Here is a 57,671-nt window from a genome sequence, read left to right as displayed (position 1 = left end):
CTACACCTAATCATGGTGAATACGCCTAACTTCTTTATCACAACAGATGAAGCTAAAGCCAAAATAGAAAACTTCACAAAAGATTTCAATTTAAAAGACTATACAACGGTAATTTACAACGATGCCAGTGTAGAAAGCGGCATTTTAAATTATGCCAAATCTATTTCAGCCGATTTAATTAGCATAAGCACACATGGCAGAAAAGGTTTATCTCATTTTTTTAATGGCAGTATAAGTGAAGATTTGGTAAACCATGCCAATCAACCCATTATGACCTTCAAAATCAAAGAATAATACTCATTTAAAACCTTAAATTTAGCGCATAAAAAAATCCTAATCTTATTAGATTAGGATTTTAGCAATTTTGTTGGCCTACTAGGGCTCGAACCTAGACTCTTCTGGACCAAAACCAGACGTGTTGCCAGTTACACCATAGGCCAATGCTTGATTGCGGGTGCAAATTTATAACAAAGTTTGGTTTCTGCAAGCTTTTTTTAAAAAAATTTTTATTCTCCCCTTAAGGTTTCCTTAAAAAGGTATTGTAAACCATATTTATTATTAAATTCGCCTTCATAAAAATAAAGAAAAATTCATGACCAATTTCAACTTTAAGAAATGGAATACCATTTTAGGATGGTTTGCTTTTTTAATTGCTCTTATAACTTACACCTTAACTACCGAACCTACTGTAAGCTTCTGGGATGCCGGAGAATATATCTTAACCTCAGCAAAGTTACAGGTTGGTCACCCACCTGGAGCTCCGTTATTTCAAATGCTTGGTGCATTCTTTTCGATGTTTGCCTTAGAACCTTCTCAGGTTGGTTTCATGATGAATATGATGAGCGCCATATCTAGTGCCTTCACTATTTTATTTATGTTCTGGACCATTACACTATTATTAAAAAAATTAATAACTAATGATGAAGAATTAAACCAAAATAAAGCAATCGCTATTCTAGGAAGTGGTTTAGTAGGTAGTTTGGCTTTCACTTTTACCGATTCGTTTTGGTTTAACGCTGTGGAAACCGAAGTATATGCCATGGCAACACTTATCATGTCTGTAATGTTTTGGCTAGGGTTACGCTGGGAACAGGACATGGATAAACCTCGAGGTAACCGCTGGTTAATTTTAATCTCCTTTATTATTGGTCTGTCTTTTGGGGTACACTTTATGGGGTTATTAACCATTCCGGCAATTGGTTTAATCTATTACTTTAAAAATTACAAAACCATCACCCTTAAAAACTTCATTATTGCCAATGTTGCTTCGGTTGCGGTTTTATTATTTGTATTTAAATTATTAGCACCTAATATTCTTAAAATATTTAGTGCTTCTGAAATATTCTTTATTAACACAATAGGTCTTCCTTTTAATTCAGGAACTATTATTGCTGGCATTGTATTGGTTGCTCTTATATATTACGCTTTAAAATACACCAAAACCAAAGGTTACACACACTTAAACACAACCGTGCTTTGTTTAACGTTTGTTATCATTGGATTTTCAACCTGGTTAATGCTACCTATTCGAGCTAACGCTAATGTCGTAATTAACGAAAACAATCCATCCAGTGCCAGAGAGCTTTTAGCATATTACAACTTAGAACAGTATCCGGAAACCCATTTATTTTACGGGCCACAATTTACCGATCAATATGCCTTTTTAGATGAAAACAATCCGTATGTAGACGACAAGCCTAAATACGAAAAAGACGAAGAAAAAAGAGAATACGTTATTGTTAACGATTATAAAAACGCGAAACAAAACTACAACTCTAAACACGCCTCTTACTTACCACGTATGTGGAGTGCTGAGCATGCTGAAAACTACATGATGTTTACCGGATTCTTAAATTTCAAATTAAAGCCAGAACATCAAATGGATAACCAACTTCGCAGTGCCATTAATCAATTTAAAAATGATGTAGCCCAGGGTAATGTAGACCGCGAAGGCTACAACACCTTTTTAAAGCGCTTTAAAAGCTATATCGATATTGAAAAGCCAAGCTTAGCCGACAACATTAAATACATGTTTCAATATCAATTAGGATATATGTACTGGCGTTACTTTATGTGGAACTTCTCAGGAAGACAAGATGATATTCAAGGTAAATACGACAACCACGGAAACTGGATTACCGGCATTAAACCTTTAGATGAAAAATTACTTGGTTTATCTCAAGACAACCTACCAAGCGATGTTAAAAATAATAAAGCAAGAAACACCTATTACCTGCTACCTTTTATTTTAGGACTAATCGGATTCTTCTTTTTATTCAATAAAGACAAAAAAGTATTCTGGACCTTGTTGGTTTTCTTCCTGTTTACAGGCGTTGCCATTCAGGTGTACACCAATGTGCGTCCGTTTGAGCCAAGAGAGCGTGACTATTCTGTAGTAGGATCGTTTTACGTTTTTGCCCTTTGGATTGGTTTTGGAGTATATGCTATTTACGATGCTATTAAAAAATTCGCGCCATCTAAATTTACAGCTCCGGTAATTACCATAGTTTGTTTGGTTTTAGTTCCTGGTATTTTGGCTGCCAACAACTGGGATGACCATGACCGCTCAGGAAAATACACTGCCAACTCTATGGCTAAAATGTATCTGGATTCCTGTGAAAAAAATGGTATTTTATTCACTATTGGCGATAACGACACCTTTGCGCTTTGGTATGCTCAGGAAATTGAAGGTTATCGTACCGATGTTCGAGTAGTAAATACCAGTTTATTCCAAACCGATTGGTATATCGATCAAATGAAACGCAAAGCATACGATAGCGACCCGATTCCGTCACAATTACATCATAAAAATTACCAATATGGAACAAATGACGTAATTATGATTGAGGAGGTTATCCCTGATACCTTAGAAATTAAACAATTTTTAGATTTTATATCTAGTGATAACCCTAAAACAAAATACAAATATGTATTACAGCAAAACAATATCGACATTTCTCAGGTACGTCGTCAAGATTTAAATGCAAGCTATTTACCTACACGTCATTTACGTCTTCCGGTAAACAAAGAAAACGCGTTAAAATCAGGCATTGTAAAACCAAAAGATGTAGATAAAATTGTGCCATATATAGATCTTACAATTTCAGGAAATGCATTATTTAAAAACCGTTTATTAATGCTGGACATTGTTGCCAACAACGACTGGAAACGTCCTATTTATTTTACTGGCGGAAGTTTTGGTGATGATGATTACATCTGGATGAAAGACTATTTACAATTAGATGGTTTATGCTACAAATTAGTTCCTATTAAAACTCCTATCAACAAGTCAAATCCGTTTGATATGGGACGTGTAGATAGCGATTTAATGTATGAAAAAGTAAAAAACTGGTATTGGGGTAACAGCGGAAGCCCGGATATTTACCACGACACCGAAACTCGTAAAAACTCTATTACATACAGAAGTAACTTAGCGCGTTTAATAGAACAGTTATTAAACGAAAACAAACTGGATAAAGCTGAAGAAATAGCCGATATAGCTATGACGAATATGCCGGTTGACTACTTTGGTTACTACACACTATTAGAACCATACATAAGTGCGTATTATGAGGTTAATAACAAGGATAAAGCTGAAAATTTATTCAAACAGGTTGCTAAAAAATATCAGGAGAGTTTAACCTATTACAGTAGTTTATCTATCGATAGCCAGAACAGAATGTTCGAAGAAATCTATACCGATATTCAGCGTTATAAAGCTCTTGTAGATGTATTGGCAAAATACGATCCTAAATTCGCTGAAACAGAAGGTGATATTTTCAACAATCATTTAATGTTATTTAAGCATTTTTATGGAGATCAAGCCGATGAAGACTATTACGCTCCAGAGGAAGAAGACACAACCTTCAGTCCACAAGACAGTAGTGCAGATATCCTTGATTAAGATATGCCTACGTCTTTTGTAAAAATACCGGTAGTTATAAAAAAGATGTTCCCAAACTATGTTTGGGACATCTCTACTACCGAAAAAATCATTTACCTTACTTTTGATGACGGACCTACTCCCGAAATCACAAACTGGACATTAGATACTCTTAAAGCTTACAATGCCAAAGCCACATTTTTCTGCATTGGTAATAACGTGGAAAAACATCCTGAAATCTTTCTGAATATTCTAAAAGAAGGGCACGCTATCGGCAACCACACACACAACCACCTTAAGGGCTGGAAAACCAAAAACAACGATTATTTAGCCAACATAAAGCAAGCTCAGGAAATCTTCGAAAAACAGCAATTTGAAGGCCAACCTGTAACCACAAATCTATTCAGGCCGCCTTACGGTAAACTCAAACCAAATCAAGGAAAACAATTGTTAGCTTTGAATTATAAGATTGTTATGTGGGACATTATTTCTTTTGACTGGGATAAAGATATAACCGAAGAACAATGTGTAGAGAATGTCATTTCTAAAGCTGTAAACGGGAGTGTTGTTGTGTTTCATGACAGCTTAAAAGCAGCAAGAAACATGCAGTATGCATTGCCCAAAGTATTAAAACACTTTACATACAAGGGATATCGGTTTGAAGCGATTCCGAATTAAATATACTGTTGAACAATACCAATAATGGTGTTAGCGTCCTGTTCTCCACTTTGACGCCATTTCATTTCACCGCCTTTATAGATTATTAGTGTTGGTATCGCTTTTACCCGTAAAGCTTCAGCAAGTTCTCCGTTTTTTTCAACATCAATCTTAATTACTTTTGCCTTATCGCCTAACGCTGCTGCAACATCTCTTAAAACAGCGTGCATTGTAGAAGACTGTTCATTCCAATCAGTAAAAAAATCTAACAGCACTGGAATTTCTACATCAATAAGTTCCCCAAATTTTGACATACTTTATTGTTTATGAGTCAAATATACTTTTACAAACCTACACATTTTTTTCATATTACGAATATTCGCATAGTTTTACTTTATATTTAACAATGCCTACTTATAAAAATACGCAATTTCTTTAGGAAATACAACATTTCTTAAGCAATCGATATTCGTTACTAATTCGAGATGCCTTAAAAGCAAATTAAGCTTAAGCCGTAGCAGTACCTTTTTTAAGTTCGATAACGGTAATTTCAGGCCAAATACCCACACGTCCGGGAAATGCCAAATAGCCAAAACCTCTGTTTACATTAAGGTATTGCCCCATTTCATTATACATCCCAGCCCAGTATTTGTAACGCCATTTTGCAGGACTCCATTTAAACCACCCCGGAATTTCAATACCAAACTGCATCCCGTGTGTATGCCCACTTAAAGTAAGATGGTAATGATACTCATCGTCTTTCACTTTCTTTTCCCAGTGTGTAGGGTCGTGACTCATTAATATTTTGAAGTCATTGGCATGAACATCTTTAGTCGCTTTCTTAAGGTCTCCGGCCTTCTTAAATCCGCCGGTTCCCCAGTTTTCAACACCTACTAAAGCCAATCGTTGTCCGTCGCGTTCTATAAATCGACTTTCATTCAACAACAAATCGAAGCCTATTTCCTTTTGGTGTGCTTTTAAATCTTCCAAATTCTGATGTTTCGCAGCCTCAGAATCCCAAGACACATAATCGCCATAATCATGATTCCCCAAAACAGAATACAAACCATCCTTAGCATTTAATTTTCCGAAGATTCCTAAATAAGGTTTCAGTTCTTCCGCTTTATTATTCACCATATCTCCTGTGAATAAAATCATATCGCTTTCCTGTTCATTTATCAGGTTAATCGCATAATCTACCTTATTAACATCATCAAAACTCCCCGAGTGAATATCACTCACCTGTGTGACTTTATAACCATCGAATGCATCTGGTAAATCATCAAAAGTCAAAGTATATTTTAAAACTTTAAAATTGTATTTTCCTTTATAAATTCCGTAGATAATCGATGCAAAGGGAATCGCAGCAACACCCAAAGCAATCTTGCTTATAAACTGACGACGCGAAGCAAAATAGTTCCCTTCAGCCGAACTTCCTTCGGTAAAATATCGGTAAATCGCCTGAGGTATCCTGAATATATCTTCGCCCAACATAGCAACCAATACAATCATTTTAGGCACCAATAAAGCTATAAAAAAACCAAACGCAAAGGCATGTCTGTGGCTAAAACCATCACTTCGGTTAAAACCGTAATAGTTATAAACAAAATTACCAATAACCAATAGGGAAATAAGCCAATACAAGCCTAAAATCCAATTGTTTTTTGTGACCGTTCTAAAGGCTTGAAAGGCATATAAATCGGCGATGATGTAAATTATAATAAAGATGAGCCAACGCATCATAATCGTTTTTTTATCAAATATAACTGAATTTAAACTCTAAAATAAATGCTGAAATGCTTTTAACGCTACCTTAAGACTTCCTTGTAAGTAAGTTAACCAACTATGCGTCAGAACCTGTAACAGCCAAAATCTGCTTTATGGTTTTGATATCGGAATACGACTTTATGGTTTCATCAAAAAACTTAGCACTATTCATAGATACCTTTGGGGTTTCAATAACCGTTTCTATGGTTGATGCCGATACATGTATTTCTGAAAAACCAGCCGACCTAAACTTGCCTGCATTTTCGGGTTTAATTCCACCCCCGGGAAGAATATTTAACTCACCTTCAGTTTTATCTTTTAATTTCTGAAGTAGAGCAAGTCCTTTTTCTGCTGAAGATTCCTGCCCTGAAGTTAAAATGCGATTTACCCCTAAGGCTTTCAATTGTTCCAAAGCCTCTTTCGCATTAGGGACCCAATCGAACGCCCGGTGAAATGTAAATTCTAATGATTTTGAAAGTTCAATAAGCTCTTTTGTTTTTTCGGTATCAATCGTGTTATCTCTATTTAAAATACCAGAAACAATCCCAGCACAACCCAATTCTTTACACATAGCAATATCATGTTTCATAATATCCATTTCGTCATCACTAAACGTAAAATTCCCACTTCTTGGACGAATTAAAACAAATACGGGAATAGATAAACTTTCCATCACTTTTTTAATAAGTCCGAACGACGGGGTTATTCCACCAACTGCCAGTTCCGAACACAATTCAATACGATGCGCTCCGGCCTTTTCTGCGTTAAGCGCTGATTCAAATGAGTTTGCGCAAACTTCTACTATCATAACTTTCAATTATAAAACAAATATACAGATTCAAAAACACTAAACAGCCACACAAAAAATTGATTTTAAAACAGGCCTCAACCTATTTAAACAGCAATTATCTCGTAAGTTTTTGTAGTTTTGAACTTCTTATAAAACAATACATATGTCTGATCAAAAACGTCTATTTTTAGTTGATGCCTACGCCTTAATCTTCCGTGGGTACTACGCCTTTATAAAGAACCCAAGAATTAACAGCAAAGGTATCGACACCTCAGCCATTATGGGTTTTATGAACTCACTTTTAGATGTTATTAAACGTGAAAGACCAGACCATTTAGCCGTTTGTTTCGACAAAGGCGGAAGTACCGATCGCGTGGAGATGTTTGAGGCTTATAAAGCCAATCGTGATGAAACTCCAGAAGCTATAAAAGTAGCTGTACCTTATATTCAGGAAATCCTGAAGGCTATGCATATTCCCATTATGGTAAAAGAAGGTTATGAAGCCGATGATGTTATTGGAACGCTTTCTAAACAAGCCGAAAAACAAGGCTACCAAACCTTTATGGTAACCCCTGATAAAGACTTTGCGCAATTGGTTACCGAAAACATTTTTATGTATCGCCCAAAATCGTTTGGCGGTGGTTATGAAACCTGGGGTATCGAAGAGGTGAAAAAGAAATTCGAAGTTACCGACCCATTACAGGTTATTGACTTTTTAGGCATGATGGGTGATTCAAGTGATAATATTCCTGGTCTACCTGGTGTGGGTGAAAAAACAGCCAAAAAGTTTATTGCCGAATACGGTAGCATGGAAGGCTTGCTGGAAAACACCCATGAGCTAAAAGGAAAGATGAAAGAGAAAATTGAAGCCAATAAAGAGCTTGGATTACTTTCTAAAAAACTGGCGACTATCATGTTGGATGTGCCAGTGGAATTCGACGAGCAAGACTTTGAAATGTCTACGCCAGATATTGAAAAAGTAACCACTATTTTCAACGATTTAGAGTTCAGACAGCTTTTAACCAATTTCTTAAAAACGTTTTCAACAAGTACTGAAGTTGCCCCTGCTCAAGTAACCGAAACTACCGAAACTGTAAAAGCAACCGAAACCAAAAAAGAACCTGCTTCAGCTGGAGCCGGACAATTCTCTTTATTTGGAAGTGGAGATGATGAAGAAACTACTGAAACAAGTTCAGCATACACCAGAAAAACAGCAGAAACCACATCACACTTTTACCAAAGTGTGGCTTCGGGCATGGCAACCAAACTATTCATTAAAAACTTAATGAATCAAACGTCGGTGTGTTTTGATACTGAAACCACAGACCTTAATCCATTAGCTGCTGAATTGGTAGGCATCGCTTTTTCATGGGAAAAGGGCAAAGGCTTTTATTTACCGTTTCCGGAAGATAAAACCGAAGCACAGGAACTTATCGAACAATTACGTCCGTTTTTTGAAAGTGAAAGCATCGAAAAAATTGGTCAGAATTTAAAATACGATATTAAAGTTTTAGCAAAATACAACATTACCGTAAAAGGCAAATTATTCGACACCATGCTGGCTCATTATCTGATAAATCCGGATATGCGTCATAACATGGATGTTCTGGCTGAAACCTATTTAAACTATACACCAATTTCTATTGAAACTTTAATTGGAAAAAAAGGGAAAAATCAGCTATCGATGCGTCAGGTGGCTTTAGATAAGCAAACTGAATATGCCGTTGAAGATGCCGATATTACATTGCAATTAAAGGAACATTTTGAGAAAGAATTAGGCGAAGCCAATACCCAAAAATTATTTGACGAGATTGAAATTCCGTTATTACGCGTATTATCGTCAATGGAACTGGAAGGCATCAATTTAGACAAAGATTTTTTGCATAGTCTGGCAGAGCAGTTAGACAACGATATTAAAACTTTGGAAAGTAAAATTTACGAGATTGCCGGTGAAGAATTCAACATTGCTTCACCAAAGCAATTAGGCGATATTTTATTTGAAAAATTAAAGTTGGTTGACAAACCTAAAAAGACCAAAACCGGGCAATACGCCACTTCCGAAGATATATTAAGCTACTTAGCTAAAGACCACGAAATCATTCAACATATTTTAGATTTCAGAGGATTATCAAAATTAAAAAGCACTTATGTTGATGCGTTACCGTTACAGATTGATGCAAACGACTATCGTGTGCACACCGATTATATGCAAACCGTTGCAGCTACCGGTCGATTGAGTAGTAACAACCCGAACTTACAAAATATCCCGATTCGTACCGAACGCGGACGACAAGTGCGTAAAGCCTTTATTCCGCGTAATGAAGATTATACCTTACTTGCTGCCGATTACAGTCAGATTGAGCTACGAATCATAGCCGCCTTAAGTGAGGAAGAAACCATGATTAACGCCTTTAAACACGGTGAAGATATTCACGCTTCGACAGCTTCAAAAGTCTTTAATGTACCTATTGAAGAGGTAACCCGTGAGCAACGTAGTAATGCCAAAACGGTAAACTTCGGAATTATCTACGGGGTTTCTGCTTTCGGATTAAGCAACCAAACCGATTTATCGCGTAGCGAGGCGAAAGAGCTTATTGACACCTATTATGAAACCTATCCGAAGTTAAAAAACTACATCAGTCAGCAAGTCGATTTTGCGCGCGACCATGGTTATGTACAAACTGTTTTAGGGCGACGTCGTTACTTAAAAGATATCAATTCACGTAACGCTGTGGTTCGAGGTGCTGCTGAACGTAATGCCGTAAATGCCCCAATCCAAGGAAGTGCTGCAGATATTATTAAAATTGCCATGATTAATATTCATAAGAAATTAGAAATAGGCAATTTTAAAACCAAAATGCTACTTCAGGTTCATGATGAGTTGGTGTTCGATGTATACAAACCAGAACTGGACACCATTAAAACCTTAGTAAAAACAGAAATGGAAAACGCTTACCAATTGGCCGTACCTTTAGATGTCGATTTAGGCACTGGCAATAACTGGTTAGAAGCGCATTAATCCACTTTTTACACCCGATGAATAGCATCAATCACCTTAAACTATGCTATTCATCGGTATTTTTTACACATTCTTTCAGATGGTCTGAAATTCAATGATTTTCATCAAATAATTTTCGACCAAAATGTATTTCTTCCTTCATTTGCTGCTCCCTCAATCTACTAAACAATAGTGTTTATTAGCAGCTTAACCATACTTAAAATGAAAAAAACTACACCAATATTTCATTTAATAGCCTGTGCTATTATCTCATCAGCAACATTTTTTGCCTGTCAACAAGAAGACTTATCTTCTGAAGAATTATTAACAGCTAATGCTAAAGCAAGTACCTCCCTAGTATCTGAAACATCTACGGCAACGCTTAAAGAATATTCGGATGATTGCTCTTCCATGTGTATTGAAGAAGGCTCAAATACTTATTATAAAAAATCAGGTCTTGAATCCAAAACATCAGGAAATAGCAAAAACACAAAAGAAGTTAGTTATGATGTTTACAACACCGAAACTCAACTAATCATTAACGTTTACTACAACATTGTTTCAGGAAACTCAAATGCACAAGCAGATATTACCATTAATATTGACGGTAATGAAAAATTCGAAGAAAGTATTTCTTCTGGATCCATGTCTACACACTTTATCAATTTACCTTTAGATTGGAAAGCGTGCCAAGAAATTCCATTTACTATCTTTCAAAAAGGTCTAAACGACGATGTTTTAATTGAAAGTTCATACTCATTAATTGGTATTTGCCAAGATACCTGCGAAGAAAGTTTTAGTTACGAAGCAAATGACGATGGCAGCTATACCTTCACTTACATGAGCCCTGAAGATGTAACCGATGCCGAAATTAAATTCACTTGTCCTCATATTACTGATTTCGCTGCTTTAGACGGAAAAGAATACACTGTTAATCCAGGCAATGGTAACGGTTCTCCAACAGTATTGACATGGACAGGAAACCTTGAGGGTTGTACACCAATCTCTTTCACTATTCTTTTTGAAGCAGACTGTGAACAAAACAGAAAATTCGCCAACTTATTTACAGATTTTAAAGTAAACGGGGACTCTAAAAAAGGAGATACAGAAAACATTAAATTCATTTGTTCTGCAGAATAATTTTAACATTCAACATAATATAAAATGCCTGAAGCCTTGCTGTCAGGCATTTTTGTTTGCAGGCTTCAAAAGCTTACTATGTTAAACTTAAGAAAACACCTCACTCAACTTCATTGGTTTAACTATTTTTACACTTTTTAAATCTTACAGATGAAATTAAACCTTACCTACCTTTTCTTTTTGGTGTCGTTTCTATCAATCGCACAAAAAAAGCCCCTTGAATTTTCAGATATTCAACAATGGAATAGCATTAAAAACGAAGCTGTTGCTCCTAACGGAAACTTTATCGTTTATGATTTAGAACAAGACAACTCCGATAGCCATCTCCATTTAACTTCAAATAAGGGAAAAACCATTTTAGAATATTTTAGAGGAACTCAAGGCAACTTTTCTTATGACTCTAAATTTTTAGCGTTTACGATTAAACCTTTAAAAGATAGCGTAGACGATATGCTTCGTCATAAGGTAAAAAAAGACAAACTTCCTAAAGACTCATTGGCTATTTACAACCTTGACACTAAGGAACTGGATAAAATAGGGAATGTAAAATCATATGCATTACCTGAAAAATGGTCTAGCTATGTCGCATACCTTTTAGAAGAGATAAAAGCTCCGAAAAAAGAAACAAAAACAGATAGCACCGATACGAAAGAAGATAAAAAAGAAGCGAAACCTAAAAAGGTGAGCAAAACAAACGGTTATCATTTAGTGGTTAGAAACCTAAATACCAAAGCACAGGATACGTTTAAATTCGTAACCAACTATACATTTGCCAAAACAGGTAAAACCTTAGCATTTTCAACCACCGGCGAAAAAGATAACGAAGGCGAAGGCGTATATGTTTACGATTTTAACACCTCGAAATTAACCAATATTTATTCAGCTAAAAAAGCCAAATACAATAAATTAAGCTTTAGCGAAACAGGAAATCGGTTTGCATTTGTGGTAGATACAGATACTACGAAAGTTCAAATTCGCCCTAACGAATTATACATTTGGGAAACCGGACAAGAAATAGCTAATAAACTTTACGACAATACCACAACACCTGAGGGGTATTTAGTGTCTAAAGACGGAAGCATTAGATTTTCAAAAGATGAATCGAAGTTATATTTCGGACTAAGAAAACCGCCTGTTATTAAAGACACGACTTTATTAAAAGACGAAATTGTTAATGTAGAAGTTTGGACGTATAACGAACCAAGACTATATACGGTTCAGGAATTACAGGTAAAAAATGATACGATTAAAGCTTACGAAACGGTTTATAATTTCAATACGAAAAAAACAGTTCAAATTGAAACGGAACCTTTTCCTTACTCAACTACTACAGATAAAGGCAACTCCAATATTACATTAATAAACACCCCAACACCTTACGCTTTAGAAAGCCAGTGGACAGGAAGAAGCCTTAAAGATTATGCCATTGTAGATACTAAAACAGGAACGCAAACCATCATACTAAAAAAGACGCCTAATGCCTCTTTAAGTCCAAAAGGCGCATTTGTTTTCGGCTATCATTCTATCGACAGCACCTGGTTTACTTACAACATAAAAACAGACAAATACATTGAACTGACCAAAGGAAAAGTCTTTTACGACGAATTAAATGATTCGCCAGATTTTCCACATGCCTATGGAACAGCAGGATGGATGGAAAACGATAAATACATTTTACTTTACGACCGTTACGACATCTGGAAATACAACCCAAATTCAGGAGAAGCAACTAACCTAACCAATGGCCGTGCTAACAAAATAGTATATCGTTACATCAAATTAGATAAAGAAGAAGAATCTGTTAGTTCGAAAAACAAATGGTTATTATCAACATTTAATGAAACAACAAAAGCCGGAGGTTTCGCTGAATTCAACCCAAAAAACAGTGCATTAAAAGAACTTGAAACAGGTAATTTCAGCTATAGCAAACCTGTAAAAGCAGAACTAAGTGATGCCTTATTATTTACTCGCGAATCGTTTAAAGAATTCCCAGATTTAAGATTAACCGATTTAAACTTTAAAACCCAAAATGTTTTAAGTGATGCCAATCCGCAACAAAAAGATTACAACTGGGGAACCATAGAATTGGTAAAATGGACGTCGCTTGACGGAGAAGAATTAGAAGGTTTATTGGCTAAACCCGAAAACTTCGACCCGAATAAAAAATACCCGATGATTGTGAATTTCTACGAACGCAGTTCTGATGATATCCACAAACACAGAGCACCAGTATTTGGTCGTTCAACCATTAGTTACAGCTATTATACCAGCCGTGGTTATGTTATTTTCAATCCGGATGTAAAATACCGCGAAGGCTACCCTGGTGAAAGTGCTTTAAGCTGTGTGGTATCGGGAACCAACGATATCATTAAAAAAGGTTTTATAGATAAAGACAACATCGGTTTACAAGGTCACAGCTGGGGAGGTTATCAAATAGCGCAACTGGTAACAAAAACCAATATGTTTAAAGCTGCCGAATCTGGTGCGCCCGTAGTAAATATGATTAGTGCCTACGGTGGAATTAGATGGTGGACTGGTTTAAGCCGTCAGTTTCAATATGAGCATACCCAAAGCCGTATTGGAGGAACACCATGGGAATACCCAATGCGTTACATTGAAAATTCACCAATTTTCAACCTTGATAAAATCAATACCCCTTTATTAATTTTACATAACGATGCCGACGGACACGTACCATGGTATCAAGGTATTGAATTTTTTGTAAGCTTACGCCGTTTAGGAAAACCTGCCTGGTTCTTAAATTATAACGACGAACCACATTGGCCGCTAAAATACCAGAACAGAAAAGACTTCACTTTAAGAATGTCTCAGTTTTTCGATTACTATTTAAAAGGAGCTGCAAAACCACTTTGGATGGATCGTGGTGTGCCCGCTACTGAAAAAGGAATTAATCAAGGCTATGAACTTATAGAAGAATAGCCCTAATTTTTATAAAACAAAAAAGCCTTGTATTTCGATACAAGGCTTTTTTTATTCTCACGAATTATCGCTTCTTATTTTTAGGTCTAAACTTAGCTTTATCCTTACGCTGATTAAAAGGCACAGCATCATTAAACGTATGCTTAGGTTTACCGGGTTTATTTTTTCGCCATGAATCATTTTCAGGCAGTAATACTTTTAACAAATCCTGACGCCCCAATTTATTAAGCGTATTTCTAATCCAGGCTTTATTTTCATCTTTATACCAAAAGAAGAAACGATGTTGCTCATCCTTCTCTTTTCTTGTCTTTGGGGTTTTTACCTTCTTTAAAGTATACGGATGATAACCACTGTAATAAATTACCGTTGCTACCGTCATAGGCGTTGGTGTGAACCCTTGTACCTGCTCCAGCTGAAAGCCCATATCTTTAGTTTCCGCAGCCAGATTCGCCATATCTTCAGCTTCACACGCCGGATGATTAGATATAAAATAAGGAATTAACTGAAGCTTCAGTTTGTGCTTAACATTAATCTTATCGAAGCGCTCCTTAAATTTATGGAAATAGGTAAACGATGGTTTACGCATCAATTTTAAAACAGGATCACTGGTATGTTCTGGAGCTACCTTAAGTCTACCAGAAACATGCTTCGTCATCACCTCTTCAGTATAATCATCAAGTTCCTTAGGATCTGCATTTCTATTGAACTCCGGAACCAACATATCGTGACGAATACCACTACCAATAAATGATTTTTTTACTTTGGGGTGACTATCAACCGCTTTATATAATTCGGTTAATGGCTTGTGTGAAGTATCCAGATTACTACAAATAACCGGCGAAATACATGAAGGCGCTACACACTTATCGCATATAGACTGAATTTTTCCCTTCATTTTATACATGTTTGCACTTGGCCCTCCAATATCAGACAAATAACCTTTAAAGTCCGGCATATTCGCCACCTTATCAACTTCCTTTAAAATAGACTCCTGACTACGAGAAGCAATAAACTTCCCTTGATGTGCCGAAATGGTACAGAAACTACAACCCCCAAAACATCCGCGGTGAATGTTAATGGAGAACTTAATCATTTCAAACGCTGGAATTGGTCCGCGTTTATTATATTTTGGGTGGGGTAATCGTGTATAGGGTAAATCGAAAGAGGCATCAATTTCCTCTTCCGTCATTGTTGGATACGGCGGATTAATCATTAAGGTTTTATCACCAACCTTTTGAAAAATTCGGCGTGCAGCCAGTTTATTAGACTCCTGCTCTATAACCTTAAAGTTAGAAGCATAGGCCTTCTTATCCTTTAAACAGGTTTCATGCGATGCAATTTCAACATCTTCCCAATTACTGTTTTTTGGTATGCTTTCATCTGCACTCACCATTACCGCAGTCTGACTAATAGTATTTAAACTATTAAAAGGTACACCTTTTTGAAGCAAACGCACGATTTCACGCAGTGGTTGCTCTCCCATTCCATATACCAGCATATCAGCCTTAGATGATTCTAAAATAGTCGGCATCAATTTATCACTCCAGTAATCGTAATGTGTCACACGACGAAGAGAGGCTTCAATTCCACCAATTAATACGGGAACATCAGGCCATTTCTCCTTTAATATATTAGAGTAAACCGTCGTGGCATAATCCGGACGAAATCCTATTTCACCATTTGGCGTATAGGCATCTTTATCTCGACGTTTTTTATTAGCGTTATAATTACTAATCATCGGATCCATACAACCACCGGTAACCCCAAAAAACATTTTAGGACGACCAAGCTTAACGAAATCCTGAAGATTGTCGTTAACATTAGGTTGAGGCACAATAGCCACTTTTAAACCATAACTTTCTAAGGTACGACCAATAACAGCCGGACCAAAGGTTGGATGATCCACATAAGCATCTCCACTAAACAGGATAACATCAAGTTCTTCCCATCCGCGTATCTTCACCTCTTTGTTTGTGGTAGGTAACCAATCTGAAAGTTGTAATTCTTGCATAACGCTGCAAAATTAATCAAAATTCAGCTCTTGATACTTATTTATGAAAGCTTTGTGAGTTTTTTGAAGGTCCTAAAATCTAAAATTGACGTTTAAACGTTGTAAAAAGTGTTTCAACTGAAAAATAATAACTAACAAATCTGTTTAAATGATAAATCCACAAACAATTCATTATAATATAATTACACTTAAAATCACCAATAATATATGAATTTAAAAAGCTGTATAAAAATAAGTTAGCACACTATTTGGTAATCAAATAATTAATCGTAAATTTGCAAACTCTTTTTGAGAGAGGAATGTTTAATAAAAATTAATTAAAAACGTGGACACATTAAGCTACAAAACAGTATCAGCTAACAAAGCTACTGCAGATAAGCAGTGGGTTTTAGTTGACGCCGAAGGACAATCTTTGGGTCGTTTAGCTTCTAAAGTTGCAAAACTTTTAAGAGGAAAACACAAGCCTAGCTTCACACCTCACGTTGATTGTGGTGATAACGTAATCGTTGTTAACGCTGAGAAAATCAACTTAACCGGAAACAAGTGGAACGATAAAACTTACGTTCGTCACACAGGTTACCCAGGTGGACAAAGAACATTAACAGCTACAGAATTGTTTGGAAAAGATCCAGCAAGAGTTGTTGAAAAATCAGTAAAAGGAATGTTACCTAAAAACAAATTAGGAGCAGATTTATTCCGTAATTTAACAGTTGTTGTTGGAACAGAGCACGCTCACGCTGCACAAAAGCCAACTGCAATTAACTTAAACGAATTCAATTAATGGAAGTAATTCACAAAATTGGCCGTAGAAAAACGGCTGTTGCTCGTGCGTATGTTGCTCAAGGAAGTGGTAACATCACTATTAACAAAAAAGACATGACTAGCTACTTTACAACTGCTACATTACAGTATAAAGTTAAGCAACCATTAGTTATGACTAACAATGAAAGCAACTTTGATATTACCGTAAATGTATATGGAGGTGGTATCACTGGTCAAGCTGAGGCAATCCGTTTAGCTATTTCTCGTGCTATGTGCGAAGTAGATGCTGAAAACAGATTAACTCTTAAACCAGAAGGATTATTAACAAGAGATCCAAGAATGGTAGAGCGTAAGAAATTCGGTCAGAAGAAAGCTCGTAAGAAATTCCAGTTCTCTAAACGTTAATATCTATTTAAAAAAATTAATAACAGTTATTGTTGTTGTCCTTGTTTGTAAAACAGGATTTAGTTTAGCATCTAAATGGTTAAGGCGAATATTCTATGACCACTTAATCATTGCTAATTCAACAGAACGTAAACTATTACAAAAATGGCAGTAGAAGTAAAAGAATTACTTGAAGCAGGTGTACACTTCGGACACCTTACTCGTAAGTGGGATCCAAACATGGCTCCTTACGTATACATGGAGCGTAATGGCATCCATATTATCAACTTATATAAAACAGCAGCTAAAATTGACGAAGCTGGAGAAGCGTTAGCAAAAATCGCTGCTTCTGGTCGTAAAATTTTATTTGTTGCAACTAAAAAGCAAGCTAAAGATATCGTTGCTGAAAAAGCAGGAGCTATCAACATGCCTTACATCACTGAAAGATGGCCAGGTGGTATGTTAACTAACTTCGTTACTATTAGAAAAGCTGTTAAGAAAATGGCTTCTATCGATAGAATGAAGAAAGATGGTACTTTCAACACGTTATCTAAAAAAGAGCGTTTACAAGTAGATCGTTTAAGAGCTAAGTTAGAGAAAAACTTAGGTTCTATAAGCGACATGACTCGTTTACCAGGTGCTTTATTTGTAGTTGATATTAAACGTGAACACATCGCGATTAAAGAAGCTCAAAAATTAAACATTCCTATCTTTGCTATGGTAGATACTAACTCTGACCCTCGTCAGGTTGATTATGTTATCCCAGCAAACGACGACGCTTCTAAGTCAATCGATAAAATCTTATCTCATGTTACAGCTTCTATCTCTTCTGGTTTAGCAGAAAGAAAAGCTGATAAAGTTGAAGGAGACGCTCCTAAAGCTAAAAAAGGTGCAGCTAAAACAGTTGCAGCTAATGAGGAAGAATAATTAACATTTACGCAATATAACTAAGTCGTTTAATTATTTTCTTTGCTAAAATATTTGAACGACTTTTTTTTAAAATTTAAAATACATGGAATCTACAGTAAAAATTACAGCAGCAGAAGTTAACAAGTTAAGACAAGCTACTGGTGCAGGGATGATGGATTGTAAAAAAGCTTTAGTTGAAGCTGGTGGAGATTTTGATAAAGCAATTGAAGTTTTACGTAAACAAGGACAAAAAGTAGCAGAAAAAAGAGCTGACAGAGATAACTCTGAAGGAGCTGCTGTTGCTAAAATAAACGCAGATAACACTTCTGGTGTTGCTATTGTTTTAGGATGTGAGACTGATTTCGTAGGTAAAAACGAAAACTTCGTAAAATTAGCTAACGATTTAGCTGATCTTGCATTAAACTACAACACTAAAGAAGAATTCTTAGCTGCGGATTTTGGTGGTTTAACAGTTGCTGATAAATTAGTTGAGCAAACTGGTGTTATTGGTGAGAAATTAGACATCACTTCTTTCGAAAGATTAGAAGCTCCTTATGTTGGTTCTTACGTTCACATTAACAAAATCGCTGCTTTAGTTGGTTTATCTGCAAAAGTAGATAACGCTGAAACTTTAGTTAAAGATGTAGCTATGCAAGTAGCGTCTATGGGTGCTACTACTTTATCTTACAAAGATTTCGATCCTGCTTTCGTTGCTTCAGAAACTGAAGCTAGAATTGCTGTAATCGAAAAAGATAACGAAGAGTTAGCTCGTTTAGGAAAAACACTTAAAAACGTTCCTAAATACATCTCTATGTCTCAATTAACTCCTGAAGTTTTAGCTCAAGCTGAAGAAGATGCGAAAGCTCAATTAGCTGCTGAAGGTAAACCAGAAAAAATCTGGGCGAACATCTTACCAGGTAAAATGGATCGTTTCGTTTCTGATAACACAACTCTTGATCAAGAGCAATGTTTATTAGACCAAAACTTCATTAAAGATGACAAAATTAATGTTGCTAAATATGTAGCTTCTTACGGTGATGTTGTAATCACTGGTTTCAAAAGAGCTTCTGTAGGTTAATCTACTTAACAACAAAAATATAAAACCATTGTGCTTTACCGTGCAATGGTTTTTTTATACACCAATCTTTAGTTTACAAATTGCCTAAAAAATTCACTTTAGCAATTTAAGATATTGATTATATTTGCACAACCTGAGTAAACAAATAATGAAATACAAAAGAATACTCCTTAAATTATCTGGCGAGGCCCTAATGGGAAATCGTCAATATGGTATAGATCCAGAACGTTTAGCCGAATATGCAAAAGACATTAAAGACATCACCGATAAAGGTGTAGAAGTTGCCATCGTTATTGGCGGCGGAAACATTTTTAGAGGCGTAGCTGGGGCAAGCAACGGTATGGATCGTGTACAAGGAGACCATATGGGAATGTTAGCCACCGTAATTAACGGTTTAGCATTACAAAGTGCCCTTGAAGATGCTGGAATACCTACAAGATTACAATCAGCAATTAAAATTAACGAAGTTGCCGAACCTTTCATTAGAAGAAGAGCCATGCGTCACCTTGAAAAAGGTCGTGTAGTTATTTTTGGCGGAGGCACAGGAAATCCTTACTTCACTACCGATTCTGCAGCCGTATTACGTGCCATAGAAATTGAGGCCGATGTAATCTTAAAAGGAACTCGTGTTGATGGTATTTACAATGCTGATCCTGAAAAAGATGCCAAAGCCACTAAATTTAATTTCATATCTTTCGATGATGTTTTAAGAAAGGGCTTAAAAGTTATGGATACTACGGCATTCACCTTAAGTCAAGAAAACCAGTTACCAATTATCGTTTTCGATATGAATAAAAAAGGAAACCTCTTAAAAGTCGTTTCCGGAGAAAATGTTGGAACCGAAGTTAACCTATAACATTTGGCGTAATTTTTGAAACATTCATTTTTACTTAAAAGCTAAAAACATGAACGAAGACATTCAATTTATACTAGACACAGCAAAAGAATCGATGACTAATTCTATAAAACACTTAGAAAAGTCGTTTGTAAACATTCGTGCGGGAAAAGCAAGTCCGGCAATGTTAGGCAGTGTTATGGTAGATTATTACGGGTCTCAAACACCATTAAGTCAGGTAGCAAACGTTAACACTCCAGATGGTAGAACCATTACCGTACAACCATGGGAAAAAAAGATGCTTCAAGAAATTGAAAAAGCTATCATGATTGCAAACTTAGGCTTCAACCCAATGAACAATGGTGATACCATTATTATCAACGTGCCGCCTTTAACAGAAGAGCGCAGACGCGATTTAGCAAAACAAGCTAAATCTGAAGCTGAAGATGCAAAAATTAGTGTAAGATCTGCAAGAAAAGATGCTAACAACGATATTAAAAAGTTAGAAGACGTTTCTGAAGATTTAAAGAAAAATGCTGAAATAGACGTACAACATATTACAGATAAGTACGTTAAAATGGTTGATGAACTTTTCGAAGTGAAAGAAAAGGAAATCATGACCGTATAATATTAAAAAGCGACATTAAGTCGCTTTTTTTTGCAAAACCTGAAGCTTTTTGGCTGCAACTATGTTAAAGCATTTCTTTATTATCCTTTGTTTTTGTGCTTCATCAATGTTGCAGGCACAGTCATCATCTATAGACACCAACGAAACCGTAAAAGATTCTTTAAAGCGGAAAGCTTTTATCGAACATTTAGGCAATGGTTATTTCCCTACTAAATACTTCAATTTCGACTTACGTTATTTAATAAAATACAACCAGTACGAAGCCCTAAGAACCGGACTTGGAGGAATTACAAACGATGCGCTTTCAAAATCATTTCGTATTAACGGATATTTGGTTTACGGATTTGGAGACGACAAATTTAAATACAGTGCTGGTGGTGCCTATCGTTTAGCCGAAAAAACAAACACATGGCTTAGCGCTTCATATACAGATGATTTACAGGAAACAGGAAGCACCAAATTTTTAACCGACAAACGCTTCTTTCAATTTTTCGAGCCTCGCTTACTTAACATCAGTCTTTTTCATGCGCATGTTACAAAAACGCTTGGTTTAGAACACCAGATAAATCCAAAACTAATAACTGAGTCTGAATTTTCAATAAGCCATATTGATCCCACTTATAGTTATGCATATGTCGTAGACAATCAATCTTTTTCAGAATTCGACATCAGTTCGGCAAAATTTGCTGTGCAATGGAGTCCATTTAGTCATTACGAAGATTCCCGACAGGGATTGAAGGAAGTCAAAAAAGGGTTCCCTAAGTTTACTTTTCAGTATACTAAAAGCTTCAAAGATGCTTTTAAAAGTGATTTTAATTTTTCAAAATTCGATTTTAGAACGATTTATGAATTTGGTGATGAAAAAGCAAGTTATTCTCAAATTGTATTAGTTGCAGGAATAGCCAATGGCGATATTCCGCTAACACATTTGTACCACGCTTACCCAAATAATATTAATAAAGAAACCATCTTACAACGTTTTTCGGTAGCAGGTATTAATAGTTTTGAGACTATGTATTTTAATGAATTCTTTTCAGATAAATTTACAACACTTCAATTTAAACATTACCTGAAACCTTTCAATGTTTCTCCAAGCCACAAACCTCAAATGGTTTTAATTATGCGCTATGCCTTGGGAAGTATAGATCATCCGGAACGTCATGAAAACATTACCTTCGGCTCTTTGGATAAAGGCTACACCGAATCGGGCTTCGAACTTAACAAATTACTTTTTGGCTTTGGTTTAAGTTTCACTTACAGATACGGTGCTTACCACCTGCCTAACATAGAAGATAATATTGCTTTAAAATTTACATTTAACGTGACTTTATGAGGTAATACACTTGTTTTTCCTACCTTTGCCCAACTTTTATTTAAGGCATGCTTAAACTTTTTACAAAACACTTTTGGGACGTTGTTGCGCGACTTATTCTGCGTAATAAAATAGCCATACTTCTTGGTATTTTAATCATCACAGTTTTATTCAGTACGCAATGGAAAAATATGCGCTTCACCAATACCGAAGCCAATTTGCTACCAGACGACCACGAGGTTAATATTAAGTACAACGACTTTCTAAAAATCTTTGGAGAAGAAGGCAACCTTATCATTCTTGGTGTTAAAGATTCAACCCTTTTAACTGTTGAAAAACTAAACGCCTGGAACAACCTTGCACAAAGCTTTAAACAATACGACGAAGTAGAAACTGTTGTTTCTGTTAAAGACCTTCAGAAATTAGTAAAAGATACAGAGCATGAAAAGTTTGCTTTAGAACCTTTTATTAAAGACTCTGTTTCTTCAATACAACAAATAGAATCTTTAGAATACGAACTCTTTAACAAATATCCGTTTTACGATAATGTTTTATTCAACAAGGAGACTAAAACGATTAGAACTGCAATATATTTAAAGAAAGATATTGTAAATACCTCGATTAGAAAGGACTTTGTAGCCAATACGCTTGAACCTAAAATAAAAGAATTTTCAAAAGCCTATAATCTAGACGTGCGTATTTCGGGTATGCCTTACATACGTACTTTAAATGCTCAGGTTATTGTTAGTGAAATTGGATGGTTTGTTGGTGCAGCTTTATTGGTAACATCACTTATATTCTTCTTTTTCTTCAGATCGTTCAGAGCCACGTTTATTTCACTTATCGTAGTGAGTATTGGCGTGATGTGGACTTTAGGAATCTTAGGAGCTCTTAATTATGAAATCACCGTACTTACCGCTTTAATTCCGCCGCTTATTATTGTTATCGGAATTCCTAACTGTATTTTCTTAATCAATAAGTACCAGAACGAAGTAAAGAAACACGGGAATAAAGTAAAGTCGCTACAACGTGTTATTACCAAAATTGGTAATGCTACTTTAATGACTAACATTACAACCGCTTCTGGTTTTGCTACCTTTATACTTACAGAAAGCACTCTTTTAAAAGAATTTGGTATTGTAGCTTCATTAAGTATCCTGGCTATTTTTGTATTGTGTTTATTGATTATTCCAATCATTTACACCTTTTTACCTTACCCAAAAGACCGTCACTTAGAACACTTAAACAAACGTTGGATTGGTGGTTTTGTCGACTGGATGGAGCGCATGGTAAAACACGAGCGCATTGCTATTTACTGTACCGGTTTGGTTTTACTTATTGTTAGTATTATTGGAATTTACCAGATAAAAATTACAGGAAGTTTAATTGAAGACATGCCTCAGGATTCGGAATTTGTTAGCGATATTCGTTTCTTCGAAAAAGAATTTAACGGTATTATGCCAGTTGAAATCATGATTGACACCAAACGTAAAAAAGGCGTTATGAAACTGGCGACTTTAAAACGAATGGACGAATTACAGGAAGCTATTAACGAAATTCCTGAATTATCGAAACCTATTTCGGTTGTAGATTTAGTAAAATACTCTAAACAAGCTTACTACAACGGAAACACAAAATATTACCAGTTACCTACAAGTCAGGAAAACAGTTTCATTTTATCGTACGCCAAAAATTCATCATCGAATGTCGACTTACTGAAAAACTTTGTTGATAGTACGGGGCAATATGCTCGTATCACTACGTTTATGAAAGACATTGGTACCGAAAAAATGGAGCGTATTGAAGAAAACCTTCAAACTAAAATAGATAAGTTATTCCCTGCTGAACGCTACACGGTAACCATGACAGGTAAAGCCGTTGTGTTCCAAAAAGGAACAAAATACTTAGTTAAGAACTTGGTAATCTCTCTATCTCTGGCCATTATTTTAATTGCGCTTTTCATGGCTTACATGTTCAGATCGTTTAGAATGATTATCATTTCATTAATACCAAACTTGCTACCTTTACTTATAACAGCTGGTTTAATGGGCTATTTAGGCGTTCCTATAAAACCATCAACTATTTTAGTATTTAGTATAGCTTTTGGTATTTCGGTAGACGATACCATACATTTCCTGGCCAAATACCGTCAGGAATTACAAGCCAGACACTGGAAAATTAAACCATCGGTATACGGTGCATTACGCGAAACTGGTGTAAGTATGTTCTATACATCTATTGTATTGTTCTTCGGCTTTTCGGTGTTTACCATTTCAAGCTTTGGTGGAACAGTAGCCCTAGGTGCATTAGTATCGACTACCCTATTATTTGCTATGTTGTCGAACCTATTACTATTGCCTTCGTTATTATTATCGTTAGAGCGTAGTATAGCCAATAAAGAAGTTTTAAAAGAGCCTTCAATAAATATTATTCCGGAAGAAGACGATAACGAAGAATAAGCGTTTGTCTTGGTTTTAATATAAGCAGGCTAAATTTTATATTTACATTATTAATTTTAATACCTATGAAATCATATACCGTTTCAGAATTATTATCTCAAAAGGTTGCTCCTAATACTGAAGTTGAAATTAAAGGTTGGGTAAGAACCTTTAGAGCAAATCGTTTTATTGCCTTAAACGACGGATCGACTTTAAACAACATTCAGTGTGTTGTAGATTTTGAGAATTTTGATGAAGCATTATTGAAACGCATTACTACGGGTGCTGCGGTTCACATTAAAGGAGACTTGGTAGAAAGTCAGGGAAAAGGACAAACTGTTGAAGTACAGGCTAAATTTGTTGACGTTTTAGGTGATTCAGACCCTGAAACCTATCCTATTCAACCTAAAAAACACTCGTTTGAATTCTTAAGAGAGAATGCACACTTACGTACCAGAACAAGTACATTTAGTGCGGTTATGCGTCTACGTTCTGCTTTGTCTTTTGCAATTCACAAGTACTTTAACGAAAACGGATTCTACTACATGCACGCACCAATTATTACTGGTAGTGATGCTGAAGGTGCCGGAGAAATGTTTAGAGTAACCAATTTAGATGCTAAAAATGCACCTTTAAATGAAGCTGGCGAAGTAGATTACAGCAAAGATTTCTTTGGTAAGGAAACCAACTTAACGGTTTCTGGACAATTAGAAGCTGAAACTTACGCGATGTCTTTAGGGAAAGTATATACTTTCGGACCTACTTTTAGAGCTGAAAACTCAAATACGTCACGCCACTTAGCTGAATTCTGGATGATTGAACCAGAAGTTGCCTTTATGGATTTACCAGGCAACATGGATTTAGCTGAAGACTTTATGAAATCGGTTATTAAGTACATTTTAGATAACAATAAAGAAGATTTAGAGTTCTTAGATAATCGCTTACAGGAAGAAGACAAGAAAAAACCACAGGCTGAACGTAGCGAAATGACTTTAATTGAAAAATTAAAATTCGTTACCGATAATAACTTCAAACGTGTAAGCTACACTGAAGCTATCGATATTTTACGTAACAGTAAGCCAAATAAAAAGAAGAAATTCAAATATATTATTGATGAGTGGGGTGCCGATTTACAAAGTGAACACGAGCGTTACCTAGTAGAGAAACACTTTAACTGTCCGGTAATTTTATTTGATTATCCAGCAAATATCAAAGCCTTCTACATGCGCTTAAATGACGATGGTAAAACCGTTCGTGCCATGGATATTCTATTCCCAGGTATTGGTGAAATCGTGGGTGGTGCACAACGTGAAGAGCGTTTGGATGTTTTAAAAGAAAAAATGGCAGCTATTGGTATTCCTGAAGAAGACCTTTGGTGGTATTTAGATTTACGTAAATTTGGTACGGCTGTACACTCTGGTTTTGGTTTAGGTTTCGAACGTTTAGTAATGTTCGCAACCGGAATGAGCAATATTAGAGACGTAATTCCGTTCCCAAGAACACCACAAAACGCCGAATTTTAGAAAACATCAATATAATGGTTACACATCAGTAAAAGTTTTTTTACTTTTATCTTTTACCAAATCACAGTATGCTCAAGCAACATTTACAATTTAAATTATCGCAAAAGCTATCACCGCAACAAATTCAATTGATGAAATTGATACAGTTGCCTACACAAGCTTTTGAGCAACGTATAAAACAGGAACTGGAAGAAAATCCTGCTTTAGATAGTGGTAAAGAATCTATAGATTCTGACTTTGATAGCGATTTCGACAATTCAAACGATGAATACAACGACAATGAAACCATTGGAAACGATGATATTAATGTTGATGAATACTTAAGTGACGATGAGATTCCCGATTATCGCATGCAGGCCAATAATTACAGCAGCGACGATGAAGAAAAAAGCATGCCATATGCTGCTGGAACCTCATTCACCCAACACTTAATTAGTCAGCTTAACACCTACAGATTAGACGACGAAGAACGAGAGATTGCCGAATTTTTAGTTGGCAGCGTTGATGAAAGCGGATATATTCGTCGTTCTCTAACCGATATTATGGACGATTTGGCATTTACCCAAAACGTTTATACTACCGAAGAGAAAATAAATAAAGTATTAAAAATTGTTCACCAGTTAGATCCTTCGGGTGTTGGGGCCAGAAACCTTCAAGAGTGTTTAAGCATTCAATTACACCGCAAGGGTAAAACACCCGATACCGAATTGGCTATTGATATTATCGATAATGCTTTCGAATTATTTACGAAAAAACATTATGATAAATTATTACAAAAATTTGATGTTACCGAAATACAACTCAAAGACGCCATTCATGAAATCGAGCATCTAAACCCAAAACCCGGAGGATCTTACGCTGGTAATAACCGCATTGTAGAACATGTGGTTCCCGATTTTGCCATTAGAATTGTTGATGGTGAACTTGAGCTTACGCTTAACGGTCGTAATGCGCCCGAACTTCATGTATCTCGTGGGTACAACGACATGCTTAAAGGTTATAAAGAATCTAAAGAAAAATCGCAATCTCAAAAAGACGCAGTAATCTTCATCAAACAAAAATTAGATGCTGCCAAATGGTTTATTGAAGCCATTAAACAACGCCAGCAGACTTTGTTTGTGACGATGAGTGCGATTATGCATTACCAAGAAGAATACTTTTTAACTGGTGATGAGCGCAATTTAAAACCGATGATTCTTAAAGATATTGCCGACGAGATTAATATGGATGTTTCAACGGTTTCAAGAGTTGCTAATAGCAAATATGTCGACACCCCTTACGGAACAAAACTAATCAAGGATTTCTTCTCTGAGGCTATGAAAAATGATCAGGGTGAAGATGTTTCTACTCGAGAAATTAAAAAGATTTTAGAAACGGTCATTGAAGAAGAAAACAAGAAAAAGCCCCTAACCGACGAAACCTTAGCCACCATTTTAAAAGAAAAAGGTTATCCTATTGCTAGACGTACGGTTGCAAAATACCGAGAGCAACTTGACATTCCTGTTGCCCGATTACGTAAAAAGATATGATGAATAAGATTTTAAAAAGTATTTCGTTTGTTTTTCATCCGTTAATAATGCCACTTCTTGGTGTTATTTTCTACTTTTCAAAATCACCGCGTTTTATTCCTCAGGAAATCATACAGGCCAAGTTAGTTTCTCTTTCTATTCTAACTATTATTCTCCCGATCTTACTGTACTTTTTGTTGAAAACATTGGGCAAAGTAAAATCTATTTACATGCCAACAGCACAGGAACGCATATTACCCTTAGCATTAAACTGTATTGTTGTAATCGTTATTCTTCAGCGTATTTTAACGCCAAATCAAATTGTTGAGCTTTACTATTTCTTTTTAGGCATTTTAATCTCCTCAATGACCTGTTTAATGCTTGCTGTATTTAAGTTTAAAGCCAGTATTCATATGATGGGTATCTCTGGATTGTTTATGTTCTTTATAGCTTTAAGTATTCATTTTAGCATAAACATAAACGGAACTTTAGCTTTAATGAGCATTATAACAGGAGCAATCGCTACTTCAAGATTACATGTAAATGCCCATACGTATTTAGAGTTAATTTTAGGCCTTTTTGTAGGTATGCTACCTCAATTACTTTTAGTGAATTATTGGTTATAACACATAGAACATAAGTCCTATTTTAATGTTATTCATGTCTATGGTTTGTCCGTTAATTTCGTTCTCTTTAGAAAAAATTGGAGACAAGGCATAATACATGTAAGCGTTCCATGTATTGTAACCAAAACTTAAAGTGAAGCCATACTGAAACTTTTCAAATCCTTTTACATTAGTATAACGAACATCTCCCAAATCTCCCCTGTACTTTACTCGATTTCTAAAAATATAACCTAGTTTAAATCCTGTATAAATACGCCAGAATTTATATTCTTCGGGTGTAGAAGTTCGCCATCGAAACTCAAAAGGCATTTCAACAAGATGATTAGAGAATTTATTTTTGGTGTAGGTATCACTTTCTAAAATGAGATTATACGTAGTTACCTGATTATCATCCTGACTGATATGTAAATTATGGTAAAATGAATTTGCTGAATAGCCTAAACCCAGACCTAAAGCAACATTTCTTCGTTTGTTTAAAGGCATGTCTTTTATAACCCCAAGGTGAATACCATTAGAAAACCCATTTTGAGAGAGGTCTACAGGCCGATTACCAAACATGTTATAAGTAATGCCAATATAAAACTGATCTTCCTTATAAAGCGAGTCTACCACCTTCTCTACAGTCTGCTGAGCCACCATTTGATGCGCACAAATAATAAAAACAATAATAAATGAATAAATACGTCTCATGCAACCTGTTTTAAACCGACTCTTTAGTTTTTGTAAATTTATAATAATTACAAATAGTTCCTTAAAAAATAAAAGCGTTTTGATTACTCAAAACGCTTTTAAATATAAAATTAAGAATTAAAATCTATTCACCTACTACGCTACCTTTTTTAGTAGTGTAGTTAATTTTTAGCGCATTTACTTTACGCAATTCTTTCTTAATATCACTTACTAATCCCATGTTAGCATCACTATCTACTTTTAAAGCAGTAGTTAAAAACGGAACCAGCTCTTCTCTTTTTGATGCGCGCTCGGCTGCAATAAAGGCAGCAATCTCGCTAACATCGGCAAATTTATCATTTAGCTGAATTTTAGCCGCTGTACCAAATTGTTTAGTATAGTTTTCACTTGGTTTACCTGCATAAATATACATTACCAAATCTTTCTTATCTAACTTTTCAACCTGATCAGCAAATGGCAAATTATTTTCAACCATTAATGTATTTTGCCTCATTACGGTCGCAACCATAAAGAAGAATAATAACATGAATACAATATCGGGCAGCGATGCTGTAGATATTGCCGGCATATCGCCGCTTTTTTTCTTATTAAATTTAGCCATAAAATGTTAAATTTTAATTATTGTACTTCTGAAAGCTTTTGAGGATAATCTACTTTTATCTGCTCAATTTGTTCCTTCAATTTAGTTTTATTTCCTGGCCAATTTACATCATCATAATTAGCTTCCATTTCAGCAAATGTCATTCCGTACTGCGATTTTGCTCTACGATCTCTTAAAACATTGTATGCAGCTACTAATTCATTTTGTACTGCGATATATGTTTTATAAGTAGTTTCACGCTCATTCTTTAACGAAATAATTGCTTTATCTGGATTATCTGATGATTCCGAATCTTTTTTACCGTTACAGTAACTACAAGAACCATCTCCACCATTATCTAAGAACTCTATAGCAGCTTGTCTAAGATCTTTAATTTCCATTAATTCATCTTCTACAAGTAACTGATCTTTTCCATTTAATAAAACTTCAAAGATGTTCTTCTTTTTAATTGTTGGAGGCTGAACGTTTTCATCTTCCATAGGTGGTAACTTACGGTTGATTCCTGCATCTGTTTCAATAGTAGTTGTTACTAAGAAAAATATTAACAGTAAAAACGCGATGTCGGCCATGGAGCCTGCATTTACTTCTGGAGCTGCTCTTTTTGCCATATCTTATTTTTTTATTTGTGTAATAATTTTTTAACTGTTGAAAGCAATGTTGCTCCAATAGCAGTAACTGAAAGGATATAGAAGGCAATTAAACCAGCACCTACATTCTTAGAGATTGCTTCGGTAATACCTAATCCTTTTGCGTTAAACTGAGCTAAATCTAAATCTGTACCAGAAGAAATTCCGTAAGAGATTAAGATTACAGCAAAAAATAAACCTACAGTTAATAAGGTCTTTTTAATGTTGCCTGCGAACAGACCTTTTACAACGTATATAACGATTAATGCCAATACAATGAAAAGCACGATATAAGTAACATAAAGAATGTTATCTATTAGCCCTTCAGAGTCTGAGGTCATAATCATTAGTGCTAAGATAGCACCAACGATACCCAGAGCATACGCTATATATTTAAGAATTGTATGTAATTTCATAATTCGAGTTTTGTTTTATTATTACTTTTTGTTTCTGATTAATAGATCCATTAACGTAATAGAAGCATCTTCCATAGAGTTAACGATACTATCAATCTTAGCAATAATGTAGTTGTAGAATACTTGAAGAATCATCGCTACAACAAGACCGAATACTGTTGTTAAAAGTGCTACTTTAATACCACCCGCTACAAGAGAAGGTTGCATATCACCAGCTGCCTCAATTTTATCGAATGCCTGAATCATACCAATTACCGTACCCATGAATCCTAACATCGGTGCTAATGCGATAAATAATGAAATCCAAGACACGTTTTTCTCTAATTGTCCCATTTGAACACCACCGTAAGCTACAACAGCTTTCTCAACAGCGTCTAAACCTTCGTCTGTTCTATCTAAACCTTGGTAGTAAATAGAAGCGATAGGCCCTTTAGTATTTCTACAAACTTCTTTAGCAGCTTCTACTCCACCTGAGTTAAGAGCGTCTTCTACTTCTTGAGTTAATTTTTTAGTATTTGTAGTTGAAAGATTTAAAAAGATAATTCTCTCGATAGCAATTGCTAAACCTAAGATTAAACATAAAAGTACGATCCCCATGAATCCTGGACCCCCTTCAATAAATCTCTTTTTTAATTCTTGATGAAACGTAAGCTCTTCAGCAGGAGCATCAGCAGCATCATCTTGTGTAGTTGTTACAGTTGTAGTAACTGCAGTTGTGCTTGCATTTGTAGTTGCATTAACAGTTCCAAAAGCCATCATTCCAGTAATGGCAAGGATAGAAAATAATCTTTTCATGTTCTAGATCTTAATTTTATTAGTTAAAGTGTTAAAGATATAAAAAAAATACAATTTAAAAACATATTTCAGCAGAGAGAAAGGGATTCGAACCCTCGATACGCTTTTGGCGTATACACACTTTCCAGGCGTGCGCCTTCGACCACTCGGCCACCTCTCTGTAATTTTTTTTTAAAGCACTTTTTTCGGGGGGTCAAATAACGAAAAATTCTTTGAACCTTAAAATTTTAACCGTTAATTTTAGGTCATTTCTCCTCTTAATTGTGTTTCGTAGGCTGTTTTGAATACTTTACTCGAAACATTTTGCCCTAACATGTACATTAATTTACTTAACGCAGCTTCAGTCGTCAGGTCTTTACCTGATATAACACCTATATTTTTCAGCTCATTACTAGTTTCGTAATGTCCCATCATGACACTTCCTCCTGCACACTGAGTAATATTAACAATATGTATCCCTTTATTGATAGCTTCTTTTATACTATTTAAAAACCAATCTTCGGTTGTGGCATTTCCTGCACCATAAGTCTCTATAATTACTGCCTTTAGGTCTTCAGTATTTAAAATATTCTGAAAAACTTTGGAAGACATTCCTGGAAACACCTTAATTAAAGCAATATTGGTATCTAAATTTTTGTTCACCTGAAAGCCTTTTTTCAGACTTGGCTGGTATAAATATTCATAATTAACTTTTAAGTGCACACCTGATTCTGCTAAGGCAGGATAATTAAAAGATGTAAACGCCTGAAAATGCTCGGCATTTATTTTTGTTGTTCGATTGGCACGGTAAAGTTTATATTCAAAATATAAACACACCTCTTTTATAACTGCTTTTCCCTTGTCCTGAAGTGAAGCTACCTGAATAGAGGTGATTAAATTCTCCTTGGCATCGGTACGCAGATCTCCAATAGGTAATTGCGATCCTGTAAACACAACAGGTTTTGCTAAATTTTCAAGCATAAAACTTAAAGCTGAAGCTGTATAGCTCATGGTATCACTTCCATGTAAAACCACGAAACCATCAAACGCCTCATAATGAACTTCTATTATTTCAGCTATTTGCACCCAGTAAGCCGGATTCATATTACTGGAATCAATCGGTTCATCAAACGACACTGTATCGATGTTACAATCTAATAATTGTAACTCCGGTATTTGCTTCAACAGGTTTTTAAAGTTAAACGCTTTTAAGGTTCCTGTTTTGGCATCTTTAACCATACCAATGGTACCTCCTGTGTAAATAAGTAATATGTTTGGTTTTGATGGACTCATTCTATTGAAGACTTTAAATTATATACCAAATACGTCTTTGGAGTTCTGTGTAGTTATGTTCGCAATATCTTCTTCACTCCTATTATATAAGGAAGACAATTTTTCTAACACCTTAATGATATAGGAACTTTCATTTCGTTTCCCTCTATATGGAGTTGGCGACAAGTAAGGTGCATCGGTTTCTAAAACAATATGCTTTAAATCGATTTCATTTAAAAACTGATCAATTTTTCCATTCTTAAATGTTGCAACACCACCAATGCCCAGCTTCATATTATAGTATATAGCTTTATGTGCTTGTTCTAAAGTTCCGGTAAAACAATGAAAAACACCAAATAAATCATCTCCTTTTTCTTCTTCTAAAACTTCAAAAATTTCATCAAATGCTTCACGACAATGGATAACGATTGGTAATTTATATTGTTTCGCCAATTGAATTTGATATTTAAAGGCAATTTTCTGAATCTCTAAAGTGCCCTTATCCCAATACAAATCAATTCCTATTTCACCTACCGCATAAAAATGCCTGGCAGCCAACATGTCTTCAACATGTTTTAATTCTACTTTATAATTCTCTTGAACATGTGTTGGATGTAAACCTGTCATTAAAAACATATGCTCCGGAAAATCCTTTTCAAGTTGTAACATTGATTCGGTGTAGGTCGAATCGATAGCAGGAATAAAAAAACGAGAAATGCCCAGATCAATCGCACGATTAATCATCTCATGTCTGTCTTCTTCAAAAGCTTCACTATATAAATGTGTATGTGTATCGGTAATTATCATGCGGTAAAAATAAAAAAGTAAAGACTTTTAATAGCTGTCTTTTAGATAATTTTAGTTTTAAAAGTACATTTGGAATACATTCAATTTTATATTTTTTTAACTCTAGTATCACACTATTTATACTACTTTTAAACCATAATAAATTACTATGGAAGATACATTAGGTCATTTTCTTCTTGATAAAGGATACACGAAAGTAAAGTTACGCTTTACAAAAACCAATCACTTTGAAATAAAAGCCATCTTAAACGGAGTAAAAGGCCGTTTTATTCTGGATACTGGAGCATCAAATTCCTGTGTTGGCTTTGAAGCCATTAACACTTTTAACCTTAAGGTAAAAGATTCTGAAATTATGGCGGCGGGTGCCGGTGCCATAAACATGGAAACTAAAATGTCTAAAAAGAATAAATTAAAGATTGGCAAATGGAAACAAAACAAGGTGGTTTTAGTCCTTTTTAATCTTAGTCATGTCAATACCGCTTTAATTAATCATAACTCAAAACCGGTTGATGGCATTATTGGCGCCGATATTTTAAAAAAATCGAAGGCTATAATAGATTATGAAAAGAAATACATTTACCTAAAGTTAGAAAATTAGTATATTTACTGTACAAAACTAATAGCAGAAAATACTCCCTTTTATTAAATGAAGCCATCTATTGTTATTGCAGATGACCACCCTCTTATGCTTAGAGGAATGTCTGATTTCTTAACTTCCAAAGGATTTGATATCGTTGGAAGCGCGCAAGATGGTAATGCCGCTTATAATCTTATAGTAAAACTTAAACCTGAAATTGCGATTTTAGATATAAGAATGCCGTACAAAACAGGTTTAGAGGTAGCTGAAGCCTGTAAAAAAAACAATCTAGCTACTAAAGTTATTCTAATAACTTTTGATAAGGAAGAAGAACTCTTTGATCAAGCCAAAGAATTCAACGTATACGGCTATATTTTAAAGGAATTTGCTGTTGAAGAAATAGAAATCTGCATTTCGCACGTAATAAAAGGGGAACCCTATTTTAGTAAAGAAATAGCTTCTTATCTAAACATAAACAATCATAGTAACAGACCTAAGAATTTAGATTTACTTACCAAATCGGAATTAAAAATTGTAAAATTGGTTGCCGAAAACAAAACCAGTCAGGATATTGCAAACGAATTATCTATATCTGTGAGAACAGTAGATAAACACAGAAGCAACGCCATTAATAAACTGGAACTTGACGACAAACCTACATCTCTGGGAATCTGGGCAAATAACCACAAAGCATTCCTTTAAAAATAAGTAGAACTGCGTATTTTTTTTATGCAAAACACTGCTTATCTTTACATTGCTATTAATTAATTCTTAGGGAGGATTATACAGGAGGCTCTGGACTTTATTGTTCGGAGCTTCTTTAGTTTTCAGACACATTACATTTAAAACAAAAAATAAGTAGAACTGCGTATTTTTTTTATGCAAAACACTACTTACCTTTACATTGCTATTAATTAATTCTTAGGGAGGATTATACAGGAGGCTCTGGACTTTATTGTTTGGAGCTTCTTTTGTTTTAGCCATCTTTCATGAAACAAAAAATAAGTAGAACTGCGTATTTTTTTTCTCACAATTCATCCTTAATTTTATAATGCTATTAATCAGTCTCTTTAGAGGGAAGTATATATAAACGCTGTGTCCTTACATACAGCGTTTTTAAATCAGTCACCATTAATCACAAAATGCCTCCAAAAATGGAAAAGGAAAACGATTATATTAACAAATACTTTGTTATTGGCTTAGCTACATTGGTAGTCATTGTAATCGCAATAAACGTTTTAGTTTTATTTTAGTTAGTTTTTTAGTTAAATAAAAAAAGTACTAGCGAAACACTAGTACTTTTTTATTTTATTTAGAAAAGCTCTTGAATTATAATTCTAATGCTTTTTTAATGTCGTTATTCATTAATAACTCAACTGGATTCTCGATACCTTCTTTAACAGCAACTAAGAAACCAACACTTTCTTTACCATCAATAATTCTGTGGTCGTAAGATAACGCTACGTACATCATTGGGTGAATTTCAACTTTACCATTTACAGCGATAGGACGCTCGATGATGTTGTGCATTCCTAAGATACCACTTTGAGGAGGGTTAATAATTGGCGTAGATAACATACTTCCAAATACACCACCGTTAGTAATGGTGAATGTACCTCCTGTCATTTCATCAACAGTAATTTGACCATCACGAGCACGTAAAGCTAAACGCTTAACTTCAGATTCCACACCTCTAAAGCTTAAGTTTTCAGCGTTACGAATAACAGGAACCATTAATCCTTTTGGTCCTGAAACAGCGATACTAATATCACAGAAATCGTAAGAGATCATTTCTTTATCGTCAATCATTGAGTTTACTGCAGGATACATTTTCAATGCTCTAACTACAGCCAATGTAAAGAAACTCATAAACCCTAAACCAACACCATGTTTGTTTTTAAAGGCATCTTTATACTCGTTTCTTAATTCGAATATAGGCGTCATGTTAACTTCGTTAAACGTTGTTAACATCGCTGTTGTATTTTTAGCTTCAACTAAACGCTCTGCTACTTTACGACGTAACATAGACATTTTAGTTCTTGAAGTACCTCGGTTTCCACCTGAAGGTGTTCCCATAGAAGGCACTGCTTTAACAGCATCTTCTTTAGTTACACGACCATCTTTTCCTGTTCCAGAAACTGAAGCTGCTTCGATACCTTTTTCAGCTAAAATCTTTTTAGCAGCAGGACTTGCCGACCCTGTAGCATAGGTTTTAGTTTCAGCTGCTGCAGGAGCTGGAGTGTCAGCTTTAGGAGCTTCTACTTTAGCTTCAGCTTTAGGAGCCTCACCACCTTCCGGCTTAGCTGCACTGGTATCGATTAAACATACTACTGCCCCAACGGCAACAGCATCACCTTCTTCAGCTTTAAGAGTAATAGTTCCGCTTACTTCAGCAGGCAACTCTAATGTCGCTTTGTCACTATCAACCTCAGCAATAGCCTGGTCTTTTTCTACATAATCACCGTCTTCTACCAGCCATGTTGCAATTTCCACTTCTGTAATGGATTCCCCTGGCGAAGGCACTTTCATTTCTAAAATCATTATCTTATAATTTTAATTGAATTTTTTACTTTTTATATAACTAGTTATTATCAAAAACAGCATTGATAACGTTGCGCTGTCTCTTTTTATCACGTGTACTTGATCCTGGTGCCGGTACCGAATTGTATGGTCTAGAATAGCATGCTAACTTAACCAGCTCCATACGTTGTGTCATGTGCGTCCAAGCTCCCATGTTTTTAGGCTCTTCCTGTGCCCATGCATATTCTGAAACATTTGGATAACGGTTAATAACTTCCTGAATCTTATCTAAATGAAGTGGGAATAACTGCTCGATACGAACTAATGCCACGTCTTCTCTTCCTAACTCTTCGCGTTCTGCTAATAAATCGTAGTAGAATTTACCGGTACAGAATACTAATTTCTTAACATTATCAGGATTTACGGTATCATCAATAACTTCCTGAAATGTTCCAGAAGCTAACTCATTAATACTTGAAATCGCTTTAGGATGACGTAATAAACTCTTAGGAGTGAAAACAATTAATGGTTTTCTGAAATTACGTTTCATTTGACGACGTAACAAGTGGAAGAAGTTTGCAGGTGTTGTACAGTCTGCAACAATCATATTATCATCTCCACATAACTGTAAATAACGCTCCATTCTTGCCGAAGAGTGCTCAGACCCCTGACCTTCGTATCCGTGAGGTAATAAAACCACAATACCATTTTGCGCTTTCCATTTATCTTCAGCAGCCGATAAATACTGGTCGAAAATAATTTGGGCTCCATTACTGAAATCACCAAACTGAGCTTCCCAAATAGTTAAGGTATTCGGGTTTGCCATGGCATAACCGTAATCGAAACCTAATACCCCGTACTCTGATAAGAAAGAGTTGTAGATATACATCTCTCCTTTATTTTCAGGGTTTGTATTTAATAGATTTATACGATCTTCAGAAATCTCATCACGTAAAATCGCGTGTCGGTGACTGAACGTTCCACGCTCAACATCCTGACCTGAAATACGCACATTGAAACCTTCTTCAAGTAAACTTCCGTAAGCTAAAGTTTCAGCCATACCCCAGTCTAAAGCATCAGCTTCAAATACCATTTTGGCACGACCATCTAAAATACGTTCTGCTTTACGAACAAACTTAACACCTTCCGGAACAGTTGAAACTACTTTAGAAATACCTTCCAAGCGTTCTTTAGCATAAGTCGTATCCGTTGGCACTAACATACCATCTAATTCAGAACGCTCGAAACCTTGCCAACGCTCTTGCATAAACTCTCTTACTTTCGAAGAATCAGATTCTCTTGCCTTGGTATATTCAGACTCAAGAGTATCTTTAAATTCATCAACGATACCTTTTTTATAAGCAGCATCAATCGTGTTTTCAGCAATTAACTTATTTGAATAAAGATCAAATGGGTTATCGTGTTTCGCAATCGCTTTATATAATTTAGGTTGTGTAAAACGTGGCTCATCACCTTCGTTATGACCATATTTTCTATACCCTAATAAATCGATGTAAACATCTTTTTTATAGCGCATTCTATAATCTAATGCTAACTCAACGGCATGAACTACAGCTTCAGCATCATCTGCGTTTACGTGTAATACCGGAGATAAAGTTACTTTAGCAACATCGGTACAATAGGTACTAGAACGTGCGTCTAAATAGTTGGTGGTAAATCCAATCTGGTTGTTAACAACAATATGAACAGTTCCTCCAGTTTTGTAACCTGCAAGCTGACTCATTTGCGCCACCTCATAAACAATACCTTGTCCTGCGATAGCCGCATCCCCATGAACTACAATAGGAATGATTTTAGAATCATCACCATCGTAATCGTTATCAATCTTAGCGCGGGTAATCCCTTCAGCAACAGACGCAACGGTCTCTAAGTGCGATGGGTTTGGCACTAAGTTCATTTTAATATTTTTACCGTTTTGGTAGGTTTTATCTAAGGTCAATCCTAAGTGATACTTAACATCTCCATCGATATCTACATCTTCGAAATCTTTACCATCAAACTCACTGAATAACTCATGCATTGGTTTTCTAAAGATATTCACCAGGGTACTTAAACGTCCGCGGTGTGCCATACCAAGAACACATTCTTTTACACCATACTTTTCTACAGCATAAAATAACACGTTACTAATTGCAGGAATTAAAGATTCCCCTCCTTCAAGAGAGAAACGCTTTTGTCCAACATATTTAGTTTGTAAAAAGTTCTCAAACGTTACCGCCTGATTTAATTTAGAAAGAATATACTTTTTCTTTTCTGTATCAAATGTTGGCTGATTATCATTTAAATTTAATTTACCTTGCCACCACGCAATCACCTCTGGATTACGCAGGTACATATACTCTACCCCAATAGAACTGCAATAGATTTTATCTAAATGCACTAAAATTTCACGTAATGGTTTTGCACCAATACCTAAAACTTCACCTGCATTAAAAACGGTATCTAAATCGTTTGCGGATAAACCAAAATTTTCAATTTCTAAAGTAGGCGAGTAAGATCTTCTGTCACGCACTGGGTTTGTTTTAGTAAACAAGTGCCCACGCATTCTATACCCATCAATAAGTTTTAAAACCTGAAACTCTTTTTGAAGATATTCTGGCATTTGCGCCGAAACACCTTCAACAATCTCTCCTTCTAAACCATAGTTTTCACTTCCAAAATCGTACCCTTGAAAAAAGGCTCTCCAACTTGGTTCTACGGCGTCTGGGTTCTCTAAATATTGATCGTATAAATCAGCAAAGTAAGCTGTATGCGCTGCGTTTAAAAAGGAATATTTATCCATTATAATATTTAATTCACTATCAATTAGTCAAATTTACCGGCAAAAATACAACTTTTGCGAATATTAGATGTTTATTTTGCTATATTTATGATTACCCTAACACGCTTATAATTAAAAATTAAATTTTTACTTTATTTTGTTGACATATTTTAAAGAACTAAGTATGATTACTTTAATAAATAAAAAGACTCTACCTCTTTTATTAGCAACTCTTTGGAGTTTTAACATTTTAATTGCACAACAATCAGAAAGTGATTTCTGGAAACACGTAAGATTTGGAGGCGGCATAGGCTTAAGTTTTGGAAACGGCTTTTTTAGCGGAACATTAGCCCCAAGTGCACTTTATGAGTTTAATAATAATTTTGCTATGGGCGTGGGGTTAAACGGCACTTATAATCGAAGTAAGGACTTTTATAAATCGACCATTTTTGGAGGTAGTTTAATAGGTTTATATAGTCCTGTTAATTCCATACAAATGTCTGCTGAATTTGAAGAACTTTATGTAAGCAGGAAATACGACAATAATATATTCCGAGATGACAGCTATTGGTATCCTGCCTTGTTTTTAGGTGCTGGGTACAGAAACCGAAATGTTACCTTCGGCATTCGTTACGATGTACTTTACGATAGAAACAAAAGTATTTATGCCGATCCGTGGGCGCCTTTTGTGAGAGTCTATTTTTAAATCCTTTGACTAAAATTAAAATGTTTCATAAATGTAATGTTTGTGACATTTAAATATGCTTTTATCACTACTTTTGCGGCGTGATAAAAACCTTGAGTCAAAAAATAACCGCATTCGTTCTAATTGTCATTCTATTAGCGCACAACATCAACACCTTGTTGATTATGGTCGACTTTGTTGCTAATCAGGATTTTATCGCAAAAACACTTTGTATTCAAAAAGACAACCAGCAAGGTTGTAACGGTAAATGTCATTTGCAAAAACAACTGGCTAAAAACGAAACTGGACCAGATAAAAACATTCCTCAGCAGGAAAACAAACGTATGATGTTAGATGCCTTTTACATTTCTAATATCAACACTATCGATTGTCAGAATACAATTCAATTAACAGCTAAACACAAGCTGTTTTATAAAACACCTATAGTTTACGAAAATACCCTTACTGTAGACACCCCTCCACCCAATTTTTTGTAATTCTTATTTAATAGATTCCTGACTTCTAATTCATCCATTCACGATGTATTAGAGCAATTGCTTATGCGAAAATCAAAACAAAAAACATATTGCCTAAACGCTTTATGCAAATGGCTATACACGAAACTGAATTACAAAAAAATGAAACTTACACATATAATACCCTTAATCTTTATTACTATATTCTCTGTTAGTTGTTCAACCGATAATGACGACAACATAGTTAACGAATTGGACAATCTAATTAAAGTTCAAAACCTATCAAACGACAAACATACTATTGAACTTTACACAACATCTGGCCGATTCTATACTGGCTACAATACCATAAGTGTTCGAATTATTGATAACGCAACAAAAAGCTATATTGAAAACGCCTCAATAGACTGGGTGCCTGTTATGCAAATGCCAACCATGCAGCATTCGTGTCCAAAATCTGAGGTCTCAAAAGCATCTGATAAAGAAACACTTTATGAAGGTTATATTATTTACCAAATGACCAACACCGATGGCTCTGGCTGGTCATTAACTATCAATTACACCATTGATGATGTTGAGTATACCGTTACCGATACCATTACCGTTTTACAAAATGAATTACAAAATGTGAGTAGCTTTATGGGAAGTGATGGTAAACGTTATGTTGTAGCCCTAATTGAACCAAGCAATCCAATAATTGGCATAAACAATTTAGTTGTTGGTCTTTACACTATGGAAACCATGATGTCTTTTCCTGTGGTTGAAGACTACACTTTAACTTTAGACCCGAGAATGCCTGGCATGGGAAATCACAGTTCACCAAATAACACCGATTTATCATTCAACAGCATTGATAATATGTATCACGCCAATTTATCGTTAACCATGACAGGATACTGGATTTTAAACCTAAAACTGATTGATTCAGAAAATACGGTTTTAAAAGGCGAAGATGTTACCGAAGAAAATATTCAAAGCAGTTTATATCTGGAATTAGAATTTTAAAACTCAAGCAACAGTATCGTGTTTCAATACAATACGATACTGTTCTTTAATATAGATACAAAATGAAAAAACATATTGTTCTCATTTTGGGCATTATTTTCAGTGGTATGTCCTTTGGACAAGAAACACATGTCATTACAAAAAAAGATACCACGCTGTTAAATGAAATTATAGTTATTGGCACCCAAGACCTGAGTAATTACCGTCAAGAAAAAACCTTATCGAGTATTGACGATTATTTAGAAAAATCGAATCGTATTACCATGATAAAACGCGGAAACTACGCCTGGGAACCAACGTTAAATAACATGACCAGCGAACGCCTGAATGTAACCATTGACGGGATGCAGATTTTTGGTGCCTGCACCGATAAAATGGATCCAATAACTTCGTATGTAGATGTCTCAAATCTGAAACAAGTAGCTGTGCATTCAGGACAGGAAGGATCAGAAAACGGACATAATATTGGTGGCGCTATCGATTTACAATTACCGGAATCTAAATTTAATCATTCGGGATTAAGGTCAAGTATCGATTTAGGCTACGAAACCAATGGCAACTACAAAACCGGAGGTTTAGAACTGGAATATTCAACCAAAAAGTTTTACCTAAATACGGATGGTATTTACCGAAAATCTGATAATTATGATGCCGGAAACAATACCGAAGTTCTGTTTTCACAATTTGAAAAATACAATCTGTCGACTCAAGCGGGTTACAAACTATCGGACAACCACAGTCTGGATGCTAATATTATTTACGACAAAGCCACGGATATTGGCTACCCAGCGCTACCTATGGATGTATCGTTAGCCGAAGCTTTTATAACATCGTTATCACATAATTACAATAGCAACCTCAGCTACATAAAATCTTGGGAAACTAAACTGTATTTTAACACCATCACTCATATTATGGACGACTCTAAACGTCCTGATGTACCCATTCGTATGGATATGCCCGGATGGAGTGATACTTATGGTTTTTACAGTAAACTAAAAATAGTTGAAAATAAACATCAATTAAGTTTCAACCTCAATGGATTTTACAATCGTTCATTAGCCGAAATGACCATGTACCCTAACGACTCCAATCAACCGAGCATGTTTATGTATACCTGGCCAGACATTAGAACAGGTTACAGTGGTTTATTTGTTAAAGATAATTACACTTTAAATGATTCAGAATCCATAAACACTTCTGTCCGATTCGGGTTTCACAATAACACCATTGCAAAAGATGAAGGCGTTGAAAGTTTAAAAATTTTCTATGCGGATTTAACCAATTCTAAAAACCGATTCTTAACGTCGGCGGCTTCAAATTACAATCTGCACAAGAATGATTATCATCTATCTTTTGGCTTAGGTTATGGAGAGCGTGCACCTTCGGTTAGTGAAGGTTACGGGTTTTTCCTTTATAATAGTTTTGACAATTTCGATTATATTGGAAATCCTAATATGAAAAACGAAAAAGCTTTCGAAGCTAATATAAAAGCTAATTATCATACCGATAATTTTAAAATAGGCTTAGAATCTTCCTATTTTCTTATTAAGAATTATATTATTGGCGAAATCGATTCCAGCTTAAGCCCAATGACCATTGGTGCGAACGGCGTAAAATTATACACAGCTTTAAATGACGCTTCTATTTTCGATGTATATCTAAACACAAGTTACCAATTTAGTAAGCAGTTTTCGGTAAATTCTTCAATTGGTTATAACTACGGAACAGGAAGTAACAGGGAACCGCTTCCGCTTATAAAACCATTATCCTATTTAGCTGAAGTAACCTACACAACAACGCACTTTAATGCGGCTTTACAATTAGAAGGCAACGGAAACCAAAGTAATTACAGCAGTTTTTATGGAGAAAATGAAACACCTTCTTATGGTGTTCTGAATTTAAACTTTGGAAACATGTATTATTTAAAAAGCACCAAACTGGTTTTAAAATATGGTGTTGAAAACATTTTAGATACTTACTATTCAACCTACGCCGACTGGAATAATATAGCCAGACAAGGACGCAATTTTTATATTAACACATCTTTCGTTTTCAATTAAACATAAAAAAACACCCTCTATCTAAGAGGGTGTTTTTTTATGTTATTGATATTTATGTCTAAACCATACCTTTTGCCATTCCCGTTTTAATACCAAAAACGCAACATCTTCAGAGAGTTTTAAAACATCACTCCCATCAAGTTCTTTCACTTGTTTTTCAGACACATCAATGATGTATAGCAGGTTTAAATAATCGGCAAATTTTTCCTGAATGAGTTTATAAATCGTCTCGTGCAACATCAATTTTAAACTGGAAGGTAAAATAGCTTCATCAAAATCTAAATCGATATTTGCCAGTAAAAAGTCTTTATTTAACTGCACTACTAATTTACTATACAAGTCTAAATTGTTAGCTTCAGTTATTAAATCTTCAAACGTTGATGGCAACTGCATTATACGTTTCTATTCATTAAACTTGAACCAAATGCTTTTAATATGTCCTTATTCTTTTCAGAAATATTCAAAGTTTCTAATACTTCAAACGCTTTATTGGTATAATTTTCAATTTCAGCTCTCGTTGCTTCAGCAGCTCCACTCGACAAAAATATGTTTTTTGCTGTTTCTATTTTATCTGAAGGATCACTCGGACTTAAACTAAATAAATGCTGCAGTTCTAACTTGTTCTCTTTGGAAGCAAACTCTACCGCTTTAATATACAAATACGTTTTTTTGTTCTCAATTATATCACCTCCTACCTGTTTTCCAAAGGTTTTAGGGTCGCCAAACGCATCTAAATAATCATCCTGCAACTGGAAGGCAATTCCAAGGTTTCTTCCAAATTCGTAAATCCCTTTTTGATCTTCTTCTGAAGCTTTTGCCACAATGGCTCCCATTTGCATGGCTGCTCCAACCAAAACAGCTGTTTTGTATTCAATCATTTTTAAATACTCCGGAATCGTTACATCATCGCGAATCTCGAAATCGACATCGTACTGCTGACCTTCACAAACCTCAAGTGCCGTTTTGCTAAACAATTTTGCCAAAGCCTGAAACACCGTTGGTTCGTATTTCTCGAACAACTGATAAGCCATAATCAGCATCGCATCGCCCGATAAAATCCCGGTGTTTACATCCCATTTTTCATGTACTGTTTCTTGTCCGCGTCTTAAGGGCGCATCGTCCATAATATCGTCGTGTACCAAAGAGAAGTTATGAAACACCTCAATACTCAAAGCTGCGTCTAAAGCCTTTTTATAATCAACATTAAAGGCTTCAGCAGTCATTAATGTTAACACCGGACGCAAACGCTTGCCACCCAATTGTAAAATATAATTTATCGGATTGTATAAAGAAACAGGTTCTCTTTCTTTAGTAAACCCTTCTAAGTACGACGTTACAGCGTCTTGATAAAATAGTACGTTTTGCATGGAACAAAAATAAAGTAATTGCCCTAACTAATGCAACCCAATTTAATGCAATATTAAAAAACTGTTAAAACTGAGGAAACTTTTTTTGTTTTTAAAGTTTCTTAGCTTAGTTTTGTGCTACTTATGAAAGATGATATTTTAAAAACAGCTGCAGAATTATTCTTAAACTATGGGTTTAAGAGTGTGACGATGGACGAACTTGCCAATGCCCTTGGCATGTCGAAAAAAACACTTTATCAATATTTCGAAAACAAAAACGATCTTGTAGAAGCCACTACCTTGTATATGTATCACACCATACAAACAGGTATTAATGAAATCATTCTGCAGGACAAATCACCGATTGAAGAACTTTACGAAATAAAGCGTTTTGTTATGAAGCATTTAAAAGATGAGAAATCATCACCTCAATTTCAGCTTCAAAAGTACTACCCGAAGATTTACGCCGATTTAATGAAAAAACAATCTTGCGTTATGGGTGAATGTGTGATTAGCAACTTAGATCGTGGTGTTCAAATGGGGTTATACCGAGACACCATTAATAAAGAGTTCATTTCGAAAATCTATTTCAACAGTATGATGTCTTTAAAGGATAAAGAACTATTTCCTTTAAATAATTTTTCGATGCACACCTTAATGAACAACTATTTGGAATATCATTTACGAGGTATATGCACCCCAAAAGGGCTAGAACATTTAACTGAATATTTAAACAACAATCAATCATAAAATGAAACAAAGTCTTATACTATTATTTAGTCTATTGCTTTCTATATCGATGTTTTCACAAGAACAGTCGTATTCCTTTAGTTTAGAGGAAGCTATTAATTTTGCCATTGAAAACAATAGAACAGCCATAAACGCTGCTAAGGATATTGATGCTGCGGAAAAACAAAAATGGGAAACCACAGCTACCGGTTTGCCACAATTAAGCGCTTCCGTAGATTATCAAAATTTCTTAAAACAACAGGTCTCTTTAATTCCAGCAGAAGCTTTTGGAGGTAACCCTGGCGAGTTTGAAGAAGTTGTTTTTGGAACAAAACAAAACATGACAGCCACAGCAACCATCACTCAAAAAATATTTGACGGGTCGTATATTGTAGGTTTACAATCAGCTAAAGTATATTTAGATATTTCTAAAAATGCCAAACAAAAAACGGATTTAGAAATTAGAAAAGCCGTTATTAACGCTTACGGAAATGTGCTATTAGCAGAAGAAAGTTTAATCCTTTTAAACAAAGACCGTAAAATTTTAGAGGACAATGTTAACGACACTTCTAAAATGTTTGAAAATGGTTTAGAAGAGGAAGAAAGTGTAGAGCAATTACAAATTACCCTTTCCGGCTTAATGAGTAATCTAAACAAAACCGAGCGTTTAAAGGTCTTAGCTTACCAAATGCTAAACATTACTTTAGGCATTGATATTAACGCTAAAACAACATTAAGTGACAAGCTGGAAATGCTAACGGCTCAAAACATTAGTTTATCGTTATTAAGCACTGAAGAAAATGTAGAAAACAACATTGATTATAAAATTGCTGAAAATTCAAAAGTGTCACAGGAATTACTTTTAAAACTCGAAAAAAGTAAAGCCATGCCAACACTTAACGCCTTTTTAAACGGCGGATATTCGGGGTTTTCAAATAGTTTTAATTTTTTAAGTAAAGACCAGGAATGGTTTGGAACTTCGTTGTTTGGAGTAAGTTTAAACATTCCTATTTTTAGTTCTTTAGGAAGAACTGCTGCCACAGCGCGTGTAAAAATCGATCTTGAAAAAGCTGAAAACGATTTAAAGGAAACCGAACAACAATTAAAACTTCAAATCGCATCGGCCAAAAGTGAATACCAGTTCGCCATTGAAGATTACGAAAACAAAAAACTAAACCTAAATCTTGCCGAGCGTATTGAAAGTAAAAACCAAACCAAATTTTTTGAAGGTATTGGTTCAAGTTTCGATTTACGCCAGGCACAAACGCAGTTATACAACGCACAACAAGAGTTTCTACAAGCCATGCTAGATGTTATTAATACCAAAGCAGAGTTGGAAACGATTCTAAATACAATTCAAATAAATTAATCAATCAAAAGAAAATTTCAATTTCAAATGAAACAGATATATTCATTATTCATCGTAAGTATTCTATTGGTCTCTTGTGGAGGCGAAAAGAAAAGAAACTCTGTTGAAAAAGTTTTAGAGAGCAACAACCTAACAACCATTCGTGCAAAACGCGCCGAGCTGGTTAACGATCAGGAAACTATAAATTCTAAAATTAAACTTTTAGACGAAGCTATTTCAAAATTAGACACGGTAAAACACGTCCCTCTAATTACAGCTTTTAAGGCCGAGACCGAAGTTTTTAATCATACATTAGAAATTCAAGGTAACGTGACTACTAAAAATTTATTAGTCATCACGCCAGAATATAACGGTATTTTAACTAGCGTTTACGTTAAGGAAGGACAAAAAGTAAGCAAAGGGCAATTATTGGCAAAAATTGATGATGGTGGTTTAAGCCAGCAATTATCACAGCTTAAAATCCAGGCCGATTTAGCTAAAACCACTTTCGAGCGCCAGAAACGTTTATGGGAACAAAACATTGGTAGTGAAATTCAGTATTTACAAGCTAAATCAACTTACGAATCTCAAGAAGAAGCCGTAAGTCAGTTAGAACAACAAATCGCTAAAACAACCGTTAGAGCGCCTTTTTCAGGAACTATTGACGATGTTATTACAGAACAAGGAAGTGTTGTAGCAGCCGGGCAAACGCAATTAATGCGTTTGGTTAACCTTGACGATATGTATATTGAAACCGATATCCCGGAACGTTATATCGCCGATGTTACCAAAGGTAAAAACGTTATTGTAGACTTTCCTATTTTAGGAACAACCATTGAGACTAAAGTACGTCAGGCCGGAGATTATATCAACCCAAACAACCGTACGTTTAAAGTGGAAGTTGGTATTCCAAATAAGGACAAGTCTATCAAGCCTAACTTAACGGCAAGACTAAAAATTAACGATTATACTAACGAAAACGCCTTATTAATTCCACAAAGTATCATTTCAGAGAATGCAAATGGCGAACAATATGTTTACGTTATCTCAGATAAAAACGATAAAAATATTGGCGTAGCAAACCGTGTTATTATTACTACCGGAAAAACACAAGGCGATGTTATTGAGGTTTTAAGTGGTATAGAGAACGGAACTGAAATTGTTCAGGAAGGTGCACGTAGCGTTAAAGACGGACAAACAGTTGAAATCATTAACTACTAAACCAAACACGTAATGTCAAAAAACAAAAAAAGCATCTATAAAGAATTTGGTTTTTCTTCATGGGCGATAGACAATAAGACCACGATGTACGTGCTTATTCTTGTCATTTTCTATTTAGGAGTTGCGGCCTTTTTCGATATGCCTCGAGAAAGCTTCCCTGAAGTTAATGAAACTAAAATTTACGTCAGTTCTGTTTTCCCCGGAAATACAGCCGAAGACATAGAAAAATTAATTACCGATCCGCTGGAAGACCGTTTAAAAACGGTAAGTAATGTGGTTGAAATTACCTCAACATCTCAGGAAGATTACGGTATGTTAATGGTAGAATTCGACGAAAATATTTCGGTTGAAGCCGCCAAACAAAAGGTAAAAGACGAGATAGATCAGGAAACCTCAAGCGAAGACTGGCCTACTTTTAATGGTGCCAAAGTCGAGCCAGATGTTTTTGAGTTGAGCCTTTCGGAAGAAATGCCAATTCTTAACATTAATATTTCCGGCGATTATCCTATTGAAAAATTAAAAGAATACGCCGAGCATTTACAGGATGAAATTGAAGATTTAGCTGAAATTAAAAAAGCTGATATTCGTGGTGCTCAGGAAAAAGAAGTTGAAGTTGCCGTAGACATTTATAAAATGATGGCTGCCAAAGTAACCTTCAGCGATATTATCAATACTATTAACAACGGAAACATGACCATGTCTGCAGGTAATTTAAAAGCCAGCGGACAACGAAGAACTATTCGTATTATTGGTGAAATTGAAAAACCATCAGAGCTTGAAAACTTCGTGGTTAAATCTGAAAATGGTCATGCCATTTACTTAAAAGATGTAGCCGTAGTAAAATTTAAAGAAGAAGACAAAACCACCTTCGCCAGAGAATTTGGTGCTCCTGTAGTGATGCTAGACGTTAAAAAACGTGCTGGTAAAAACATGGTGGCAGCTTCAGAACAAATTCAGGTTATTGTTAAAGATGCCGTTGAAAATGTTTTTCCAGCAGACTTAAAAGTAACGATAACCAACGACCAGTCTGAAAAAACTATTGGTCAGGTAGACGATTTAGTAAACAACATTATTTTCGGGGTACTTTTAGTAGTTACTGTGTTAATGTTCTTCTTAGGATTTAAGAATGCCATTTTCGTTGGTTTTGCCATCCCGATGTCGATGTTTATGTCTATTATGATTCTTAACGGATTGGGATATAGTTTAAATACTATGGTACTTTTCGGATTAATCATGGGGCTTGGTATGCTGGTAGACAACGGTATTGTGGTTGTTGAAAACGTTTACCGTTTAATGGACGAAGAAGGCATGAGCCGAATGCGTGCTGCCAAAGAAGGTATTGGTGAAATTGCGTTCCCGATTATCATTTCTACAGCAACCACCGTAGCCGCCTTTATTCCGTTAGGATTATGGCCGGGAATTATGGGTGAATTCATGATGATTTTACCAATTACACTATCGGTTGTATTAGGATCTTCATTGTTCGTTGCTATTTTCTTTAACTCGGTAATGGTATCAGAATTCATGACTATTGAAGATAAAGACATGCCTTTAAAACGCATTATAAGAATGTCGATTATAATGTTAGTTCTTGGTTTAATAGTGGTCTTTACTGGTGGTGCTTATCGTGGTTTAGGAACCTTAATGATTGTAACAGTTGGCTTACTTTGGATATACCGTTTGTTTTTACGTAAAGCCGCCAACCATTTCCAAAATCACACCTTGGTAAAACTGGAACGTTTATATGAAAAACAATTGCGTTGGGCGCTTTCAGGAAAAATGCCATATATTATTAGTATTGGTACATTCTCCTTATTAATCATTTCATTCATAGCATTTGGAATGTCGTTAAAAGCACAGCGCACAAAAGTGGAGTTCTTCCCAGATAACAGACCAAATCAAATCATTGTTTACATTGAATATCCGCAGGGTACAGCGATTGAAAAAACCAATGCCATAACCAAGGAAATTGAAAATCGTGTTTATAAGGTTTTAGATGATAATCAATATAAAGATGGCGATTACAATTTCTTAGTAGAAAGCGCTGTTTCTCAAGTTGGTGAAGGTGCCGGAAACCCACAAACCGATGGTGGTTCGGCTGCCGAAATGCCTCATAAAGCAAAAATCACCGCTTCAATGCGCGAATACAAATACCGTCGTGGAGCAGACAGTGAATTATTACGTCAAAAAGTACAGGAAAGCTTAGTTGGTGTTTATCCAGGAGTTCTAATTTCGGTTGAAAAAGACGCCAAAGGACCACCTGCCGGAGCCCCGATTAACATTGAAATTGAAGGTGATGATTACAATGAATTAATCGCAACTGCCGAGAATATGCGACAGTTTATTAACGGAAAAAATATTCCTGGTATCGACGAACTTAAAATTGATGTGAATAAAGATAAGCCATCAATGAAAGTTACTATCGACAGGAAAAAAGCCGGTGAATTAGGCATTAGTGCTGCACAAATAGGGCAACAATTACGTAACTCAATATTTGGATCTAAGGCAGGCATCTATAAAGAAGATGGTGACGACTACGATATTTATGTACGTTTTAACGAAGCCAACAGATATAATACAAGTGCCTTATTCAATCAGAATATTACATTTAGAACGAATACAGGTCAGCTTAAAGAAATTCCACTTTCTGCAGTGGCAAGTCATGAAAACACTTCTGGGTTTAGTGCCATTAAACATATCGACACTAAACGTGTGGTAACTGTATATTCGGCATTATCACCAGGATTTACCGATGCAGGTGCCATTGTTGCTCAAATTCAAAATGAAATGAAGAGCTACGAAGGTCTTCCTAATGGCATTAAAATAGATTATACAGGACAAATTGAAGAACAAAACAAACAAATGAAATTCCTTGTTGGTGCGTTCTTTACCGGTCTTGGTTTAATCTTTTTCATCTTAATTTTCCAGTTTAACTCAGTTTCAAAACCAGCTATTATTATGTTGGCTATTTTCTTAAGTTTTATTGGTGTATTTGGTGGACTAGTAATTACAGCAAAACCATTCGTAATTATGATGACCATGGTGGGAATCATCTCGCTGGCGGGAATTGTGGTTAATAACGGGGTGGTACTCCTCGATTATGCTCAGCTTTTAATTGACCGAAGAAAGCATGATTTAGATATCGATCGCAAAGAATACTTAGGTACTGAAGATTTATATGAAAGCATCGTTAAAGCAGGTAAAGCCCGTTTACGCCCAGTATTATTAACAGCAATCACAACCATTTTAGGTTTAGTACCTTTAGCCATAGGGTTAAATATTAACTTCTTTACCTTATTCGGCGAACTTGATCCGAACATATATATTGGTGGTGATAACGTGGTATTCTGGGGTCCATTAGCATGGACCGTAATCTACGGATTATTTATAGCAACCTTCTTAACGTTGATTGTCGTACCTGTTTTATTCTTCTTAAGTATGAAGCTTAAAATGTGGTATCGTTCAAAAATGCGTTCATAAAATATTGAAGAGCAATTTACTGTGGTGACTAACACTCAAATTGAAGATTAGTTAACGCTTTATCTTTAAGCCTTAATTAATAGCAGAAAAGCCCTGACAAATGTCAGGGCTTTTTTTAATGGACTAATTCAAAATATAAAAAGGGGCTATTTCCATTCAAAATCACCTCGTTCAACAGACCAGTCATTTCCCAAAAAACCTGCACATTTTACTACCGATGTTCCATTAATTAACACCTCATCATCAAACAATAAAACATCAGGAAACGTCGTTCCGTTTACTAAATAATGATTCATGTATGCTGCTTTCATTCCTTTTTCTCCACTGGCCGTAACAACTCCAACACTTGCTATATCACTATCTGTTCTGGGTACAATAAAATACATCCCCCATTGATCTCCTGATAGTTTTTTACCATTAATATCAACCTGATCATTCTCTACTTGAATAGGAGACTCTTTTAACAATTGATTCCACGTAGCATTATTTGTTTTATTCCCATACAACACAACATTACGATTGGCATATTTAGACAGAGAAAAATCAACATCTTTAACCAAATCTACCGAACCATTCGCTCGATACCACATTGTTTCAGCATCAAAACGCGCTCTGTTATAATACCAATTATTCTCTTCTTGTGTCCCTTTTGTAGCGAATACAAAAACCACATTATTTCTAAAAGCATCCTTAAAACCACCATTTCTATGCGGTCCCTTTTCCTTTAAACTTGGCTTATTAGTTGTTTTCCATTCTCCATCTTCCTTCTTTAAGAATAACATTTCATTTCCGTTTATTGAAAAAGAAACACCATCAACTAAAAGCTCACTTTCAACCTTATCGAACATTCTAAAATCCATCTCAATTAATGCTACATTATCTGTTTTTAAAATGTGCTTTCCCTCTTCTTTTGAATAATCAAAAGAGCTTACCTCAAAAGGTATTTCCTGCTGATGAATGGTTATAAAATGTGATTTTGATGACACTCCCGGTGCTCCTGTATAAAACTCCAACTTATCGACATCCTTATCTTCCGGAATCGTTCTTTCCCTAAACAAATTGAAGATTGGTGGCCAATCGACACTATGGTTACCATACCAATGTGTTCCTTCAGGATATTCGTAGTAGGTGAAATCGGGATGAAATTCTCCTAATCTTTTTCTCATATCTCGGGCGATGTACGTTGGTACCACATTATCCTTTTCTCCATGTAAAATATAAACCCCATGGTGCAGATAATTTCTAATCAATTTTAAAGTTCTGCTTGGCGTCCCTGCCCGTTCAATAATAGTTTCCACAGGATTCAATTCCGGCGTTAACTGCAAGCGACTTAAAACCTTTGGGGTGATTCCAAATGCTCGCAATTCTTCTTCAGAACTTTTTAAAATTCTATTTAAAGACACATCTCGATACAATAACAAGTCGGGGTAACCCGCACAAGGTGCAATAGCTGCAAACTTATCGGGATAGGTAGCTCCCAAATACCATGAACCATGGCCTCCCATCGAGTGCCCAGTTAAATATATTTTTTGTGGATTGGGTTGATAAATATCTTTTGCATCAGTCAAAACCTCTAAGGCATCTAAACGTCCTAAATCTTCCCAGGCATAACCAAACGGACGTCGATTGGTTGGTGCTATTAAATTTCCCCAATCTTTTTGTTTATACGCATTGGCCTGATTAACCGCTTCTACCGAAGCCCCGTGAACCGACAAAAACAAAGCGCCATTAGTTAAGGTATCATTGCTCGACGGCGCAACACTATAGTATTGCAAACTTCCATCTAAGTGACTAATAAATGTACGTTTATGATGCTTATGCTTAGACTTAACCTCTACAGGAATTGTTTTTATATCCTGAGACTCCTTTTTGTTATTTATCAGATTTAATGTTAAATCGTAAGTTCCCAAAACGGTATCATCTGAGACATGAGCAATTGAAAACGGTATTTTTCTAACACTCATTGGTGGTATATTTGAAATCTCGGTTTTTATAGCCTTCCCTTTAATGGTAGACTCTATGGTGTAGTTTTTCAACCATCCTTCTGTTCCGTTTATGACGCGTATGGCTCCCTTAAAACCCTTAGTTTCTTCGACTAAGATGTCTGGCATCGTTAAATCTCTTGTTGTAAACTGAATTTCAGATTCCGGTTCTATTAATCTGGCTCGAATTCTTGGAAAACGCCCTACCTTAAGCACAAAAACATTCAATCCCTTTTTTAGTTTTAGTGGAATTAAGTTGTACCCAAAATCATAGTGATCGCCTTCATGCGGCATACCATTAATTAGTACTAACGAATGTCCTGAAGCTTCAAATAAAACTGTTTTTTCAGCACCTGATTTATATTTTAAACACACATAGCTGGAACGTAATTCACGATCATTAAATGTATTTGACGTATCAACCGTAATGGTTTTCCAAACCATGGGCTCTCCTAAAAAATCAACATTAAAAACCTCATCTTTTTTAGGCTCATAACCATCATGCATTAAAAATCGGCTAAAAACCGGATCCTCGGGAAAGGTCGACGAATTAAACCTATAGGTTGGCACTTTTAAAGTAAGTGCCTCTTTAAAGACATGTATCAACCTTCCTTCTTCAATAGTTTCTACCTTTTCCTTTCCAAAATACTCAACAATATTACCAGTTCTTTGTTGGGCTTGAATCTGAATTGAAATGAAAATTAAAACAATTAAAAACGAAATATTCCTAATCATAAGCAGCTAAAATTTAAACTTTTAACTAAAGCTATCTTTTTATTTACCGTAAAAAATATCTTTTCGACTAATAACGCACACACTCCCCTAAACAACGACAAATAAAAATCGCTTCCAACTCAATCCATTTTCCTTTTATTCCCTTAAAAAAACACCCTAAAAAATTCGTACTCCATTGTATTTATTTAAATTTGCAACTCTAAAATTTCATTATGTACAGAAGTCATAATTGTGGTGAGTTAAATGCATCACATATTAATAAAGAAGTAACCCTTGCTGGTTGGGTTCAAAAATCAAGAGATAAAGGATTTATAGTTTGGGTAGATTTAAGAGACCGCTATGGTATTACCCAATTGGTTTTCGACGAAGAGCGCACATCGAAAGACATGATGGAGCAGGCTCAGAACCTTGGTCGTGAGTTTGTTATTCAAGTTAAAGGAACTGTAATCGAACGTGCTTCTAAAAACCCGAATATACCAACCGGAGATATTGAAATATTAGTTTCAGAATTAAACATTTTAAACGAGGCTAAACTTCCTCCGTTTACTATTGAAGATAAAACAGATGGTGGTGAAGATTTACGTATGAAATACCGTTATCTGGATATTCGTCGTAATCCGGTAAAAAACAACTTAATCTTCAGACATAAAGTCACACAAGAGGTTCGTAACTATTTATCTAAAGAAGGATTTATAGAAGTTGAAACCCCTTACTTAATTAAATCTACCCCTGAAGGTGCCCGTGATTTCGTAGTACCATCACGCATGAACGAAGGTCAGTTCTACGCTTTACCACAATCGCCACAAACCTTTAAGCAATTGCTTATGGTAGGTGGTATGGATAAATACTTCCAGATTGTAAAGTGTTTTAGAGATGAAGATTTACGTGCCGACAGACAACCTGAGTTTACTCAGATAGACTGTGAAATGGCCTTTATTGAGCAGGAAGATATTTTAAATGCTTTTGAAGGTTTAACACGTCACCTGCTTAAAGAAGTTAAAGGTATCGAGATTGATAAATTCCCGAGAATGCAATACGACGATGCGATGCGTTTATACGGAAACGATAAACCAGATATTCGTTTTGGTATGCAATTTGGCGAGTTAAACGACGTTGCTCAACATAAAGATTTTGGTGTTTTCAATAGTGCCGAATTGGTAGTTGGTATTGCGGTTCCTGGTGGAAACGCATACACCAGAAAAGAAATCGACCAGTTAATCGACTGGGTAAAACGTCCGCAAGTTGGTGCTTTAGGTATGGTTTACTGTCGTTGTAATGAAGATGGTACATTCAAATCATCAGTAGATAAATTCTACGATAACGACGATTTATCTAAATGGGCTGAAGTTACCGGCGCTAAGGCAGGCGATTTAATTTGTGTGCTTTCTGGCGATAAAAATAAAGTACGCGCGCAGTTAAGTGCTTTACGTATGGAATTAGCAGAACGTTTAGGTTTAAGAAACCCTGAGGAGTTTGCTCCACTTTGGGTTATGGACTTCCCGCTTTTAGAATGGGATGAAGAAACCGAGCGTTACCATGCGATGCACCACCCATTCACTTCTCCTAAACCAGGACAGTTAGAACTACTAAAAACCAATCCGGGCGATGTAAAAGCTAATGCTTATGATTTAGTGTTAAACGGAAACGAAATTGGAGGTGGTTCTATTCGTATTCACGATAAAGAAACCCAATCTTTAATGTTCGATTATTTAGGTTTCACTCCTGAAGAGGCAAAAGCTCAATTTGGTTTCTTAATGGATGCCTTCCAATACGGCGCACCGCCACATGGTGGTTTAGCATTTGGTCTTGACAGATTAGTATCTATTTTAGGAGGACAAGAAACCATCCGTGATTTCATTGCTTTCCCTAAAAATAATTCTGGTCGTGATGTTATGATTGATGCACCTGCTCCAATTGATGATGCGCAATTAACAGAACTAAGCTTACAACTTAACATAAAACAATAATTCTAAATCCTGCTTTTTGCAGGATTTTTTGATAGCGTTATAAATGCCATGCCCAAACAAACCATTTTAAAGCAGATTTTAATCTGGAGAGCCAAACACATCTCTCACAGACAATTTATTTATATTTTAAGTATTGTTATAGGTTTCACATCTGGTGTTGGTGCCGTTGTGCTAAAAAACTTAACACACTTTTTCCAGCATCTGTTGGAAGGTAAACTTATAGCAGACTATCATCATGCTTTTTATTTTTTATTTCCAATCATTGGTTTATCTCTGGTCTATTTAATTATTAAATATGTTATAAGAAATAAGGTAAGTCATGGTATTCCTTCAACCCTTTACGCTATGGCAAAACGTAAAGGTATCATGAAACGCTACCAAATGTTTGGTTCTATTTTAACGGCCCCGATAACGGTTGGTTTTGGTGGGTCGGTAGGATTGGAAGGCCCAACCGTAGCTACTGGTGCTGCCCTTGGTTCTAACATTTCCAGAATGTTTCATATGAACCAAACCTCAAGAAACCTTCTTATTGGTTGTGCCGCCGCTGGTGCTATGAGTTCCATCTTTAAAGCCCCAATTGCCGCGATTATTTTTGCCATAGAAGTCTTTAGTTTAGACCTTACTATTGCTTCGATGTTACCGTTATTACTGGCATCGCTTTCAGCCATTTTAACATCTTACTTTTTCTTTGGTGACGATATTCTTTTACCATTTAGAATTGAGGACAAGTTTTATATTAACGATGCGCCTTTTTACATTCTTTTAGGTGTTGTAGCCTCGTTTATTTCCATCTACTTTACTGAAATTTATGATAGGATTCATACGTTTTTCGATAAAATTGAATCGCCGGTAAAACGATTAATTATTGGAGGTGCCGGGTTAGGTTTACTTATCTTTTTAATTCCGCCGTTATACGGTGAAGGTTTCGATGTTATTAACAACTTAATTATTGGAAACCCTGAAAAAGCACTGCAAAGCAACCTGTTTCATATGGACACCGATAACATCTGGATTGTTGTTATGCTCTTGGGCGGACTTATATTCTTTAAGGTTATTGCCAGTTGTTTAACCTTTGGTGCTGGTGGTGTTGGAGGTATTTTTGCACCTACCTTATTTATGGGAAGTATTATGGGGAACTGCATGGCTAAAATTATTAACCATTGTGGTTTATTTAATGAACCGGTTTCAGAAAGTAACTTTACCCTTGTTGGCATGGCGGGTTTACTTGCCGGTGTACTGCATGCCCCACTTACGGCTATCTTCTTAATAGCGGAACTTACCGGAGGTTATGAACTTTTTATTCCGTTAATGTTAACCGCAACCATTTCGTTTGGTATTACTAAATACTTTAAACACCACTCGGTTTATAATATGGAACTA

Annotated in this window: 44 protein-coding genes, 2 tRNA genes and 1 pseudogene (2 of these 47 cut by a window edge); 29 read left to right on the top strand and 18 right to left on the bottom strand. The window is 35.6% G+C overall.

Translation table 11 applies throughout. From position 1 onward, the window contains the following. Nucleotides 1-294: the end of a universal stress protein gene (locus NO995_RS17540; protein ID WP_258228611.1), read on the top strand. 537 nt of this gene lie to the left of the window's left edge; the window shows 294 of its 831 coding nt (coding positions 538-831); the start codon falls outside the window, past its left edge; its stop codon occupies nucleotides 292-294. A gap of 73 nt (nucleotides 295-367) precedes the next feature. Here the strand turns inward: NO995_RS17540 and NO995_RS17535 are convergent. Further along, nucleotides 368-440: transfer RNA gene (locus NO995_RS17535), tRNA-Gln, on the bottom strand. Between the two features lie 152 nt (nucleotides 441-592). Here NO995_RS17535 and NO995_RS17530 point away from each other — a divergent pair. Both NO995_RS17530 and NO995_RS17525 read left to right on the top strand, forming a co-directional pair. Then, the gene (locus tag NO995_RS17530; RefSeq protein ID WP_258228610.1) at nucleotides 593-3,904 is read left to right on the top strand and encodes a DUF2723 domain-containing protein; all 3,312 of its coding nucleotides are present in this window, start codon (nucleotides 593-595) and stop codon (nucleotides 3,902-3,904) included. A 3-nt stretch (nucleotides 3,905-3,907) separates the two neighbouring features. Next, nucleotides 3,908-4,561 carry a polysaccharide deacetylase family protein gene (locus NO995_RS17525; RefSeq protein WP_258228609.1) on the top strand — a complete coding sequence of 218 codons (654 nt, stop codon included), beginning with the start codon at nucleotides 3,908-3,910 and terminating at the stop codon, nucleotides 4,559-4,561. Here the strand turns inward: NO995_RS17525 and NO995_RS17520 are convergent. The 3 genes from NO995_RS17520 to NO995_RS17510 all read right to left on the bottom strand — a co-directional run bounded on the left by NO995_RS17520 (nucleotide 4,558) and on the right by NO995_RS17510 (nucleotide 7,115). Next, a complete protein-coding gene (locus NO995_RS17520) occupies nucleotides 4,558-4,854 on the bottom strand; it encodes a co-chaperone YbbN (RefSeq protein ID WP_240575220.1) in 297 nt (98 codons plus the stop codon). The two genes, NO995_RS17525 and NO995_RS17520, sit on opposite strands and share 4 nt — an antisense overlap. A 193-nt stretch (nucleotides 4,855-5,047) precedes the next feature. Further along, nucleotides 5,048-6,283: a metallophosphoesterase gene (locus NO995_RS17515; RefSeq protein WP_240575218.1), complete on the bottom strand. Its 1,236-nt coding sequence runs from the start codon at nucleotides 6,281-6,283 to the stop codon at nucleotides 5,048-5,050. A gap of 100 nt (nucleotides 6,284-6,383) precedes the next feature. Further along, nucleotides 6,384-7,115: a copper homeostasis protein CutC gene (locus tag NO995_RS17510; protein WP_258228608.1), complete on the bottom strand. Its 732-nt coding sequence runs from the start codon at nucleotides 7,113-7,115 to the stop codon at nucleotides 6,384-6,386. Between the two features lie 145 nt (nucleotides 7,116-7,260). Here NO995_RS17510 and polA point away from each other — a divergent pair, with 145 nt between their 5' ends. From polA to NO995_RS17495, 3 genes are all read left to right on the top strand, one after another. After that, nucleotides 7,261-10,116 carry a DNA polymerase I gene (polA, locus tag NO995_RS17505; protein ID WP_258228607.1) on the top strand — a complete coding sequence of 952 codons (2,856 nt, stop codon included), beginning with the start codon at nucleotides 7,261-7,263 and terminating at the stop codon, nucleotides 10,114-10,116. 201 nt (nucleotides 10,117-10,317) lie between these two features. Next, the gene (locus tag NO995_RS17500; protein WP_258228606.1) at nucleotides 10,318-11,235 is read left to right on the top strand and encodes a hypothetical protein; all 918 of its coding nucleotides are present in this window, start codon (nucleotides 10,318-10,320) and stop codon (nucleotides 11,233-11,235) included. A gap of 150 nt (nucleotides 11,236-11,385) precedes the next feature. Further along, complete coding sequence (locus NO995_RS17495) at nucleotides 11,386-14,175, top strand: S9 family peptidase (RefSeq protein WP_258228605.1); 2,790 nt, start codon at nucleotides 11,386-11,388, stop codon at nucleotides 14,173-14,175. A gap of 64 nt (nucleotides 14,176-14,239) precedes the next feature. On the opposite strand, the gene NO995_RS17490 is transcribed toward NO995_RS17495, so the two are convergent. Further along, nucleotides 14,240-16,186: a YgiQ family radical SAM protein gene (locus NO995_RS17490; protein ID WP_258228604.1), complete on the bottom strand. Its 1,947-nt coding sequence runs from the start codon at nucleotides 16,184-16,186 to the stop codon at nucleotides 14,240-14,242. 325 nt (nucleotides 16,187-16,511) lie between these two features. Here NO995_RS17490 and rplM point away from each other — a divergent pair, with 325 nt between their 5' ends. The 11 genes from rplM (at nucleotide 16,512) to NO995_RS17435 (ending at nucleotide 28,189) form a co-directional block, all read left to right on the top strand. After that, nucleotides 16,512-16,967 carry a 50S ribosomal protein L13 gene (gene rplM / locus NO995_RS17485; RefSeq protein WP_240575209.1) on the top strand — a complete coding sequence of 152 codons (456 nt, stop codon included), beginning with the start codon at nucleotides 16,512-16,514 and terminating at the stop codon, nucleotides 16,965-16,967. After that, nucleotides 16,967-17,353, top strand: coding sequence for a 30S ribosomal protein S9 (gene rpsI / locus NO995_RS17480; RefSeq protein WP_240575208.1), 387 nt, complete (start codon nucleotides 16,967-16,969; stop codon nucleotides 17,351-17,353). Before rplM ends, rpsI begins: the two co-directional genes overlap by 1 nt. Nucleotides 17,354-17,497: 144 nt before the next feature. Next, complete coding sequence (gene rpsB, locus NO995_RS17475; protein ID WP_258228603.1) at nucleotides 17,498-18,259, top strand: 30S ribosomal protein S2; 762 nt, start codon at nucleotides 17,498-17,500, stop codon at nucleotides 18,257-18,259. An 85-nt stretch (nucleotides 18,260-18,344) separates the two neighbouring features. Continuing rightward, entirely contained in the window at nucleotides 18,345-19,319 is a 975-nt protein-coding gene (tsf, locus tag NO995_RS17470; protein ID WP_240575206.1) for a translation elongation factor Ts, read from the top strand. A gap of 148 nt (nucleotides 19,320-19,467) precedes the next feature. Further along, the gene (gene pyrH, locus NO995_RS17465; RefSeq protein WP_240575205.1) at nucleotides 19,468-20,175 is read left to right on the top strand and encodes a UMP kinase; all 708 of its coding nucleotides are present in this window, start codon (nucleotides 19,468-19,470) and stop codon (nucleotides 20,173-20,175) included. Between the two features lie 49 nt (nucleotides 20,176-20,224). After that, on the top strand, nucleotides 20,225-20,782 hold the full coding sequence (gene frr, locus NO995_RS17460; RefSeq protein WP_240575204.1) for a ribosome recycling factor: 558 nt from the start codon (nucleotides 20,225-20,227) through the stop codon (nucleotides 20,780-20,782). Nucleotides 20,783-20,831: 49 nt separating this feature from the next. Further along, nucleotides 20,832-22,115 (top strand): hypothetical protein, encoded by a 1,284-nt coding sequence (locus NO995_RS17455; RefSeq protein WP_258228602.1) that lies wholly within the window; start codon nucleotides 20,832-20,834, stop codon nucleotides 22,113-22,115. A 47-nt stretch (nucleotides 22,116-22,162) separates the two neighbouring features. Next, nucleotides 22,163-24,553: an RND family transporter gene (locus NO995_RS17450; RefSeq protein ID WP_258228601.1), complete on the top strand. Its 2,391-nt coding sequence runs from the start codon at nucleotides 22,163-22,165 to the stop codon at nucleotides 24,551-24,553. A 65-nt stretch (nucleotides 24,554-24,618) separates the two neighbouring features. Then, nucleotides 24,619-26,055, top strand: coding sequence for an asparagine--tRNA ligase (gene asnS, locus NO995_RS17445; protein WP_258228600.1), 1,437 nt, complete (start codon nucleotides 24,619-24,621; stop codon nucleotides 26,053-26,055). A 68-nt stretch (nucleotides 26,056-26,123) separates the two neighbouring features. After that, nucleotides 26,124-27,584: an RNA polymerase factor sigma-54 gene (gene rpoN, locus NO995_RS17440; RefSeq protein ID WP_258228599.1), complete on the top strand. Its 1,461-nt coding sequence runs from the start codon at nucleotides 26,124-26,126 to the stop codon at nucleotides 27,582-27,584. After that, nucleotides 27,581-28,189, top strand: a complete 609-nt coding sequence (locus tag NO995_RS17435) for a hypothetical protein (protein ID WP_258228598.1) — start codon at nucleotides 27,581-27,583, stop codon at nucleotides 28,187-28,189. The genes rpoN and NO995_RS17435 overlap by 4 nt, the downstream gene beginning before the upstream one ends. Here NO995_RS17435 and NO995_RS17430 read toward each other — a convergent pair. The 8 genes from NO995_RS17430 to NO995_RS17395 form a co-directional block, all read right to left on the bottom strand. Next, a complete protein-coding gene (locus tag NO995_RS17430; protein WP_258228597.1) occupies nucleotides 28,184-28,879 on the bottom strand; it encodes a porin family protein in 696 nt (231 codons plus the stop codon). The genes NO995_RS17435 and NO995_RS17430 overlap by 6 nt on opposite strands. 124 nt (nucleotides 28,880-29,003) lie before the next feature. Then, nucleotides 29,004-29,480, bottom strand: a complete 477-nt coding sequence (locus NO995_RS17425) for a biopolymer transporter ExbD (RefSeq protein WP_258228596.1) — start codon at nucleotides 29,478-29,480, stop codon at nucleotides 29,004-29,006. Nucleotides 29,481-29,497: 17 nt separating this feature from the next. Next, a complete protein-coding gene (locus tag NO995_RS17420; protein WP_240575196.1) occupies nucleotides 29,498-30,088 on the bottom strand; it encodes a biopolymer transporter ExbD in 591 nt (196 codons plus the stop codon). Nucleotides 30,089-30,099: 11 nt separating this feature from the next. Then, nucleotides 30,100-30,522, bottom strand: a complete 423-nt coding sequence (locus NO995_RS17415; RefSeq protein ID WP_240575195.1) for a hypothetical protein — start codon at nucleotides 30,520-30,522, stop codon at nucleotides 30,100-30,102. Between the two features lie 21 nt (nucleotides 30,523-30,543). Beyond that, nucleotides 30,544-31,317: a MotA/TolQ/ExbB proton channel family protein gene (locus NO995_RS17410; protein ID WP_240575194.1), complete on the bottom strand. Its 774-nt coding sequence runs from the start codon at nucleotides 31,315-31,317 to the stop codon at nucleotides 30,544-30,546. A 72-nt stretch (nucleotides 31,318-31,389) separates the two neighbouring features. Beyond that, a tRNA-Ser gene (locus NO995_RS17405) sits at nucleotides 31,390-31,477 on the bottom strand. An 80-nt stretch (nucleotides 31,478-31,557) separates the two neighbouring features. Continuing rightward, the gene (locus tag NO995_RS17400; RefSeq protein ID WP_240575193.1) at nucleotides 31,558-32,589 is read right to left on the bottom strand and encodes an asparaginase; all 1,032 of its coding nucleotides are present in this window, start codon (nucleotides 32,587-32,589) and stop codon (nucleotides 31,558-31,560) included. 18 nt (nucleotides 32,590-32,607) lie between these two features. Further along, nucleotides 32,608-33,375, bottom strand: a complete 768-nt coding sequence (locus tag NO995_RS17395) for a TatD family hydrolase (RefSeq protein ID WP_258228595.1) — start codon at nucleotides 33,373-33,375, stop codon at nucleotides 32,608-32,610. A 148-nt stretch (nucleotides 33,376-33,523) separates the two neighbouring features. Here NO995_RS17395 and NO995_RS17390 point away from each other — a divergent pair, with 148 nt between their 5' ends. Together NO995_RS17390 and NO995_RS17385 are read left to right on the top strand one after the other, a co-directional pair. Further along, nucleotides 33,524-33,973: a retropepsin-like aspartic protease gene (locus NO995_RS17390; protein WP_240575191.1), complete on the top strand. Its 450-nt coding sequence runs from the start codon at nucleotides 33,524-33,526 to the stop codon at nucleotides 33,971-33,973. A gap of 48 nt (nucleotides 33,974-34,021) precedes the next feature. Beyond that, nucleotides 34,022-34,594 (top strand): annotated as a pseudogene (locus NO995_RS17385) (response regulator); the annotation flags it as partial. A gap of 687 nt (nucleotides 34,595-35,281) precedes the next feature. Here the strand turns inward: NO995_RS17385 and odhB are convergent. Further along, the gene (gene odhB / locus NO995_RS17380) at nucleotides 35,282-36,493 is read right to left on the bottom strand and encodes a 2-oxoglutarate dehydrogenase complex dihydrolipoyllysine-residue succinyltransferase (protein ID WP_240575189.1); all 1,212 of its coding nucleotides are present in this window, start codon (nucleotides 36,491-36,493) and stop codon (nucleotides 35,282-35,284) included. A 40-nt stretch (nucleotides 36,494-36,533) separates the two neighbouring features. Next, complete coding sequence (locus tag NO995_RS17375; RefSeq protein ID WP_240575188.1) at nucleotides 36,534-39,275, bottom strand: 2-oxoglutarate dehydrogenase E1 component; 2,742 nt, start codon at nucleotides 39,273-39,275, stop codon at nucleotides 36,534-36,536. Between the two features lie 163 nt (nucleotides 39,276-39,438). Between NO995_RS17375 and NO995_RS17370 the strand changes: the two genes are divergently transcribed. The 4 genes from NO995_RS17370 (at nucleotide 39,439) to NO995_RS17355 (ending at nucleotide 43,483) form a co-directional block, all read left to right on the top strand. Beyond that, nucleotides 39,439-39,960 carry an alpha-ketoglutarate decarboxylase gene (locus NO995_RS17370; RefSeq protein WP_240575187.1) on the top strand — a complete coding sequence of 174 codons (522 nt, stop codon included), beginning with the start codon at nucleotides 39,439-39,441 and terminating at the stop codon, nucleotides 39,958-39,960. A 92-nt stretch (nucleotides 39,961-40,052) separates the two neighbouring features. Beyond that, nucleotides 40,053-40,436, top strand: a complete 384-nt coding sequence (locus tag NO995_RS17365) for a hypothetical protein (RefSeq protein WP_258228593.1) — start codon at nucleotides 40,053-40,055, stop codon at nucleotides 40,434-40,436. Between the two features lie 141 nt (nucleotides 40,437-40,577). Continuing rightward, nucleotides 40,578-41,420, top strand: a complete 843-nt coding sequence (locus NO995_RS17360; protein ID WP_258228592.1) for a hypothetical protein — start codon at nucleotides 40,578-40,580, stop codon at nucleotides 41,418-41,420. 62 nt (nucleotides 41,421-41,482) lie between these two features. Next, nucleotides 41,483-43,483 (top strand): TonB-dependent siderophore receptor, encoded by a 2,001-nt coding sequence (locus NO995_RS17355; RefSeq protein ID WP_258228591.1) that lies wholly within the window; start codon nucleotides 41,483-41,485, stop codon nucleotides 43,481-43,483. Nucleotides 43,484-43,525: 42 nt separating this feature from the next. On the opposite strand, the gene NO995_RS17350 is transcribed toward NO995_RS17355, so the two are convergent. Together NO995_RS17350 and NO995_RS17345 are read right to left on the bottom strand one after the other, a co-directional pair. Beyond that, on the bottom strand, nucleotides 43,526-43,876 hold the full coding sequence (locus tag NO995_RS17350) for a hypothetical protein (protein WP_258228590.1): 351 nt from the start codon (nucleotides 43,874-43,876) through the stop codon (nucleotides 43,526-43,528). Then, entirely contained in the window at nucleotides 43,876-44,850 is a 975-nt protein-coding gene (locus NO995_RS17345) for a polyprenyl synthetase family protein (protein ID WP_258228589.1), read from the bottom strand. Before NO995_RS17345 ends, NO995_RS17350 begins: the two co-directional genes overlap by 1 nt. A gap of 123 nt (nucleotides 44,851-44,973) precedes the next feature. Here NO995_RS17345 and NO995_RS17340 point away from each other — a divergent pair, with 123 nt between their 5' ends. From NO995_RS17340 to NO995_RS17325, 4 genes are read left to right on the top strand one after another with little or no spacing between them, the layout of a single operon-like run. Then, the gene (locus NO995_RS17340) at nucleotides 44,974-45,579 is read left to right on the top strand and encodes a TetR/AcrR family transcriptional regulator (protein WP_240575181.1); all 606 of its coding nucleotides are present in this window, start codon (nucleotides 44,974-44,976) and stop codon (nucleotides 45,577-45,579) included. Between the two features lies 1 nt (nucleotide 45,580). After that, nucleotides 45,581-46,927 carry a TolC family protein gene (locus tag NO995_RS17335; protein WP_258228588.1) on the top strand — a complete coding sequence of 449 codons (1,347 nt, stop codon included), beginning with the start codon at nucleotides 45,581-45,583 and terminating at the stop codon, nucleotides 46,925-46,927. 27 nt (nucleotides 46,928-46,954) lie between these two features. Beyond that, the gene (locus NO995_RS17330) at nucleotides 46,955-48,127 is read left to right on the top strand and encodes an efflux RND transporter periplasmic adaptor subunit (protein WP_258228587.1); all 1,173 of its coding nucleotides are present in this window, start codon (nucleotides 46,955-46,957) and stop codon (nucleotides 48,125-48,127) included. A 12-nt stretch (nucleotides 48,128-48,139) separates the two neighbouring features. Further along, on the top strand, nucleotides 48,140-51,607 hold the full coding sequence (locus NO995_RS17325) for an efflux RND transporter permease subunit (protein ID WP_240575178.1): 3,468 nt from the start codon (nucleotides 48,140-48,142) through the stop codon (nucleotides 51,605-51,607). A gap of 146 nt (nucleotides 51,608-51,753) precedes the next feature. On the opposite strand, the gene NO995_RS17320 is transcribed toward NO995_RS17325, so the two are convergent. Beyond that, nucleotides 51,754-54,324: an alpha/beta hydrolase-fold protein gene (locus tag NO995_RS17320; protein WP_258228586.1), complete on the bottom strand. Its 2,571-nt coding sequence runs from the start codon at nucleotides 54,322-54,324 to the stop codon at nucleotides 51,754-51,756. A gap of 212 nt (nucleotides 54,325-54,536) precedes the next feature. Between NO995_RS17320 and aspS the strand changes: the two genes are divergently transcribed. Together aspS and NO995_RS17310 are read left to right on the top strand one after the other, a co-directional pair. Beyond that, complete coding sequence (gene aspS / locus NO995_RS17315) at nucleotides 54,537-56,291, top strand: aspartate--tRNA ligase (RefSeq protein ID WP_240575177.1); 1,755 nt, start codon at nucleotides 54,537-54,539, stop codon at nucleotides 56,289-56,291. Between the two features lie 48 nt (nucleotides 56,292-56,339). Next, a protein-coding gene (locus NO995_RS17310) for a chloride channel protein (protein ID WP_240575176.1) crosses the window boundary here: on the top strand, nucleotides 56,340-57,671 show its 5' portion. It continues 462 nt past the right edge of the window; only the first 1,332 of its 1,794 coding nucleotides appear in the window; its start codon is at nucleotides 56,340-56,342; the stop codon falls past the right edge of the window.

It is taken from the genome of Aestuariibaculum sp. M13, from assembly GCF_024723255.1.
GTDB classification, from domain to species: Bacteria; Bacteroidota; Bacteroidia; order Flavobacteriales; family Flavobacteriaceae; genus Aestuariibaculum; species Aestuariibaculum lutulentum.
The sequence above is the reverse complement of the archived record's forward strand: the minus strand, read 5'-3'. Positions and strand labels throughout refer to the sequence as shown.

Excerpts from the sequence above, each read along its gene's own strand:
- NO995_RS17530 (WP_258228610.1), top strand. The coding sequence starts at position 593 with ATGACCAATTTCAACTTTAAGAAATGGAATACCATTTTAGGATGGTTT.
- NO995_RS17525 (WP_258228609.1), top strand. The coding sequence starts at position 3,908 with ATGCCTACGTCTTTTGTAAAAATACCGGTAGTTATAAAAAAGATGTTC.
- NO995_RS17520 (WP_240575220.1), bottom strand. The coding sequence starts at position 4,854 with ATGTCAAAATTTGGGGAACTTATTGATGTAGAAATTCCAGTGCTGTTA.
- NO995_RS17515 (WP_240575218.1), bottom strand. The coding sequence starts at position 6,283 with ATGATGCGTTGGCTCATCTTTATTATAATTTACATCATCGCCGATTTA.
- NO995_RS17510 (WP_258228608.1), bottom strand. The coding sequence starts at position 7,115 with ATGATAGTAGAAGTTTGCGCAAACTCATTTGAATCAGCGCTTAACGCA.
- polA (WP_258228607.1), top strand. The coding sequence starts at position 7,261 with ATGTCTGATCAAAAACGTCTATTTTTAGTTGATGCCTACGCCTTAATC.
- NO995_RS17500 (WP_258228606.1), top strand. The coding sequence starts at position 10,318 with ATGAAAAAAACTACACCAATATTTCATTTAATAGCCTGTGCTATTATC.
- NO995_RS17495 (WP_258228605.1), top strand. The coding sequence starts at position 11,386 with ATGAAATTAAACCTTACCTACCTTTTCTTTTTGGTGTCGTTTCTATCA.
- NO995_RS17490 (WP_258228604.1), bottom strand. The coding sequence starts at position 16,186 with ATGCAAGAATTACAACTTTCAGATTGGTTACCTACCACAAACAAAGAG.
- rpsI (WP_240575208.1), top strand. The coding sequence starts at position 16,967 with ATGGAAGTAATTCACAAAATTGGCCGTAGAAAAACGGCTGTTGCTCGT.
- rpsB (WP_258228603.1), top strand. The coding sequence starts at position 17,498 with ATGGCAGTAGAAGTAAAAGAATTACTTGAAGCAGGTGTACACTTCGGA.
- tsf (WP_240575206.1), top strand. The coding sequence starts at position 18,345 with ATGGAATCTACAGTAAAAATTACAGCAGCAGAAGTTAACAAGTTAAGA.
- pyrH (WP_240575205.1), top strand. The coding sequence starts at position 19,468 with ATGAAATACAAAAGAATACTCCTTAAATTATCTGGCGAGGCCCTAATG.
- frr (WP_240575204.1), top strand. The coding sequence starts at position 20,225 with ATGAACGAAGACATTCAATTTATACTAGACACAGCAAAAGAATCGATG.
- NO995_RS17450 (WP_258228601.1), top strand. The coding sequence starts at position 22,163 with ATGCTTAAACTTTTTACAAAACACTTTTGGGACGTTGTTGCGCGACTT.
- asnS (WP_258228600.1), top strand. The coding sequence starts at position 24,619 with ATGAAATCATATACCGTTTCAGAATTATTATCTCAAAAGGTTGCTCCT.
- rpoN (WP_258228599.1), top strand. The coding sequence starts at position 26,124 with ATGCTCAAGCAACATTTACAATTTAAATTATCGCAAAAGCTATCACCG.
- NO995_RS17435 (WP_258228598.1), top strand. The coding sequence starts at position 27,581 with ATGATGAATAAGATTTTAAAAAGTATTTCGTTTGTTTTTCATCCGTTA.
- NO995_RS17430 (WP_258228597.1), bottom strand. The coding sequence starts at position 28,879 with ATGAGACGTATTTATTCATTTATTATTGTTTTTATTATTTGTGCGCAT.
- NO995_RS17425 (WP_258228596.1), bottom strand. The coding sequence starts at position 29,480 with ATGGCTAAATTTAATAAGAAAAAAAGCGGCGATATGCCGGCAATATCT.
- NO995_RS17420 (WP_240575196.1), bottom strand. The coding sequence starts at position 30,088 with ATGGCAAAAAGAGCAGCTCCAGAAGTAAATGCAGGCTCCATGGCCGAC.
- NO995_RS17415 (WP_240575195.1), bottom strand. The coding sequence starts at position 30,522 with ATGAAATTACATACAATTCTTAAATATATAGCGTATGCTCTGGGTATC.
- NO995_RS17410 (WP_240575194.1), bottom strand. The coding sequence starts at position 31,317 with ATGAAAAGATTATTTTCTATCCTTGCCATTACTGGAATGATGGCTTTT.
- NO995_RS17400 (WP_240575193.1), bottom strand. The coding sequence starts at position 32,589 with ATGAGTCCATCAAAACCAAACATATTACTTATTTACACAGGAGGTACC.
- NO995_RS17395 (WP_258228595.1), bottom strand. The coding sequence starts at position 33,375 with ATGATAATTACCGATACACATACACATTTATATAGTGAAGCTTTTGAA.
- NO995_RS17390 (WP_240575191.1), top strand. The coding sequence starts at position 33,524 with ATGGAAGATACATTAGGTCATTTTCTTCTTGATAAAGGATACACGAAA.
- odhB (WP_240575189.1), bottom strand. The coding sequence starts at position 36,493 with ATGATTTTAGAAATGAAAGTGCCTTCGCCAGGGGAATCCATTACAGAA.
- NO995_RS17375 (WP_240575188.1), bottom strand. The coding sequence starts at position 39,275 with ATGGATAAATATTCCTTTTTAAACGCAGCGCATACAGCTTACTTTGCT.
- NO995_RS17370 (WP_240575187.1), top strand. The coding sequence starts at position 39,439 with ATGATTACTTTAATAAATAAAAAGACTCTACCTCTTTTATTAGCAACT.
- NO995_RS17360 (WP_258228592.1), top strand. The coding sequence starts at position 40,578 with ATGAAACTTACACATATAATACCCTTAATCTTTATTACTATATTCTCT.
- NO995_RS17355 (WP_258228591.1), top strand. The coding sequence starts at position 41,483 with ATGAAAAAACATATTGTTCTCATTTTGGGCATTATTTTCAGTGGTATG.
- NO995_RS17350 (WP_258228590.1), bottom strand. The coding sequence starts at position 43,876 with ATGCAGTTGCCATCAACGTTTGAAGATTTAATAACTGAAGCTAACAAT.
- NO995_RS17345 (WP_258228589.1), bottom strand. The coding sequence starts at position 44,850 with ATGCAAAACGTACTATTTTATCAAGACGCTGTAACGTCGTACTTAGAA.
- NO995_RS17340 (WP_240575181.1), top strand. The coding sequence starts at position 44,974 with ATGAAAGATGATATTTTAAAAACAGCTGCAGAATTATTCTTAAACTAT.
- NO995_RS17335 (WP_258228588.1), top strand. The coding sequence starts at position 45,581 with ATGAAACAAAGTCTTATACTATTATTTAGTCTATTGCTTTCTATATCG.
- NO995_RS17330 (WP_258228587.1), top strand. The coding sequence starts at position 46,955 with ATGAAACAGATATATTCATTATTCATCGTAAGTATTCTATTGGTCTCT.
- NO995_RS17325 (WP_240575178.1), top strand. The coding sequence starts at position 48,140 with ATGTCAAAAAACAAAAAAAGCATCTATAAAGAATTTGGTTTTTCTTCA.
- NO995_RS17320 (WP_258228586.1), bottom strand. The coding sequence starts at position 54,324 with ATGATTAGGAATATTTCGTTTTTAATTGTTTTAATTTTCATTTCAATT.
- aspS (WP_240575177.1), top strand. The coding sequence starts at position 54,537 with ATGTACAGAAGTCATAATTGTGGTGAGTTAAATGCATCACATATTAAT.